38 protein-coding genes and 2 tRNA genes are annotated in these 49,449 nt (G+C 53.2%); 7 read left to right on the top strand and 33 right to left on the bottom strand.

What is annotated here, in order from left to right:
• Positions 1-533: 533 nt before the first annotated feature.
• A complete protein-coding gene (locus JWG43_RS09195; protein ID WP_205242621.1) occupies positions 534-2,456 on the top strand; it encodes an N-acetylmuramoyl-L-alanine amidase in 1,923 nt (640 codons plus the stop codon).
• A gap of 453 nt (positions 2,457-2,909) precedes the next feature.
• Here the strand turns inward: JWG43_RS09195 and JWG43_RS09200 are convergent, their stop codons facing one another.
• The 21 genes from JWG43_RS09200 to acs form a co-directional block, all read right to left on the bottom strand.
• On the bottom strand, positions 2,910-3,326 hold the full coding sequence (locus JWG43_RS09200) for a F0F1 ATP synthase subunit epsilon (protein WP_205242622.1): 417 nt from the start codon (positions 3,324-3,326) through the stop codon (positions 2,910-2,912).
• A gap of 30 nt (positions 3,327-3,356) precedes the next feature.
• A complete protein-coding gene (atpD, locus tag JWG43_RS09205; protein WP_205242623.1) occupies positions 3,357-4,778 on the bottom strand; it encodes a F0F1 ATP synthase subunit beta in 1,422 nt (473 codons plus the stop codon).
• 46 nt (positions 4,779-4,824) lie between these two features.
• The gene (atpG, locus tag JWG43_RS09210; RefSeq protein ID WP_205242624.1) at positions 4,825-5,700 is read right to left on the bottom strand and encodes an ATP synthase F1 subunit gamma; all 876 of its coding nucleotides are present in this window, start codon (positions 5,698-5,700) and stop codon (positions 4,825-4,827) included.
• A gap of 17 nt (positions 5,701-5,717) precedes the next feature.
• Positions 5,718-7,241 carry a F0F1 ATP synthase subunit alpha gene (gene atpA / locus JWG43_RS09215; RefSeq protein WP_205242625.1) on the bottom strand — a complete coding sequence of 508 codons (1,524 nt, stop codon included), beginning with the start codon at positions 7,239-7,241 and terminating at the stop codon, positions 5,718-5,720.
• 3 nt (positions 7,242-7,244) lie between these two features.
• Positions 7,245-7,793: a F0F1 ATP synthase subunit delta gene (locus tag JWG43_RS09220; protein WP_205242626.1), complete on the bottom strand. Its 549-nt coding sequence runs from the start codon at positions 7,791-7,793 to the stop codon at positions 7,245-7,247.
• Positions 7,790-8,503, bottom strand: a complete 714-nt coding sequence (locus tag JWG43_RS09225; protein ID WP_205242627.1) for a F0F1 ATP synthase subunit B — start codon at positions 8,501-8,503, stop codon at positions 7,790-7,792. The genes JWG43_RS09220 and JWG43_RS09225 overlap by 4 nt, the downstream gene beginning before the upstream one ends.
• Positions 8,500-8,931 (bottom strand): F0F1 ATP synthase subunit B, encoded by a 432-nt coding sequence (locus tag JWG43_RS09230; RefSeq protein ID WP_205242628.1) that lies wholly within the window; start codon positions 8,929-8,931, stop codon positions 8,500-8,502. The genes JWG43_RS09225 and JWG43_RS09230 overlap by 4 nt, the downstream gene beginning before the upstream one ends.
• A 372-nt stretch (positions 8,932-9,303) precedes the next feature.
• Complete coding sequence (locus JWG43_RS09235) at positions 9,304-10,329, bottom strand: NAD-dependent epimerase/dehydratase family protein (protein ID WP_205242629.1); 1,026 nt, start codon at positions 10,327-10,329, stop codon at positions 9,304-9,306.
• Between the two features lie 248 nt (positions 10,330-10,577).
• Positions 10,578-12,209, bottom strand: coding sequence for a fatty acid CoA ligase family protein (locus JWG43_RS09240; RefSeq protein ID WP_205242630.1), 1,632 nt, complete (start codon positions 12,207-12,209; stop codon positions 10,578-10,580).
• A 3-nt stretch (positions 12,210-12,212) separates the two neighbouring features.
• On the bottom strand, positions 12,213-13,079 hold the full coding sequence (locus tag JWG43_RS09245) for an alpha/beta fold hydrolase (protein ID WP_205242631.1): 867 nt from the start codon (positions 13,077-13,079) through the stop codon (positions 12,213-12,215).
• Complete coding sequence (locus JWG43_RS09250) at positions 13,079-14,113, bottom strand: 3-oxoacyl-ACP synthase III (protein WP_205242632.1); 1,035 nt, start codon at positions 14,111-14,113, stop codon at positions 13,079-13,081. The genes JWG43_RS09245 and JWG43_RS09250 overlap by 1 nt, the downstream gene beginning before the upstream one ends.
• Before the next feature lie 342 nt (positions 14,114-14,455).
• Entirely contained in the window at positions 14,456-14,695 is a 240-nt protein-coding gene (locus JWG43_RS09255; RefSeq protein WP_205242633.1) for a DUF1232 domain-containing protein, read from the bottom strand.
• 326 nt (positions 14,696-15,021) lie between these two features.
• Positions 15,022-15,822, bottom strand: coding sequence for an SDR family oxidoreductase (locus JWG43_RS09260; protein ID WP_205242634.1), 801 nt, complete (start codon positions 15,820-15,822; stop codon positions 15,022-15,024).
• A complete protein-coding gene (locus JWG43_RS09265; protein ID WP_205242635.1) occupies positions 15,823-16,266 on the bottom strand; it encodes a 3-hydroxyacyl-ACP dehydratase FabZ family protein in 444 nt (147 codons plus the stop codon).
• Between the two features lie 9 nt (positions 16,267-16,275).
• Positions 16,276-17,016, bottom strand: coding sequence for a 3-oxoacyl-ACP reductase FabG (gene fabG / locus JWG43_RS09270; RefSeq protein ID WP_205242636.1), 741 nt, complete (start codon positions 17,014-17,016; stop codon positions 16,276-16,278).
• A gap of 30 nt (positions 17,017-17,046) precedes the next feature.
• Positions 17,047-18,456 carry a phytoene desaturase family protein gene (locus JWG43_RS09275; protein ID WP_205242659.1) on the bottom strand — a complete coding sequence of 470 codons (1,410 nt, stop codon included), beginning with the start codon at positions 18,454-18,456 and terminating at the stop codon, positions 17,047-17,049.
• Positions 18,457-18,679: 223 nt separating this feature from the next.
• On the bottom strand, positions 18,680-20,080 hold the full coding sequence (locus tag JWG43_RS09280) for a phytoene desaturase family protein (RefSeq protein WP_240193493.1): 1,401 nt from the start codon (positions 20,078-20,080) through the stop codon (positions 18,680-18,682).
• A 43-nt stretch (positions 20,081-20,123) separates the two neighbouring features.
• The gene (locus JWG43_RS09285) at positions 20,124-20,375 is read right to left on the bottom strand and encodes an acyl carrier protein (RefSeq protein ID WP_205242637.1); all 252 of its coding nucleotides are present in this window, start codon (positions 20,373-20,375) and stop codon (positions 20,124-20,126) included.
• A 75-nt stretch (positions 20,376-20,450) separates the two neighbouring features.
• Complete coding sequence (locus JWG43_RS09290; RefSeq protein WP_205242638.1) at positions 20,451-21,701, bottom strand: beta-ketoacyl-[acyl-carrier-protein] synthase family protein; 1,251 nt, start codon at positions 21,699-21,701, stop codon at positions 20,451-20,453.
• A 4-nt stretch (positions 21,702-21,705) separates the two neighbouring features.
• Entirely contained in the window at positions 21,706-24,372 is a 2,667-nt protein-coding gene (alaS, locus tag JWG43_RS09295; RefSeq protein ID WP_205242639.1) for an alanine--tRNA ligase, read from the bottom strand.
• 454 nt (positions 24,373-24,826) lie between these two features.
• Complete coding sequence (gene acs, locus JWG43_RS09300; RefSeq protein WP_205242640.1) at positions 24,827-26,812, bottom strand: acetate--CoA ligase; 1,986 nt, start codon at positions 26,810-26,812, stop codon at positions 24,827-24,829.
• 507 nt (positions 26,813-27,319) lie between these two features.
• Between acs and JWG43_RS09305 the strand changes: the two genes are divergently transcribed.
• Positions 27,320-27,637 carry an ArsR/SmtB family transcription factor gene (locus JWG43_RS09305; protein WP_205242641.1) on the top strand — a complete coding sequence of 106 codons (318 nt, stop codon included), beginning with the start codon at positions 27,320-27,322 and terminating at the stop codon, positions 27,635-27,637.
• Between the two features lie 104 nt (positions 27,638-27,741).
• Here the strand turns inward: JWG43_RS09305 and JWG43_RS09310 are convergent, their stop codons facing one another.
• The 9 genes from JWG43_RS09310 to rdgC form a co-directional block, all read right to left on the bottom strand.
• Entirely contained in the window at positions 27,742-29,148 is a 1,407-nt protein-coding gene (locus tag JWG43_RS09310) for an MFS transporter (RefSeq protein WP_205242642.1), read from the bottom strand.
• A 387-nt stretch (positions 29,149-29,535) separates the two neighbouring features.
• Complete coding sequence (locus JWG43_RS09315; RefSeq protein ID WP_205242643.1) at positions 29,536-31,155, bottom strand: fumarate hydratase; 1,620 nt, start codon at positions 31,153-31,155, stop codon at positions 29,536-29,538.
• A gap of 335 nt (positions 31,156-31,490) precedes the next feature.
• The gene (locus JWG43_RS09320; protein ID WP_205242644.1) at positions 31,491-32,324 is read right to left on the bottom strand and encodes an MBL fold metallo-hydrolase; all 834 of its coding nucleotides are present in this window, start codon (positions 32,322-32,324) and stop codon (positions 31,491-31,493) included.
• A 197-nt stretch (positions 32,325-32,521) separates the two neighbouring features.
• Positions 32,522-33,670, bottom strand: coding sequence for a radical SAM family heme chaperone HemW (gene hemW, locus JWG43_RS09325; RefSeq protein WP_205242645.1), 1,149 nt, complete (start codon positions 33,668-33,670; stop codon positions 32,522-32,524).
• The gene (radC, locus tag JWG43_RS09330) at positions 33,670-34,407 is read right to left on the bottom strand and encodes a RadC family protein (RefSeq protein WP_205242646.1); all 738 of its coding nucleotides are present in this window, start codon (positions 34,405-34,407) and stop codon (positions 33,670-33,672) included. Before radC ends, hemW begins: the two co-directional genes overlap by 1 nt.
• A 9-nt stretch (positions 34,408-34,416) precedes the next feature.
• Positions 34,417-35,841 (bottom strand): Asp-tRNA(Asn)/Glu-tRNA(Gln) amidotransferase subunit GatB, encoded by a 1,425-nt coding sequence (gene gatB / locus JWG43_RS09335; RefSeq protein ID WP_205242647.1) that lies wholly within the window; start codon positions 35,839-35,841, stop codon positions 34,417-34,419.
• Between the two features lie 20 nt (positions 35,842-35,861).
• The gene (locus JWG43_RS09340; RefSeq protein WP_205242648.1) at positions 35,862-36,407 is read right to left on the bottom strand and encodes a hypothetical protein; all 546 of its coding nucleotides are present in this window, start codon (positions 36,405-36,407) and stop codon (positions 35,862-35,864) included.
• Between the two features lie 156 nt (positions 36,408-36,563).
• Positions 36,564-38,333, bottom strand: a complete 1,770-nt coding sequence (locus JWG43_RS09345) for a tetratricopeptide repeat protein (RefSeq protein ID WP_205242649.1) — start codon at positions 38,331-38,333, stop codon at positions 36,564-36,566.
• A gap of 44 nt (positions 38,334-38,377) precedes the next feature.
• Positions 38,378-38,983: a recombination-associated protein RdgC gene (rdgC, locus tag JWG43_RS09350; RefSeq protein WP_205242650.1), complete on the bottom strand. Its 606-nt coding sequence runs from the start codon at positions 38,981-38,983 to the stop codon at positions 38,378-38,380.
• Positions 38,984-39,196: 213 nt separating this feature from the next.
• Between rdgC and JWG43_RS09355 the strand changes: the two genes are divergently transcribed.
• Positions 39,197-39,272 (top strand) — tRNA-Lys (locus JWG43_RS09355).
• A 20-nt stretch (positions 39,273-39,292) separates the two neighbouring features.
• A tRNA-Glu gene (locus JWG43_RS09360) sits at positions 39,293-39,370 on the top strand.
• Between the two features lie 703 nt (positions 39,371-40,073).
• Here the strand turns inward: JWG43_RS09360 and wecB are convergent.
• Positions 40,074-41,207 (bottom strand): non-hydrolyzing UDP-N-acetylglucosamine 2-epimerase, encoded by a 1,134-nt coding sequence (wecB, locus tag JWG43_RS09365; protein WP_338033253.1) that lies wholly within the window; start codon positions 41,205-41,207, stop codon positions 40,074-40,076.
• 558 nt (positions 41,208-41,765) lie between these two features.
• On the opposite strand from wecB, the gene JWG43_RS09370 reads away from it, so the two are divergent.
• A complete protein-coding gene (locus JWG43_RS09370) occupies positions 41,766-43,211 on the top strand; it encodes an ExeA family protein (protein WP_205242651.1) in 1,446 nt (481 codons plus the stop codon).
• A gap of 484 nt (positions 43,212-43,695) precedes the next feature.
• Positions 43,696-43,995 carry an MTH1187 family thiamine-binding protein gene (locus JWG43_RS09375; protein WP_205242652.1) on the top strand — a complete coding sequence of 100 codons (300 nt, stop codon included), beginning with the start codon at positions 43,696-43,698 and terminating at the stop codon, positions 43,993-43,995.
• A gap of 297 nt (positions 43,996-44,292) precedes the next feature.
• Here JWG43_RS09375 and JWG43_RS09380 read toward each other — a convergent pair whose 3' ends face one another.
• Both JWG43_RS09380 and JWG43_RS09385 read right to left on the bottom strand, forming a co-directional pair.
• Entirely contained in the window at positions 44,293-46,245 is a 1,953-nt protein-coding gene (locus JWG43_RS09380; RefSeq protein ID WP_205242653.1) for an ATP-binding response regulator, read from the bottom strand.
• Between the two features lie 545 nt (positions 46,246-46,790).
• Positions 46,791-47,558: a GAF domain-containing protein gene (locus tag JWG43_RS09385; protein ID WP_205242654.1), complete on the bottom strand. Its 768-nt coding sequence runs from the start codon at positions 47,556-47,558 to the stop codon at positions 46,791-46,793.
• A gap of 798 nt (positions 47,559-48,356) precedes the next feature.
• On the opposite strand from JWG43_RS09385, the gene JWG43_RS09390 reads away from it, so the two are divergent.
• Positions 48,357-49,406 carry a PAS domain-containing protein gene (locus JWG43_RS09390; protein WP_205242655.1) on the top strand — a complete coding sequence of 350 codons (1,050 nt, stop codon included), beginning with the start codon at positions 48,357-48,359 and terminating at the stop codon, positions 49,404-49,406.
• The last annotated feature ends 43 nt before the right edge of the window (positions 49,407-49,449 follow it).

Genomic DNA, 49,449 nt, shown 5'->3' on the forward strand with positions numbered 1-49,449 from the left:
CGTGAGCATTTGTCCGTGTGTCGGTTTTATTGTCTGTGATCTTTTGATTTAACGTACACTTTATCGGACGTTTACGGGCAATAAAGATGGCATGCGGACGGATGCCCCGAAGGGAAACTGGTGAATGGTATTATCAAGGGTTCCGCTGCACAAATAATCTGATTACAGCACGATATACCCGAAACAAGCGTCCAGTCGTCACGGATTCAGGTTTTTTTCCGAGGGTCACAGCAAACAGTACAAAAAAATTGGAGGATGAAGCCGTTTCGCGACGAGCATCAAACAGCAGCCATCATGCCCTGATCAAGCCGCAATTTTGTCAAATTTTTTGTATCCATCTGGCGGGCAAACAGAAAAATATTAGGAAAAATGGCCATAAACCCTGCATTGGGTACAATTTCTTTTACCTCTCGCCGTTAATACTGTATATTTACGCATTATAAATCAGTCGCATGGCCAAGACTGGCACCGGCTAGTACCCTTGACCCCGCAGCCTGATTAATCGACCCGTCTGCTTTATTTTTATGCTGGCAATGCGCATTCCAAGAAATCTTTCCATCACTGTCCGCCAGAGTTTTCTGGCACTGCTGCTGACCAGCGTGGTGGGATGTTTATATTGGTCGCCGGCAGACTTGGCCGCCCAATCCGATCTTCCTGCCATACACCAGCTTAAGAGCGAATCTCTCGCGCTCCAATATCGTCAGGCAAAAGCATATGCGACACAATTGGAGCAGGATACCGCTCGAGGAAAAGATCGGGGAGCCTGGCTGGAAGGGGTGAGAAATTTTCGCAAAATCCACATCGCCTGTAAAAATGATGCTCTGGGACCTCCCAGTTTGTTTATGATCGGCACTCTTTACAGGCGGATGTATGAACAATTCGGTATCCCCATTGATCTGGATTATGCCATCGAATATTACATTGATGTCGCCACATTGTACCCAAGAGATGCTCTGGCAGACGACGCCCTGTTTCTTGCTGCTGACAGCTGGCTCCTTCATGGACATGAGGAGAGCAATGCAAAGGCGATTGCACTGTATCATCAAATCATCCAAGCGTATCCTGATTCTGATCATGCTGCCAAAGCCCGCTCACGGCTACAGGAACCGGCAGCCCGCCATGCACAACCACTGCATGTAACGGCTGAAACATTTCCCTCCATTCCTCCCGGGACAGCAGGAAATGATCCTGTGCAGGTTCTTCCTGTGAAGTACTGGTCGACCGTGGATTATACCCGAATCGTGATGCAGACATCGGCACCAACTTCCTATACCTACAAGCTGCTGGAAAAAGATGGCAATCAGCCCCGCAGGATCTATATAGATTTTGCCTCAAGCCAGAGTTCGCATCAGAATACAGATCCTATCCGCATCGAAGACGGTCTGCTTAAACAAATCAGAACCGGTCAATATGATAGCGGTACCGTCAGGGTCGTCCTTGACCTCGAATCCTTGTCAGATTATCGGATATTCAATTTGGCCGATCCATTCAGAGTCATCATCGATGTCCACGGGACCAGGCAACTCACCTCTTCAGCCAAAACTGCAGTGCAAAAAACGACCGTGCGCGATGAAAGTTCGAGGATGGAACAGGATAAAAACCTTGCATCGGCTGTGGAGATACCAGTCATAACCCCTGGTGCCGTTGTTGCTGAAAACGTCCCGAACCTGAATGTTCCCACCCTGCAGACACCAGGGAAAAAAAATCCGCAAACTGTCGCCGCAACAAAAGCCATTCGACCCGATGAGATCTCACTGGCGCAACAACTGGGCCTGGGAATACGGAAAATTGTCATCGACCCTGGCCACGGGGGGAAAGATCCCGGTGCGATGGCCTTTGGAGTCAAAGAAAAAGAGGTCGTTCTCAAAGTATCGCAAAAGATGGCCAGAATCCTTGAAGATAACTTCGGGTACGAAGCTGTTCTCACCAGGTCTTCCGATATATATATACCGCTCGAAGAACGGACCGCCATCGCCAACACGGAAAAGGCGGATCTCTTTGTGTCAATTCACGTCAATGCCCACCCAGACAAAACCATCGGTGGTGTCGAAACCTACTTTCTTAACCTGGCAACCGATGCTCATGCCATGCGTGTCGCGGCGCGGGAAAACGCAACATCAACCCACAATATCGGTGAAATGCAGGATATCCTCTCGACTTTGATGAACAATTCTAAAATCGATGAATCGTCCCGCCTCGCGCAGTTTATTCAAAACCACCTGGCATCAGGACTGGGGACCTATCAACCCTACGATCATGGTGTGAAGCAGGCTCCGTTTTATGTCCTCATCGGAGCAGAAATGCCAGCGGTTTTAGTTGAAATTTCCTTCATCACCAATCCGATCGAGGCTGAGCTTTTACAAACCGACAGCTACCTGCAGGCAATTGCCGCACAAATTGCAAACGGTATCGCTGCGTATGTCGAACATCACCACACAGCCGCTCTCAGACTGTGAACGCTATTCCGCGGAAGGATAATCTCGGAAAGGGTGTACTTTTCGGTTGGCAATCTAGCGCTTTTCTCTTTGATACTCGTTGGCAACGACAACCAACGGCTACCCATTTTTGCACGGTCGCTGCTGCTTGCTGAAAGCGAGGTCGACTACACCGGGTCGCAGTACCTGGACAAATCTGGGGGAGCGAGGGACCGTTTACACAAGCTGTAATCCGTGACGGCTGGACTCTTTTCAGACTTTATCTAAACGTAGTTACATTATAATTACGGAAGAATCCTGGACAATAGCCTTCACCAGCCTTCCTTCGGGGCTTCTCTCAGCACGCCATCTTCATTGCCAATAACCGTCCGATACATACATCGCGTGAAGTGGATCAGATAGCATCCCATGGCGAAAAAAAAAGCCGCCTGGGATTCCAGGCGGCTTGAAAAACCAAGAAATGTAACGCTCTGGTTATTGCCGGGACATTTCAGCAGCCTTCAACCTGGCCAAAGCTCGTTGCAGAGCAGCTTCAGCTCGCACCCGATTGATGGTTTCCGTGGACTGTTGTGCCTGAGCCAGTCGCTTTTCAGCTCTCTCTTTAGCACGCAAGGCCCGGTCAACATCGATAGAAAAACCGGCTTCAGCACTTTCGACCAGAAAGGTGATTTTGTTGTTGGAGACTTCCGCAAAGCCACCGCTGACCATGAGATAACGGGTTTGTCTGTCTTTTTTGAAACTCAGCGTGCCGGTTTTGATCGTGCTCAAATAAGGTGCATGATTGGCCAGTACCCCGAATTCGCCACCAACACCAGGGGCGGTGACAATATCCACCTCCTCACTGACAACAGGTCCGGTCGGTGTGACCACTTCCAGATGAATTTGCGCCATATAGCTATCCTCGCTTCTATCGACAACCAGTTAGGCCTTGGCTTTTTGTGCCGCGGCCTTTTCAACAGCCTCTTCAATACTTCCAACCATATAAAAAGAGGCTTCGGGAAGTTCATCATGCTTGCCTTCGAGGATTTCCTTGAAGCCGCGTACCGTATCCTCAACCTTCACATATTTTCCAGGGAATCCTGTGAAAACTTCAGCAACATGGAAGGGTTGGGATAGAAATCTCTGCACCTTCCGTGCCCTGGTGACGGTGAGCTGATCTTCCTCGGACAGTTCATCCATGCCGAGAATAGCGATAATATCCTGTAATTCTTTATACTTCTGTAGCGTTACCTGTACACCTCGCGCGGCTAAATAATGTTCTTCGCCAACCACGTTGGGATCAAGAATGCGGGAGGTAGAATCCAGCGGGTCAACAGCGGGGTAAATACCAAGCTCTGCGATCTGACGAGAAAGGACAACCGTCCCATCAAGGTGGGCAAAAGTTGTTGCCGGTGCGGGATCGGTCAGGTCGTCCGCGGGTACATAAACGCACTGAACTGCGGTGATGGACCCTTTATTGGTCGAGGTGATACGCTCCTGCAATGCACCGAGGTCTGTAGCCAGGGTCGGTTGATAACCGACAGCCGAGGGAATGCGGCCAAGCAGCGCCGATACCTCGGATCCGGCCTGGGTGAATCGAAAAATATTGTCAACAAAGAAGAGCACGTCCTGACCTTCTTCATCACGGAAGTATTCAGCCGCGGTCAAACCTGTCAAGGCAACACGGGAACGAGCACCTGGCGGCTCGGTCATCTGACCGTAGACCAGCGCAGCCTTGGGGAGAACTCCGGATTCCTTCATTTCGTGATAGAGGTCGTTTCCTTCGCGTGTTCGTTCGCCGACACCGCAGAAAACGGAAATACCGCCGTGCTGCATGGCGATGTTGTTGACCATTTCCATCATGATGACCGTCTTACCACAACCAGCACCTCCGAAAAGCCCCATCTTGCCACCTCTGGGAAAGGGCACGAGCAGGTCGATAACCTTGATACCGGTTTCAAGAACATTTACTTCGGTATCCTGATCAACAAAATCAGGAGCTGGTCGATGGATGGTCATGTTCTTTTCAGATACAATCGGCCCCATCCCATCCACGGGTCGTCCAACGACGTTCATTATGCGTCCAAGGGCTGGTGCCCCGACAGGGATGGTGATGGGCTCACCGGTATCGCGGGCATCCATTCCCCTCACCAGTCCGTCGGTCTGATCCATGGCAACCGTGCGGACAACATTGTCCCCCAGATGCTGAGCCACTTCACAGACAAGATTGTCCGGCTCATCATTGATAGCCGGGTTGGTTATATGCAATGCATTGAGAATATCAGGCAGATTGCCTGGTTCAAACTCAACGTCAACGACTGGTCCGATGACCTGTAAAACTTTCCCTACTCGTGCCTCACCCATTTGAAATGGCCTCCTCTATCCTTTGAAGATACCTCGTGGCATCCTGTTATCCCTTGAGTGCCTCAGCACCGCCGACAATGTCCATCAATTCGCCGGTAACCGCTGCCTGGCGAGCTTTGTTGTACAACTGTGTCAGATCCTTGATCATATCTTTGCAGGCCTTGGTGGCATTGTCCATGGCTGTCATTCGTGCGGCCTGTTCACTGGCTCCAACCTCCAGCATGGCATGGTAAATCTGTACATTGAGAAAAAGAGGCAGCAGGACATCCATGATTTCAGCGGGGTCCGGCTCATAAGTGTACGCTCCACCTGCACTTTTTCCTGCTGCTTCTTCTGTGGTGACAAGAGGCTTAATCGGAAGTAATTCTTCGATCTCCGGCTTCTGCACACCAACAGAGTGAAATCTACCATAAACGATATCAACCTGGTCACTCTCGCCACTGAGAAAGGCCTCGGTAATACTGTGCGAGATCTCCCGAGCATTGAACATCTGAAACGAACCCATGATATCATTGAAAGAGGTTCTCAATTGACCGGTCTTTCTGAAAAATTGGGTTCCTTTTTTGCCTACGGTGACAAGTTGTACTCTTTTGCCGCTTGCTTCATACTGCTTCCGCAAGCGGTTGGCGGCTTTGATGATATTGGCGTTGAAACTGCCGCACAGGCCGCGGTCAGATGTAAAAACGACTATTTCAACCGTTTTGACGTCGCGCACTTCCATCAATGGGAGATCGCTGTTTTCCATGCCACCGGAGAGATCGCGCATTGTATCGGCAAATTTTCCGGCATAAGGCCGAAATGATTCCATTTTTTCCTGTGCGCCACGGAGTTTAGCCGAGGCCACCATGTTCATGGCCTTGGTAATCTGCGCGGTTTTTTTCACACCGTTAATCTTATCTTTGACATCCTTTAGTCCTGGCATGAGAATTTGTCCTTATTTTAATTCAGGCCCTTTGTCGCCTTAAATGTTTCTCCAAAGGACGCCAGTGTCTTTTTCATTTTTTCTTCCAATTCAGGCGAAATGGCTTCTTTTTCGCGCAATTCAGTGAAAATGCCTGGCTCATTGGACTCAATATAGCTGTACATTTCCTGCTCGTAATCCGCCAGGGTATTGACCGGAAATGTATCAAGAAATCCCTTGGTACCGGCGAAAATGATGGTCACCTGTTTTTCCATCGGTAAAGGCTGATATTGCGGTTGCTTGAGGATTTCTACAAGCCGTTCACCTCGGGTCAATTGCGCCTGGGTTGCGGCATCGAGATCGGATCCGAATCCAGCAAAAGCAGCCAATTCACGATACTGTGCAAGATCAAGTCGCAGCGTTCCGGCAACCTGTTTCATTGCTTTAACCTGGGCTGCACCACCAACACGAGATACCGAAAGGCCGACATTGATCGCAGGTCGAACACCGGCAAAGAAAAGGCTTGGCTCGAGATAGACCTGGCCATCAGTAATGGAGATAACGTTGGTCGGGATAAAGGCGGACACGTCCCCGGCCTGGGTTTCGATAATGGGCAGGGCTGTCAGAGATCCGGCACCCAGTTCATCATTGAGCTTGGAGGCACGTTCGAGCAGGCGGGAATGGTTGAAAAAGATGTCACCGGGATAGGCTTCACGGCCTGGAGGACGGCGCAAAAGAAGCGAAAGCTCCCGATAGGAAACAGCCTGCTTGGAGAGATCATCGTAAATAATCAGGGCATGCTGGCCGTTGTCACGAAAGTATTCGCCCATGGCGCATCCGGCAAAGGCAGACACATATTGCATCGGTGCCGGATCGGAAGCACAGGCGGCCACCACGGTTGTGTACTCCATGGCTCCGTGTTTACGGAGATTTTCAACAACCAGGGCCACTGTGGATTTCTTCTGACCTATAGCCACGTATATACAGTGTACATCACTGTTTTTCTGCGCTATTATTGCATCAACACAGAGGGCGGTTTTGCCGATCTGGCGGTCACCGATGATAAGTTCCCGCTGTCCCCGTCCAACAGGTGTCATAGCGTCAACTGCCTTGGCGCCGGTGTAACACGGCTCATGGACACTCTTCCTGGCAATAACACCAGGAGCGATCACTTCAATCTTCCGAGTTTCTTTGGCATTGATGGGCCCTTTTCCATCTATGGGCTGCCCGATGCCATCGACTACTCGGCCCTCCATCTCCGGACCGACCGGAACCTCGGCAATCCTGCCGGTTCGTTTGACGATATCACCTTCCTTGATATTACGGACATCGCCAAGAACAGCGCAGCCAACATTATCTTCTTCAAGGTTCAAGGCAAGTCCAAAGATGCTGCCGGGAAATTCGAGAAGTTCCATGGCCTGGCAATTTTCGACGCCATACACACGGGCGATACCGTCACCAACCGAAAGGACGGTACCGGTTTCTTTCAGGTCAATATCTTTTTTATAGCCAGCTATTTGATCTTTAATGATCTGGCTGATTTCTTCGGCTTTGATCTGCATCGACTATTCTCTCCCCTTGATAGATTCCTTTAATCCATTAAGCTGTGTCCGTATACTTCCGTCCAGTACCAAGTCACCCACCTTGGCGATAATGCCTCCGATTATGGACGGATCAACCCGGGTTTCAAGTATCACTCTGTTACCTGTAATTTTTTCCAGTGTAGCTTGTATCTTATCCAGAAGCGCAGGTTCTATGTCAAAAGCAGTGACAATGGAACCGTGGCTGATGCCCTGGTCCTTGTCTACCATGACTTGCAATTCATGGGCGATATCCGGCAGAATATCTGCTCGTTTTTTCTCGATGAGCAGGTTGAGAAAACTGGTCATGATGGCGTCGGCCTGGACGGATTCAGCAATTTTTGCCATAACCTTCTGCCGAACTTCAAGAGGATACAGCGGGTTGGTGACTGCATCACAGATTCCGGCATCGGTATCGGCGTACAGTCCCGCCAGTGCATTGAGAATTCTGCTGAATTCCTCGGTTGCTCCCTGCTCTTTTCCCAGAGAAAAAATCGCTTTGGCATATCGACGCGCTAGTATTGTATGTCTCACTGTACCGCACCCACTCTTTCAAGATATTGTTCGGTAATAGCAACCTGATCTGCTGGCTTCAGATTTCTAATGATCAGTTCTTCCGCCATGGCCGCGGCTTGTTCAGCTATCTCATCACGAAGCTGACGCTTGGCGTCCTCAAATTCAGCCTGCACAGCAGCTTCCGCCTGTCGTCTGATATCCTGGGCCGCCCGTTCCGCCTCGGCAAGAATCCGTTCCTTTTCATTCTCCGCCTGGGCAATCGCTTTCTGGACAACGATTTCCATCTCCTTTTCCATGCCGGCCAGACGAATTTCAAAATCCTTATAGGACTGTTCCGCTTCGTCACGCCGAAGCGTCAGCTCCTCCAATTCCTCCTTGACCCGCTGCTGTCGCCCTTTTAAACCTGAGGCTATCGGTTTTGCCAGAAATTTGACGAGGATGAATACCAGGACGAGAAAATTCACGGTCCGCCAGAACAGATCCTTCAATTTTTCGGCTGACAGGGGACTGCCGTGATAATCACCGTCACCGGCTGCGTGCGCTTCAGCGGGCGCCAACAGAACGACAAGCCAACCAAACGAACCCTGATCCTGCTGGGCACCAGCAACCGTCTGTTGATGTTCAGCATCAACAGATATCCCTGTCGCCACAAACAGGGACAGCGGCAGGAAACTGATCAGACAAGCCAGTACAGCGAGTTTGAAATACCTTGCAATGCGAGTTCTCATACGTCCAGACTCCTTCCTAATATCTTTCCAGCCATTGCCTGGGCAAAACCGGCTGCATTCTTCTGCAGCTCCTTACTGGCGACCTCGATCTGTGACCGGAGATCCTGCATTTGTTGCTCTTTAAAGGTATCGGACTCCTGACGAATCACTGCCAGCTTCTCGGCCCCGGCAGCTTGTGCCTGGGCCCGGGCGCCATCGAGAGCTTTTTTGGCCTTGCTGCTGGCTTCTCGGATCTTGGCGTCCAGTTCAGCCTGACGCTGACGAGCGCGCTGTTCAAATTCCGCCACTTCATCGTCGAGAGTTTCTATTTTCTCTGCCCGCTGCTCAAGAATACCGAGGATAGGCTTGTACAGGATTGCGTTGAGAACAAACATCAACACAATCATGTTGATAATGTGCATCACCATCGTGATATCGATCGAAATCATACTAACTACCCCTCATTACTATAGATATAACTATATCCCGTCAGGCCGGGTGAATGGCGGTTCATCTTTGTACCGGATAACTACTGAAAAATGCACTGACTGTCAAATCTTTTTAAATCAAATTTATGGGATTTGTCAGTTATGTTTGCCAAAGTCATTAACCGGCTGTCCCAGGGGGAAATCTGCGCAGAGAATGCTGGACTTCAGCCATCTCCGTGGGGGACCTTTCGTGCCTGGGGAAAAATACCCGACAGCCCATTATTTTCAACCAGATTTTTCCGACCTCTTTTCTGGCGTACTTTTTCCGTGACGGCCAGCCGCTTTTTTTTGGTTTAATCTCCTGAACAACGCAGCTGACGCACGGACGAATGCTCAAGGATTCAGGTTTTCATCCACCTTTTCCGTCTGGCCGCTTTGCAGCCAGGCGATCAGACGATTCAGACCGTCCTCGGTGGAAACCAATTGACGGTAGCCAAGTACTCTGCAGGCACGCTCATGGCTGAACCAATGGGAATGTGCTAATTGATGGGCGAGGAATCTGGTCATCTGCGGTTCCTGTGCCAGACGTGCCATGGAATACCACGCCTCCAGGCCCGCACCGACAGCATAGGCAACGGCAAAGGGAACCTTGCGCCTGACCGGTGGAATGTTCAGCCGTACAAATAAATCATTGATCCAGTGCCAGAGACGGACGGGCTGATCCTGGCCAACGAAAAAAGCCTGCCCCGCTCCATCCCCCTGGCCAACCAGGTCCCTGGCCGCAAGGACATGGACATGAACCACATTGTCAATGTAGGCGATATCCACATAATTTTCCCCCGAACCGACTATTTTCAGACTTTTCTTCCGCCCTCGATCAAGTAACCTGGGGATAAGATGGTTATCCCCGGGGCCCCAGACAAGATGCGGCCGAATCGCACTGGTGCGTAATTGGGAAGAATTGGCTTGCAGAACAAGCTTTTCCGCCTCAATTTTACTGGCGGCGTAATGGCACAGGGTGCGGGTGGCGTAGGGTATGGTCTCGTCAGTTCCTTCGATGCTGCACCGATCAAACACCACCGAAGGGGTGGAGGTATGGACAAGACCGCGTACACCGTTGGTGCGGCAGGCGGCGATGACATTAGCGGTTCCGTCGACGTTGATCGCATGGTATTCATCCCGGTCGCCCCAGATACCTGCCTTGGCCGCAACATGGAAAACGATGTCACACCTGGCTGTGACCCGCACCATGCATTCGGGATCACGGATATCACCTTTGTGGCACTGCACTCCCAGCGCCGTCAGCTCCGGGTAGTGATTCCGGCCGACAACGACAACCTCGACCCCCTGCCTGACCAACTCCCGCACCAGTGCTTTGCCGATAAAGCCATTGCCGCCGGTGACAAGTACCCTGTCCATAAACAACTCGCTCCTTTAATCATCCCCGGACAGGTCATATGCACCAGAGGACCTTCCTTCTGCATGACCCGCCCGGCCGAGCCATCCTGACCGGATGACGATACCTGCTTCCTGAATCCGTGACGGCTGGATGCTTGCTTTGGATATATCTCGCTGTAATCAAGATATAATTGCAGCGCAATCCAAGATAATGACCTTCACCTGCCGCCTTTCGGTGCGTCCGTCTGCACGCTCACGGATCCAGGGGCTCAACAGCCACATTGCAGCCGACTTTGCCTGCCGGCCCATTGCGCCAGTTGTTCCCGAAAAATCTTGGCATTGTGGCGGATGTCCACCGGAAAACCGGGATGCAGTAAAAACTGCTCGATATCCAGGGTCAGTTCATTGGCCATCGCCAACTGACGCAATTCGGCCACAAACCTTTTCTGATCACGAATCGGTTCCACGGCTTCGACAACAATGACCGGTTGCTGTTTCCCCCAGGGACCGAGGCCGACAAGCGCCGATCGCCGGACCAGCGGATGCTCATTGAAAACAGCCTCGCAGGGGATGGTATACATCATGCCCCGCGCCGTAGCAACTCGGTGGGCTGCACGCCCACAGAACCACAGACGCTGCTGGTCATCGCAGTACCCCATATCCCCCATGCGGTGCCAGAAAGACTCGCCATCGACAATTTTGGCCTTGCGGGTCGCATGTTCATCAAAGGCATAGGCTCTGGTCACCACTGGCCCCTGAACGACTATTTCCCCGATCTCGCCCGGAGGCAACTCGCGGACCTCACTCCAGGAGGCCACCACATCAGGCCCCGGTTCAATGATGCGAATGTGTACTCCAGGAAGTGCTTTGCCCACACAGGCACCACGACCGATGCGGGTCAGGGCCCAGGTCTGGCCCAGTATCTCTCTCCCTTCAATGGAAGCCACGGGCAGGCTTTCGGTGGCACCGTAGGGTGTAAATATTTCAGCTTTTTCAGGTAAAACGCGACGAACCCTGTCCACCAACTCACCTGGCACCGGTGCCCCGGCCATCAATACTTTCCGCACTGGCAGCATTATTTGTTCATCGAGACAATACCGACTGACCACATTCCAGATCGCCGGAGAACCGAAGGAGTAGGTAACCTGGTGCTGGATGAGGGTGGTAACAAATTTCGCCGGATCAACCTGGGCAGGCCTGGTGGGATCCATATCAGGAATGACCGCTTTGGCTCCGAGTGCGGTGGCGAACAATCCGAACAAAGGAAAACCAGGCTGATCGACGTCGCCAGACCCGATGCCGTAATAATCCCGAATGAGACGCAGTTGGGCATGAAAAATACCGTGGGTATACTCTACTCCCTTGGGAGGGCCTGTCGATCCGGTGGTGAAAAGAATGGCGGCCGGATCATTCTGCCCCGCCTGAAAAGCTCTCCCTTCGATTTCCTGCCCCTCGGCAGGCTCAAGTCCCGGTCCCATGCTCCATGGAGCCCGACCTATCTGAATACGTTTGCGGACCGTGACAAAAGGGGAACGGAAAATCCAACTGAACAGTATTGCTTTGGAAATGCCGACCAGGATATCAGGCCGTACCGAACCGATACAGCGAAGCAGGTTCCTGTAGCCCATCCCCGGATCGATGAGAATGACCACCGCCCCCAGGTGAAAAAGAGCAAACGTCAGACAGAAAAATTCCATGGATGGACGAACCATCAGCATGACCCGATCCCCCTGCCGCACCCCCCTAAGATGAAGCGCCGTGGCAAACCCCTCACTGTTTCGATTCAAATCATGAAAGGTCCACTGCCGCCAGATTTTTCCTTCTCGGGCCACAAGGGCAATTTGCTCGCTCTGGGTCGCGGCGACCTGCCGCAGCGCGAGGGCTATGTTGTAATCCTTCATGCATTACCTCAGGGTTCTTGCCAGGAACCCATCAATGCGCGACCGAATCGGCACCAGGGCATCCTCGAGCACATAATGGCCGGCTTCAGGAAAAAAATGAGCTTCAGCCTCGGGAAATCGGCTCCGCCACTCCTGATAAAACGTTGCATCAAAACAGAAATCGCGTCCGCCCCAACACAGGACCATGGGCTTGGTCCGCAACTGAGCCAATCCGCTTTCCACGGCAACCAGGGTGTTCCACGAGGGGTGCCGGGCATCCATGGGTATATCCTGGACAAATCGATGGATCGCAATCCGATTATGCCAGGAATTATACGGCCAAAGAAACCCACGGACAATCTCAGGACGCATCGGATGGGTCACAGCCATGATGACTGCCGCCCGAGCAAAGCCGTTCACTCCCCGGACCAGCAGGCTGCCGATTACCGGCCAGCGACAGAGAGCGATACGCAATGGCATCCGGGTTGAAGGGAAAGCTGCCGTATTGAGGACCACCGTACCGGCTATTCGCTGCGGGTTTCGACCCGCCCATCCCATACCGATGGCACCGCCCCAGTCGTGCACAACGAGCACACAGCGCTCAACGGACAAGGCGGCAAGCAACTGCTCCAGGTTGGCGATATGGTCAGCCAGTCGGTAGGGGTACCTCGACGGTTTGTCTGAAAAACCGCAACCGAGATGGTCTGGAACAATACATCGGTACCGATCCCGCAGGCTGCTCACCAGGTTGCGATACAGATAAGACCAGGTGGGGTTGCCGTGAACCATGACCACCACCGGGCCCTTGCCCTCATCAAGATAAGACAGGGTATGGCCATCAATGGACATGGAATGGGGTTGAAAAGGATACTCTTCCAGGACCGTCGCCATTACCAGTCTATCCCCAGCATAAGAGAATTAATGCCGGAGCCGATACCGAGAATCGCCGCCCGCTGCCCCGAAATCAAGGCTTCCTGTTCTATACCTATTGCCATGGTGATGGGAGCTGAGACCGAGCCGACATTGCCCATCATGGTAAGCGTCTGAAAATTTTTCCGCGGGTCAAGATCAAGGGTCTCAAACAGCAGCTGGGCATGGGCCTTGCCGACCTGATGGCAGAAAAACCGATCGATGGATGCAGAATCCCAGTCGAGTTCCTCCAAAAAGGCAGGCCAGCAGGCAGCTGCTGTTTCAATGCCTTTTTCCAGCAACTGTTCTGAGTCGGTGGCCATCAATGTCCCCTGCTCACTACTTTGGCCACCCTGGCAGAGATCGTTATGCTGGGTATGAGCACGAAAAGCACCGCCCCGCAGGTAATGGCCGCTATCCCTGTATTCCCGGGTAGTCATGACCATGGCTACCGCACCGGATCCTATGGTCAGCGAAGCAAACAAGGGTTTAATCGATTTGCGGGTCAGACTCTGGTCGGTATTGAGATGATGCAGGGTTGAGGTGATTAAATCCTCAGCGGTTTCACCGGCAACCAGCAGCCCGGCCTGAAGCTGACCCAATTCCAGCATATTCGCCAACATGACCATGCCGTCGAGAAATCCGAGACAGGCGTTGGAAATGTCGAAAACCAGACAGGACGACGGCAAGCCCAGGTTGCGGTGCACAAAGGAAGCTGTAGCTGGTTCCATCATATCCCGGCTGACTGAAGTGAACAGCAGACAGGATATATCTTCCACCGCAATGCCCGCCCTGGTGATGGCGACAGCTCCGGCTGCTGCTGCAGCGGTACTGGGCAGAGTGCCCGGTTCCCATAGTCGTCGCGACTCAATCCCGGTCATGAGTTCAAGTCGACCCGCAGGCAGTTTTAAACGCTGGTAGAGAGGTTGCAGACGTTCCTCAATGGCAACTGAAGAGAGAAGAACCGGTGGCAGTTCATACCCGAAATCATGGAGACAGACATTGGTATAACGCATCAACGAAAAAACCTCTCGACTCGCTTATTGTGGACCTGCCTGCAGCGGCCGTGGCCTGGAGAGAAAAAAAGACAAGGTCCTGAATCCGTAACGGCTGGACGCTTGTTTTGGATATATCTTACTGTTATCATGCTGTAATTTCTGTTGAGCCCTTGATAACAACTATCATCAGCCGCCCTTCGGGGCATCCGTTCAGAGACAAGATATTCTCTTCAGAGCCAAGGCACACGACCTCTTCACTGTTTCCGCGGACAGAGAGGTCCTGTTCCAGGGAGTGCTATTGACAACGCAACAAAAAATCAGGAAAAATGGAGCCGTTTCTGGATGGTCATTTGTTGGCTGTTATTGCTTCGGTACACTGAAACCGTTGGCCCAGGCAACCAATAGGGCCGCCAGAGCCAGATCATCCATAAGGCCGAAAACCGGTACCCAGAGTGGTATGAGGTCAAAAGGTGACAGCACATAGAGCAGACCGAGCCCCAATACGATTTTCACCGGCAACGGGGTTGACGGGGACATAAAAACAGCCCGGGTGTGCCGGATCATAGCCCAGATCCGGGTGAGCAATGGCAGCTTTACCATCGTGCTGAATTCGTGACGGCTCGACGCTTGTTTTGGATATATCTTGCTGTAACCATACTGTAATTGTAGCGGAATCCTTGACAATACCTTTCACCAGCCGCCCTTCGAAGCATCCGTCCGCGCGCCATCTTCATTGCCCGGACCCGGCCAATGAAGTGTCCTTTAATCGAACGGTCACAGACAGTAAAGCTGACGCACGGGCGAGGGCTCACGGATCCAGGATCGTTTCAATTCCAGGTCATGCATTCTTGTCCCTCTACCCGGAGAACCTTGGTCAATATCGTCTGCTTATCCGGTTCGGCACGGACTGCGCTCTCCCGGAAGGGTCAGCCAACCGCCTTGCCGACGATGGCAGCATCGAAAAAATTGAGGCCCATGCCGGCATCCACAATCAGGCATGTTCCGTTCATTCCCGATGAACGGGGTGAGAGAAGAAAGGCGGCGACATTGGCGGCCTCCATGGTCTGGACCGCTCTTTTGCGCAAAGTAGCCTGTTCCGCAAAGAGATAACTTTCTATATATCCTGGTATCCCGGCGGATGCCGAAGTTTTCAGGAGGCCTGGGCAGACAGCATTGAATCGGATCTGGGAAAAATGAGAAAAACTTTTGGCAAGAAAGCATAGGGAGGACTCAAGCGCCGCTTTGACCGGAGCCATATAGCCGTAATTTTCCGCTGCCATACGGGTTGAGGAGATGGAAATAGTCACCAGCGAGGCCTGGGGTGCCAGAAGATCCTTGAAATGATTGGCAATGGCAATAAAAGAAAAGCAGGAGATATCCATTGCCTGGAGGAAATCGCTTTTCGCTGTTTGATGAAAAGGACGCAATCCTTGAGAATAATTGGCAAAAGCAATAGAGTGCACTATCCCGTCAATCGGTCCGGAAACCTGTTCGCCGATTTCTCGCCGTACCCGGATAATATTCTCTTCGTCTTCAACATCACAGATGAACACCGCACTGTTTGGAAAAAGCTGTCTGGCGGTCTCCGCCCGTTGCTCGCTCCTGACCACATGAACAACCTCAGCGCCCGCTTCCACCAGCACTCGACCAATGGCACAGGCCACTGATTTTTTATTGGCCAGGCCGAAAACAACGATTCTGCTCCCCGCCAATCCCAGGAAATCCACTCATTCCTCCTTACGTGCACAGGCAAATTCCACCTGCACCATGATTTTACCACCGACCCGTACCTGACCCTTCATCAGCCAGGCCGGCCCCATCCTCTCGATCAGGCGGGCGGTTACCTCGAGGACATCACCGGGCCGAACTTCTCGCTTGAATTTGGCTCCCAGGATCCGGGTAAGAACCGGCACGCCTCCCCGGTCCTTGCCCTTATCTCTCTGCTGTTGTATCCGTTCGCCAATCAGCAGGGCTCCTGCCTGAAATACCGCCTCACAGAGGAGCACACCCGGCACGAGTGGATAATGGGGATAATGTCCCTGAAAAATATCCAGATCCAGGGGCACATCTTTTTCCGCCCGAACCATTTCATCGTTGATTTCCAGCACCCGATCCAGCCAAAGGAATGGGGGACGATGCGGGATGCGGTCGAGAATGAATTCCATGGACATGGCCTTCCTCTATAACCCTCCGGTGATTTCGAGCACCGCGCCGTTGACATAGGCCGCACGGGAACTGACCAGAAAGAGGACAGCCTCCGCGACTTCGGTTGGAGTGCCGAACCGGCCTGCTGGTACCATTTTTTTGTATTCCTTGATCTGCGCTTCGGGCAGATCATCGAGAAAGTCAGTGGCGATAAAACCGGGGGACACGCAATTGACCGTGATTTTTCGTTTGGCGACTTCCTTGGAGAGTGACTTCATCAGGCCAATTTGCCCAGCTTTGGAAGCAGCATAATTGCTCTGGCCGGGGAAACCAAGATGCGCCATGGGTGAGGTGATAAAGATAATGCGTCCGTATTTCTGCTTCATCATCAGTGGCACGGCAAGCTTCGCCGTGATATAACCGCCGGTGAGATTGACATCGACAACCCGCCGCCAATCATCCTCCTTCATCAGGGCCAGCACCGAATCACGACGGATGCCGGCATTGTTCACCAGAATGTCCAAGGTGTCGAATTCTTGCTCAATCCTGACAAAAAAGCCGGCCACTTCCTGATAATTGCTGACGTCGACCTGATGCAAACGTAATCGTTGTCCATATTGGGCCTGCTCCTGGGCAAAGACTTCGGCGGCCTGCCGGTTACCGCCATACAATCCGATGACGGTTGCTCCCTCCGCGAGCAGAGCTTCGCTCACCGCTTTGCCTATACCACGGGTTGCACCGGTGACCACAGCTTTTTTTCCTTCAAATTCAAGCATATTCCCTCACTGGATTTGCAATTGACCTCATCAGCCTCGTACATACCCATCGACATCATTGGCGACAATGACCCCATAATTGATGGCCCCCAGCCAACCGCTCATGATAATGCCCACCGAACCGACGTGGAACAATCCGTGGATTTCCCGGTGCAAAGAGCGGGAAATATCAAGTCCTTCGAATTTAGTCCCGAACGAGGTTCCTTTGGTGTGCAGGGTGTAGCGTTGGAAGGTCCGGGGGGTGGCGGATTCGATTGTGTCCACCTTGCCACGGATACCGGGGACGTATCGTTCCAGATCATCGAAACAGCGTTCGATCATTGCCTCCTTGGCCTGCCGGTAGCTTTCGGAATCCAGCTCGGCCCAATCGTCATAATTGGCATTCATCGAGGCCACTATGGTATAATCCGGTACCGATTGGGGACGGGTTTTCGGATAGTAAACGGAAAAGGTCCGGCTTTTAGTATCCATCCGCCGCATTTCCTCGGAAGAAAACTCCTCGGCAGTGGAGGTGAAAAGCAGATCGCCGATATCCGCGATGGTTTCGCCCCTGCGAATACCAAAATAAACCTGACAGCTTGAATTATTCACCTGAACATTCTTGAACCGATCAAGAAAATCGGCCGCAAACTGCTCCTGGCCCACCATCTCGTCAATGGTGTTGGTGATTCCGGCATTGGAAACAACCGCCTTGGCCGCGATCGTTTTGTTGCCAACCATAACCCCGCAGGCTTTGTTGTGCTCGATCAGGATGTGATCCACCCGGGCATTGGTGCAGATGGTCACACCGTTTTTCTGCATTTCCTCCGCCATCAGGCCAATGAGTTTATCAGTGCCGCCTTCAAACGTAAACACACCCCTGTTCATAAAATTGGAAAAAACGATACCATAGGTTATGGCTGGCTCATCCAGAGTCGAGCCATTGGCATAGGTGATGGGCTCCATGAGGAGACGATGGATATCGCTGCGCCCCGGGAAATAGCGGGTAAACAATTCTCTGGTGGACAAAGACTGGTCGTCGTAAAAATTCATGCCATCCACAGTGGCGAAGAATTCCGTGACGACAGCAGCCGGCACCGCAAAACGCTCCTGAAGGATACGAATAAAATCATCCTTGCTGAAGGTCGTGGTCAAGGAAAACTGGGGGTTGTCGAAAACAATGTTCTTCAGCTGGACGATTGAGTCGCGAATGGCCGGTCCCCAGTATTTTTTGCAGGTTTTGACCATGCCATAGGGAAAGCCATGCAGAGAAACATCGAAGATGTGCCCTCCCCGCTTGAACCAGGTGGCCAGGCCACCCAATTGAAAATGGTGTTCCAGCAGGAGAACCCTGTGTCCGGCACCTGCCAGCCTGTTGGCACAGGTCAAGCCGCCGAGTCCGGAACCTACCACGACCACATCGTATCGGGCTTCCAACCTGTCCAATGGTGTGTATTGCATCGTCATCTGTCTCGCTTGTTAGTGCCGATCCGGAAACGTTTTGACTGCATGCCAATGGGTACATTCACCAGCCTGCCTCAAAGTGAAGCTGGTTATCTCGTTTCTGGACAGACTCGCATGAAAGCCCTGTCAACTCGTACAGCGGACATTGCAGATACCTGAATCCGTGCCGGCTGAAGAACCGCATTCCTCCCTGGCAAAGCTGGGAGAGTGACGGTCAGATTTACTGGAGCAGATGCCGGTTGACCACGGTAATACCGCTCAGCATGGCGCCGATAATACCCAAAAAACCCTGATCTGTCCCCGCTATGAACAGGTTTGGCCAGGGGGTGACCCCATCCTTGATTTTCACGGCACTGCCGTATATGGCCCCATGAGCCTTACGGGTGTACCGTTCAATGGTCAGCGGAGTAAAACTGTCCCGATAGACAACGGCGTGCTGATAGGGGCCAATGACCTCCTCACTTGCCCGGATCGAGGCCGTTGCCCACTGTTCTTTGCCGGACAGGTATTCACTGGTGGACAATGCCTTCCACAGCGAATAATTGGCGGCGTTAGTCACCCGGACCTGTCGCAACTCCGCGGGAATCTGATCCTGAAAATTTTCCGGGAAACAGATCACCCCCCAACTGGTATCAATAAAGGTAGACGGACGCTGGTATCTGAGTTGTTTCCCGGTATGGTAAAAAATTATAGTTTGTTGCCAGTCCCTGCCGCCAGCGTACGTTGAGGGGAGAAGGGCGATGGTTTCCATGAAACTCATTCGGCCGCAGTAGGGATCCTGGGGCAGATCCCAGCCGGAAAGACGAATCGTTTCAGGAATTCCGGCAGTGGACAGCACAGCCTCCGCAGTCAATTCTTCACCATCTGCGAGGCGTACGCCCTGGATACGGCCATGAGCAACGAGGATCTTTGCAACCGGACAACGGTAGCGTATTGCCCCACCGAAATGGAGATACTGATTGACGAGCAGTTCGAGGAATTCGCGCATGGTCCCGACAGGGCGAAAAAACCCCTCCTCGAAAACAGCTCGGAACATGATCGCAAACTGACCAAGATCCATGTCATGCTCCTCTGCATTGCCATAGATCATCAACGGCAACAACAGCATGTCCTCCAACAGCGGCACGCCGAGCCTTTCAGCCAGAAACTGCCGTGCCGAACGCCAGGGACCGGGCTGGAAAGGATCGTACTGCAGAATTTCCCGCCTCAAGAGCCGAAACCGATCGATTACGGCCGGGAACTCCCTGGCAATCTCCTCTTCCAGCAGGCGACAATCATTTGCAAATGCCAGCTTTCGCCCGGAAAAACGAATTTCCGAACCGATTTGTTCCCGAAGAACGAACTGTTTGCGGGAGAGATGCAATTGGCGGAAGAGCCGGTTCAGAGGGGCGCGTTTGTCGCCGGGAAGCGCACAGTTGGTCATGGCGTGCAATCCCGTCTCAAGCAGGTGTCCCTGACGGAAATAATATGAATTCAAGCCGCCGGGGAGGGAATGTTGTTCCAGGATAAGGGTTTTTCTGCCGAAGCGGGCGGCGCGAATACCCGCTGCTATTCCCGACAGACCGCCTCCGATGATGATGAGCTGATAATCAGCCATACAGACATAAAAAAACCGGTTCAACCCGGTATCTTACCCAGAGCAACGCTGACAAGCGGCCCGGGATTCATACATCTTTCAGTTTCGGCTCCAGATAATTCACACAACTGGTCAGGGTAGCGAGTTCCGGATATTCATCCTCAGGGATCTGCAATTTATATCGCTTGCGTAATTCCATGACAATATCAAGAAAATCCATGGAGTCGAGATCCAGTTGATCGCGTAGAGGCGCATTGGCATCAAGTTGGTCAAATTCAGCTTCTTCGTCAATATCTGCTATGATTTCAAGGATTACATCCTTGATTTCCTCACGGGTCATACCACTGTTCCTTTCAATATAAAAAAAACGGACTTGTTCAGTTCACGAAAAAGTGGAGAAATACCATACCTGCCGCTACTTCGCTACAAATCTCTCCACAATGACCACGGAATTTATGCCAAGCATACCAAACGAATTGTTGAGAATGGCATCAACCCTCTCCACCTGGCGAGGTACATTGACCACCAGTCCGGGAAGCGCACATTCCGGGTCAAGAGAATCCAGGTTAATGGTAGGGTGGACAAAATGGTCGTCAAAAGAAGGCAGGTTCCCGGCAAGCTCAAGGACACCGGCTGCGCCCATGGCATGTCCTATACTGGATTTGGTGTTATTGATCCAGGTATCTGGGCAATCGGCAAATAGTGCCCGAATAGCACTGCACTCCTCCTCATCCCCTTGCTTGGTGCCTGTGGCATGGGTGTTGAGAATGGAGATGTCAGCAGGTGCCAGGCCGGCTCTTTGCAATGCTTTGTCCATGCATTGCCGCTGTCTGGGACCATAAGGAAGAACAAAATCCCTGGCATCCGAATTCATGGCATATCCGGTAATCTCACCATGAATGTGGGCTCCCCTTGCCAGGGCGTCATCGAGTCGTTCAAGGGTAAAAACACACCCTCCCTCAGCAATGACAATGCCATTGCGGTCCCGATCAAAGGGACGACTGGCCTTAGTGGGATCGTCATGCTCGGCCAGGGCCCCCTGGGCACGGAAACTGGCGAAAATGCCAAAAGACCCGACACACTCGGATATCCCGCCGCACATGGCCAGGTCGACCTCTCCGAGCCGCAGCATCTGCATCCCCTGAATCAGGGCGGCATTGCCGGCGGCACAGGCTGCCCCGATGGAGTAGTGCGGCCCGGTCAGCCCGAGATTCATGGTGATCTCGCCAGCGGGATTGTTGAGGACTGTCCGTGGATTATGGTGATGGGTCCAGTAGTTGACGTCGTAATCGAACTTGCTGATGTTGTAGACTTCGTTCTCTGTTTCCACCGTACCGTGCTCGGTCAGGCCGATATAGACTCCGGTGGCCGCCTTGTCGTGCCGAGAGAAATCGATACCCGCATCGACAAGAGCTTCATTGGCACAATACACACCGATACAACCGGCGCGGGTCCCTCGTTTGTTCTCCCGTTTTTTCCGATACCTGGTTTCGGCAAAGGTACAAAGACCAGCCGGACAGGATCCCATGTAGCGAAGATCTATCGTGGAAACCCCGCTTTTCCCGGCAAGAAGATTGGCGCGAAACTCAGCCAGGTTGGCAGCACCCGGGGCGACAAGTCCAACCCCGGTGATCACGATCCGTTGATTATCGGTAAGCGATTTCATACTTTCAGGCAGCGGCAGCGCCGCCTCCGCCCGCCAGTTCACGGACGATTGCCGCCACACTGCTCACCGCCTCGTCGAGCTTATCGGCCATGGGGCCACCGGCCTGGGCCATATCAGGACGTCCGCCTCCCTTGCCGCCAACGATTCGGGCCACCCGATTGATCAAGTCGCCGGCTTTGATCCGCCCGGTATATTCCTTGCTGACCATGGCCAGAAGTGCGGCCTTGTTGTCCAGCTCCCCGCCCAGGACGATGATACCGCTTCCCATGCGGTCACGAATCTTATCGCCGATTTCCCGCAGTGTCTTGGGGGAATCAAGTGGTACCTTGGCAGCAATCACCCGAAGGCCGTCGACCTCGACACTGGCTGCCAGGTACCTGTCAAGATCAGACAGGGCCATGGCGGCATTCAGGGAAGCAACCTGTTTTTCCAAATCTTTCTGGCGTCTTAACAGATTTTGAATTTTTTCAGCAGCACCTTCGAAAGGTCCTGAAATCATCGTGCTGACCGCTGTCGCCTGCCGATCCATTTCCTGCATCCAGTGAACAGCACCTGCTCCGGTCACTGCTTCAATGCGGCGAACACCGGCGGCAATACCGGTTTCAATAATAATCTTAAATAAGCCAAGGTCACCGGTTCTTTGCGCATGGGTTCCACCGCACAATTCCTTACTGAACCCACCGATGCTGACAACCCGCACTTCATCCCCATATTTCTCGCCGAACAGGGCTGTCGCTCCGTCGGCCATCGCCTCATCACGCCCCAATATCGTGGAGGCCACCGGGGTATTGTCACGAATCTGTTGATTGACCAATTGCTCTACGGCAAAAATCTCATCCAGGGACAATGGTGAAAAATGGGTGAAGTCAAAGCGCAACCGGTTATGATCCACGGCGGATCCAGCCTGCTTGATATGATCGCCCAGGATCTTTTTCAATGCAGCCTGCAGCAGGTGGGTTGCGGTATGGTTGCGAACCGTGTCCGCCCGCCGTGCCGCCACCTGCATATCTACCCTGGTTCCGGTTTTCAGAATACCCTGAACAATCTCTCCCTGGTGAAGGATCAGGCCTTCAACTGGGGCCAGCGTCTTTTCAACCAGAAAACGTCCACCTGCCCAGGTTATCTCACCCTGATCGCCGATCTGCCCTCCGGATTCAGCGTAAAAAGGGGTCTGGTTGCAGAAAAGCCGCACTGTATCTCCCATTTTGGCCTCTGCTGCCAGTTGTCCTTCCCGGTTGATGATCGCCTCCACCACGGCAAGCCCCTGAGTGCTTGAATATCCAATGAATTCAGATTTTTTCCCCAGACCGGCAAGTTCGATGACCCCGACATCAAGATGGTCGACATCCCCGCCTTTCCATGATTTCCGTGATTGCTCGCGTTGCTGTTCCATGGCCAGGGTAAAGCCGGCCTCATCAAAGGACACGTCCCGCTCGATGGCCACATCGCGAACAATATCCACCGGAAAACCATAGGTGTCGTAGAGTTTGAAGATAAAATCACCCTGAATGGTCGGCGGCCCACTGTTGCTGTTTTGCAGACGATCAATTTCCTGATCGAGTTTTTGCAGGCCATGATCCAATGTTTCCCCGAAACGCTGTTCCTCATTGGTCACTACTTTGGCAAGTAATTCTCTGGTATTGTTGAGGTGGGGATAGGCCTCATGCATATGCTCGGTCACAAGGGCGCAAATACCCGGAAAGAATGAACTCAGCCCCAGAGAACGCCCATAACGAATGGCACGGCGCATAATGCGGCGCAGCACATACCCCCGCCCTTCATTGGAGGGCAAAACACCATCAGCGACCAGAAAAGTGGTTGCCCGGGCATGATCCGCGATAACCCGCATGGAAACATCATCTTTATCATTGGCATGATAGGGCCTGCCTGCCTGCCCGGCAATATGCTCGATGATTGGCGAAAAAAGGTCGCAGTCGTAGTTGTTGACCTTGCCCTGCAGGACCGCGGCAACCCGCTCGAGCCCCATGCCGGTATCAATGGAGGGCTTGGGCAGCGGGGTCATGGTTCCGGTTTCATCCCGGTTAAATTGCATGAAAACCAGGTTCCACAGCTCGAGGAACCGGTCGCAATCACACCCAAGGACGCAGTCAGGTCGACCGCACCCCACCTCCGCTCCCTGGTCGATATGAATCTCGGAACAAGGGCCGCAGGGGCCAGTGTCACCCATGGCCCAGAAATTGTCTTTCTCACCCATCCGGACAATCCTGCCTTTGGGCAGATCTTCTACCTGCTCCCAGAGGGCAAAGGCCTCATCATCGTCCTCATACACGGATATCCAGAGTTTTTTTGGATCAAAGCCCAGTTTGACGGTAAGAAATTCCCATGCAAAATCGATGGCTTCCTTTTTAAAATAATCGCCAAAGGAAAAGTTTCCCAACATCTCAAAAAAAGTGTGATGGCGAGCGGTATACCCGACGTTTTCCAGATCGTTGTGTTTGCCGCCGGCTCGGACGCTGCATTGCGCACTGGTGGCCCGGACATAAGGCCTTGTCTCCTCGCCCATGAACACTTTTTTAAATTGGACCATGCCTGAATTGACGAACAACAGGGTGGGATCGTCATGGGGCACCAGAGATGAAGCAGCGACCCTGGTGTGCCCCTTGCTCTCAAAATATTGAAGAAAACATTGTCTTATCTCGTTACCGGTCATGGGTCTCATCACGTTGATGTTGATAAGGAAGACTGTATACTCATGTCTGTCCAGAGTCAGGATATTCTGCTCTGAATCGAGGCGTGCTGGCCAATGTACCCGCAGACATCTACTTGATATTCACAAGGTATAGTTAACAGCGCACTAAAGAGTCAGAGAAAAACAGCCGTTTCCGGCTGGGCACGCGCCAGGATTGCCGGCCTCTCAGTCTGTTGTCGCAGACAGAAGACTATCCCCCTCCTGTCAGTCACCTCTGGTGTCTCAAGATTGAAGACTTAGCTTCTTATGATACCATGAAAAATACTGTTGCAAAGAAAAAACAATACCCGACCCGCACCTGATAAACAAACAGGCGGAATGCTCGCGCATTCCGCCTGTTTGTTTCTTTTCAGATACACTTATTCTCCCACCCGTGTTCTCAATGTTGCCGAGAATAGGGGGAGGAACAAGCCGGTCAGCCCATCTGTCTCTTGGCATCCACCAAATGATCGACCACCGAAGGGTCGGCCAGGGTGGAGGTGTCGCCAAAATCCTGAAAATCATTGGCGGCGATTTTACGCAGAATACGCCGCATGATCTTGCCGGAGCGAGTTTTCGGCAATCCCGGTGCCCATTGGATGACCTCAGGGGTAGCGATGGGACCGATTTCCTTGCGGACATGCTGTCGCAGTTCAGCTCGCAACTCCTCGCTCTCCTCGGCCCAGGACATCAGGGTGACATAGGCAAAAATAGCCTGCCCTTTGATCGGATGCGGCATTCCCACAGCAGCGGCCTCAGCCACGGCTTCATGGGCAACCAGTGCGGATTCGATCTCCGCGGTGCCAAGACGATGCCCGGAAACGTTGATGACATCGTCAAGCCGGCCCATAACCCAGAAATACCCGTCCTCATCCCTGCGGGCGCCATCCTCGGGATCATAAGTATCGGCATAGCGGTTGAAATAGGCTTTTTTGTATCGTTCCGGATTGCCGAAAACCCCCCGTAACATGCCGGGCCAAGGTTTACGGATAACCAGGTGCCCGCCCTCGTTCGGCCCTGCTTCCTGGCCGGACTCGTTAAAGATGGCCGCATCGATGCCCGGCAGAGGCAGGGTGGCTGACCCGGGCTTGAGCGGTGTCACATAAGGAAGGGCCGAAATCATGATCCCACCAGTCTCGGTCTGCCACCAGGTATCGACTATGGGCAGTTTTTCCTTCCCGATATTAATGTAATACCACATCCAGGCCTCGGGATTGATGGGTTCACCCACCGTGCCGAGAATACGCAGACTGGACAGATCCCATTTCTGAGTCGGCTCGACCCCTTCCCGCATCAAGGCGCGAATGGCAGTCGGTGCAGTATAGAAAATATTGATCTTGAATTTTTCGACTATTCTCCAGAAGCGGTCCGGCCCCGGATAGGAGGGAATCCCTTCGAACATGACCGTGGTTGCCCCCAACCCCAATGGCCCATAGAGAATATAACTGTGTCCGGTGATCCAGCCGATATCGGCGGTGCAGAAATGAATATCCTCGTCCTTGAGATCGAAAACCCATTGCGCTGTATGCATAGCGTAGGTCAGATACCCGCCGGTGGTATGGACAACTCCTTTTGGCTTGCCGGTGGACCCGGAGGTGTAAAGGATGAAGAGCATGTCTTCGGCATCCATGGACTCAGGCTCGCAGAACGAAGAAATATCGTGAGCATGCACTTCTCTGTGCCACCAGCAATCTCGACCTTCCACCATATCGATGTCAGTACCTGCCCGCCGGACGACAACACAGGTCTCCACACTGGGACAGGTCTCAAGGGCCTCGTCGGCGTTCGGCTTAAGCGGAATCGCTTTACCGCCGCGAAGAACGGCATCCGCGGTGATCAGAACCTTGGCATGACAGTCCTCGATACGGCTCTGCAGTGCCACTGCTGAAAATCCACCAAAAACCACTGAATGAACAGCACCAAGACGGGCACATGCCAGTAGAGAAATGGCCAACTCAGGGACCATGGGAAGATAAATGGCCACCCGGTCTCCCTTCTTGACACCTTTTTTCTTCAACACATTGGCGAAACGACAGACCTCGTCATGGAGCATCTGGTAGGTGTAGACCCTGACATCCTCTTCAGGTTCTCCCTGCCAGATAATGGCTGCTTTATTGCGTCGGCCATCGGTAAGGTGCCTGTCAAGACAGTTGGCGGAAATGTTGAGCTTACCGCCAAGGAACCATTTCACCTCAGGAACCGACAGGTCATATTCAGTCACCTTGTCCCATTTTTTGTCCCAGGTCACCAATTCCTCGGCGCGTTCAGCCCAGAACCCTTCCGGGTCTTCGAGGGAGCGGGCATAGGCCTTCTGATATTCCTCCATGGATTTCACCCAGGCCTGTTCACGCCCTTTTTCCGGCGGTGGAAACACCTTTCCTTCTGCCAGCAAACTGGTGATTTTGTCTTCCATTGCGCTCATAACCCCCCCCTTCAACTGAATTTTAACCTATATAACAGAGCCATGTTCGCCCTTCTGCCGTACTGTGCGAGCGGCAAAAGGTCAACCAGTGCTCCACCCTTTCCCTAATGATCTGATGACCTAATGACCTAATGACCTAATGAGCGTCCACCCTGAAACGAAATATAGTCTTCTGAATTATAAAGCTCAGATCAACATCTCATGCGGCTGAACCAATGGATCACTGGCCAAACAGCCGATGGAAAAACGAAGGGCAAACTTCCCAACGCTGATCGCTCTTTTCTCAGGGCGAGCGTACTTAAAAAAACCGTAATGGCCGACGACTACACAGGATGGTATTACCTTCGAAATACATCTTAAAACTGCGCTTGAAATATAGAGCCACTCACTGAGTCCAGTTGCATGACCAGAAGAACGTTTTTTCAGCATGGCAAACATCTAGCGGTTGACAAAAAGCCAGGTTTCATTTAATTAATAACTTAAATTCTAAAATACGCAAACAAAAAAATGCACAATACGCAAATCGACGATGTGGCCGGTGTCCTCAAGGCCATGGCCCATCCCATCCGTTTGAAAATCCTCTACCTCCTTGGTGATGAGGAATTGTCGGTCTGTCAGTTGCGGGCGAGTGTGCAGACCACAAACGCTAATATCTCGCAACATCTTTCCATCCTCCGCCGCCATGGCGTCATTACCTGCCGCAAAGAAGCCAATTTCATCTACAACCGCATCGCCGACCCCCGTATCACGCAACTCATTCAGAACCTCCAGGGCCTCTTCTGTGCGACCAGAGTGAACAGCGACAAAACTCACAAGGCAGAGTAACTCCATAAAAATCATACCTGCTCATTGCCTGATCGTCGATCCATGAATCTGTCACGGCCGCCTGACCGTCGATCGATGGAGTGCCGGCGAATGGACACTGAGGCTCAACGATGCTGTTTCCTGAGGCGGAGACGCAAGAGCCTGGGCACACACACCAGGGCGACAAGGATCAATATGCCACCGAGATACCAGGGAAAACAGCCGATTGCTTCCCGGAAAGCATGGTTGGAAACCAACGCTTCGCTCCATTCAGGGTGTACCTCTTCCTGCGCTCTTCGGTAATGGAGAATGAGACCGGCAAACACCATGCCAATGAACCCGTAGGCGGCATTGAATGCCAGTCCTTTGAAACTCAATACCGTGGCCCGCTGGTGCGACGCGGTGATTTGATTGAGATAATGACTGGTGAAAAAACTTGTCAGCATCAGGCCGACAAACACTGCCACCATCGGTAACACCCCGAAGTAAGGAATAAACAACGTCAATCCCGCCAGGGCGACAAGGGCAAAGCCACTGACCAGGACAAGATTAAGCCCCGGAGAAAAGCGTTCGACCATGATCCGGGCAATCCTTGGCACAAAAAGGCCCAGAACGGCAACCGCTGAACCAATGATGCCGAAACTGGCCTCAGGCAGTTGAATGAGGCGATAATATTCACTGGTCAAGGTGACGATCATCCGCAGGGTATGATCGAGAGTCATGGCAAACAGAATGATTGCCAGGGCCAGAGGGGTACGGATAATCCATTGCCCCGCGTGCAGAGTGCGTTGAGTCAATTCCCACAATCCAGCAGAACTTTTCGGTGGGATCTCCTGTGCATCATGTACCTGCGGATCACGCATTTTTAAGGTGACATAAAGCGCCAGCAGGCTGAAAAGCAGCGTCAGGTAGATGGGATAGCGCATACTCATCTGCTGTTCGATTCCACCGGACTGACCCAGCCAACCAAGAAATCGATTAACCATGCCGGGATCATAAACCAGTCCTCCCAGAGTCATGGCAAAGATGTACCCGAGACTCTGGACGCGCATCTGCACATCAAGCACCCTGGGCCATTCCTTGGCCAGCCCCTGTTCCACCAATGTGTCATACGCCAGGGCCTCGTCGGCGCCACTGGCCATGGCCTCGGCCAGACCACTGAGAATCCGGTTGATTAAAAACGCATAAAAGATCAGCTGCAGATTGCCAAGCGGGACAAAGGCAATCAACGACATCTCCATAATCATCAACGCCGTTGTTGCGACCAGCAAGCGTTTTCTGCCAAGGGCGTCGGCCAGCACCCCGGAGGGTACTTCAGCAAGAACAATGGTAAAGGCCCATACGGTGTTGAGCAGAGCAAACTGCTCCAGGGTCAACCCGTAATCAAGAAACAGAATAGTAAAGACCGGATAGTAGAACCGGGCGTTGAAAAGGAGCCGAAAGGCGATGAATAAACGGATATTGGGTAGAGAAAAGGGAGAGACCGGTCCAGGCGTCTTTTTTTCCGGGTCTGTTGTTGCACATCCGTCCATATCAGTCCGCCGGGATATCCCTCTGCGCCTCTACCTTACTCTTCACGAAAGACTCATAGTCCTGAATCCGTGAAGGCTGGACGCTTGTATTGGAAATATACTGCTGTAATCATACTATAATTGCAGCGGAATCCTAGACAATACCTTTCGCCAGCCGCCCTTCGGGGGCGCTTGTTCACGGATGCAGGATAGTCCTGTTCAGTGCCCTGATCCGGGAGGGCATAGCGATGCTGCCGGGCCCCTCGTTGATCAAAGGTACGCCCGATCGTTGGTCGAAAAAGTGCCGGATAATTGGATAGAGAGAACAAAACAGGCAGGAAGGCGCTGAGCCTCCCTGCCTGTTCCTGGTTAATCGTACTTTTTCTGTGACGAGGCTTTGCCTCCTGGTTACAGCAGACCCTTGAAAAAGTCGTTGCCCTTGTCATCGACCAGAATAAAGGCGGGGAAATCGACGACCTCAATCTTCCACACCGCTTCCATGCCGAGTTCAGGATAATCGAGACATTCGACTTTTTTGATATTTTCCTCAGCCAGCAGAGCAGCGGGACCGCCGATGGAGCCAAGATAAAACCCACCGTGCTTCTTGCAGGCATCGGTAACCTGTTGGGAACGATTACCCTTGGCGATCATGACCAGGGATCCACCATGGCTCTGCAGCAGGTCGACATAGGAATCCATTCGTCCAGCCGTGGTGGGGCCAAAGGAGCCGGAAGGCTTGCCCGCCGGGGTCTTGGCCGGGCCGGCATAATAGACGGGATGGTTCTTGAGATAATCGGGCAGAGGCTGACCGGCATCAAGGAGTTCCTTCCATTTGGCATGGGCGATATCACGGCCGACAATAATGGTCCCGGTCATTGACAGTGGCGTTGAGACCGGATGTTTGGTCAATTCCGCCAGCACCTTATCAATCGGCTGGTTAAGATCGATCTTCACCACCTGCGACGAATCGCGGTCACGGTACTGGGCGGGAATCAGATCGCCCGGGGTGGTGTCCATTTGCTCGATCCACAGTCCATCCTTGTTGATTTTAGCCTTGATATTGCGGTCAGCGGAACAGGATACACCCATGCCGACGGGGCAGGAGGCGCCATGGCGGGATAAACGAACCACGCGGATATCATGGGCGAAATACTTGCCGCCGAACTGAGCACCCAGGCCAAGTTTACCGGCTTCCTCAAGGAGTTCTTTTTCCAGCTCCAGATCGCGGAATGCACGACCATACTCGTTCCCGCTGGTGGGCAGAGCATCGAGGTACTTGGTCGAAGCCAGTTTGACTGTTTTCAGACAGGTTTCAGCGCTGGTACCGCCGACAACAAAAGCGATATGATAAGGGGGGCAGGCTGCCGTGCCCAGTGATTTCATTTTTTCCACCAGAAATTTCTTCAAGGTTTCGGGATTGAGCAGGGCCTTGGTCTCCTGGTAGAGATAGGTTTTGTTCGCGCTGCCGCCGCCCTTGGCCAGAAAGAGAAATTTGTACTCATTGCCGGTGGTGGCATAGATATCGATCTGCGCCGGCAGGTTGGTCTTGGTATTGACCTCTTCGTACATGTTCAGCGCCGCATTCTGGGAATAACGCAGGTTTTCTTCACTGTAGGTGGTAAAGACGCCGGCGGAAATCTGCTCGGCATCGTCACAGCCTGTCCAGACATTCTGACCTTTTTTGGCAACGACACAGGCGGTACCGGTGTCCTGGCAAATCGGCAGGACGAAGTCGGCGGAGACCTCGGCGTTACGCAACATGGCCAGGGCCACTTCCTTGTCATTGGCAGAGGATTCCGGATCATCAAAGATCTTGGCCACCTGTTGATTATGGGCGGGACGCAGCAGAAAGGACACTTCACGCATGGCCTGGTTAGCCAGCACCTTCAGTCCCTCGGGAGCGACCGTAAGGATCTCCTCTCCATTGAAGGTCTCCACAGAGACATACTTGGCCGAACCCTCCAATAAGCGGTACTTGGTTTCATCTTTACCGAGGGGAAAGGGATCCTGATACACAAAATCTGCCATATTATTACTCCTTGTTTGAATAAAAAAACTGCAACATGGACCAGCCCAACACCAAGGCCGGCAATTGACCATTGGGACAATCTCTTCATCTCCGCCTTCTCCGGGGCAAAGGGCCGATGGCTCCCTGCCGAGATGCCGGCACCATGCATACCAGCCAGAAAAGTCGCGGAACCGGCACTCCTTTTCAGCTCTGTCTTTTTACCCTGCCGTGCCCGCAAAGGCAAGCCCCGGAAACAATTGAATGGTTAGCAGGTTACCCCTTGTCACCTCTCGATTCTATTCCTGTTTCCTCTTCTTGGAAATATCACCCACTCCGGTCCTTCTCTCTGTCACTTTCAGCACACCCATTGGGTACCGGCGGCAGCAAAAAAGAAGTGCTCACCAAGATGTTGCTGTAAACGGGCCGCATTAGCCAAACCGGTACAATGGGATGCCCCCAGACGCTGGACACCAAATTGATGCAGGGCGGCTACCGTGGCCTCAAACTGGGCGGCATCGGCAAAACCGAGATGCGTGCCGCCGATCACTGTGTGTATGGGTTGATCTGGCAGCATGGCATTGACATGGGTGAGAATATTGATCAAACCGGCATGGGCGCAACCAAGGAGTACCACCAGGCCCTGGTCCGTGGTAACCACGAGAGAAAGATCGTCCCGGAGGGCATCCTGTTCCCAGGCACCGTCAGCGGAGCGAATTTTCATGGTGCTGTCTGGCGGCTCGAACTCAGTGACCTTAGGAACCTCACCGGTCAGATAGATGCCGGGAAAGATCTCTGTAAAGGCTGTAACCGCCTGAAACCTCGCACCCAGGGATTCAAGGTATTCCTTTTTATAGCGTATACCAATCTCCCGACACGCATCATCCTTGAGCCAGTAGCGGTCGACAAAACTCTCCGGATGTATGTAGACATTGATCGGCCCACTCATATTCAATGCGTCCGGCAGACCTGAAGTGTGGTCATAATGACCGTGACTGATAACAATGCCGTCCAGTTGCCGGAGATCGATCCCCAGCACCCGGCTGTTGGTCAGCAGCCCCATACCCTGGCCGGTATCCAGCAGCAACCGGTGGGGTCCTGCTTCCAGATGGACAGCCCAACCATGCTCGCCAATCAGTCCATGAGGCGAGGCAACGGAATTTTCACAAAGAACAGTCATTCGGCATTCCATGTTTATCTCCTTCCGGTTATGAGAACAGCCAGGACCTGCCGTATTCAGGCCGGCAACGAACTGTTCATCTGCAAGCGATCACAGGTACGTGGTAAAGTAAACAGTTACACCCCCGTGATTGGTTTCGTCCATCTTTACTCAAAAAACGAAAAAAGTAGTATACCCCATTGGACCACCATGGGGAAACCATACCAGAACTACACCAATTTGGCCATAACGCGATTCGCCAGGGGCAAACCGCTACGGGTGAGCAGAAGGTTATCCCCGTGGATCGTTAACAGATTCTGATGAAGCAGAGAGGACAGTGTCTCGCCATAATATGCGTGTACATCGATTCCGAATCGTCGCCGCAGTCCGGTCATGGATATCCCGGCGAGCAGCCGCAGTCCCATGATCACTGTTTCCCGAAAAGCGGCTTCCGGGGACAGTTCTTCCGTCTCATCCCAGAGAGTTTCTCCGGCGACAATCCGTCGACAGAACTGATCAAGCCCGGAAACCGTGGATCGGCGCTGGCCGCCAAAAGCGGAAACCGCGCCAGGTCCCAACCCAAGATACTCTCCATTGTCCCAATAATTCAGATTATGGCGACACGCCTTGCCGACAACAGCGTAGTTGGAAATCTCATACCGGGCCAGAGGGCTGGTGGCAAGCACCTTTTCGATGGCGGCCATCATGGCCAATATCTCATCCTCGGTGGGCAGGCACAGTTTTTTTTGCACCACCTCAAAAGCAAGCGGAGTGTCATCTTCGACAGTCAATTCATACAAGGACAGGTGCTCCGGAACAACTGCCAGTGCCTGCTCCAGGTTCTGTTGCCAACACTCCTGACTCTGTCCTGGCAACCCATACATCAGGTCCAGACTCAAGTTGGTGAATCCAGCCCTTCTCGCCGAGGCAATCGCGGTCAGGGCCTCTCCACCGGTGTGGAGGCGACCGAGCCGAACCAGTTCCCGGTCGTTGAACGACTGCACTCCGATGGAGATCCGATTGAAACCAATCCGGCGAAGCTGCTCCAATCCCCTGCCATCAATTGTGGCGGGATTGGTTTCGATGGTAATTTCCGGTTCTGTCGAGAAAGTGAACAAGCTTTGACAGTCGCCAAGCAGAAGTTCCAGCGCCTCCACAGGCAGGATCGATGGGGTGCCGCCTCCGAAGAAAATGCTGACAAAGGAAAGGCGCTGCACCTCGGGCAGATTGGCCCACTGCCGCATCTGCAGGCGGACAGCCTCGACATAGCCCTGCACGTCATTTGCCGCCGGAGGAAAGGAATAAAAGCTGCAATAAGGACATTTACCGCGGCAGAAGGGAACGTGCACATACAGCCCTGCCCGGGTGGACAGCTCCATCAATCCTTCCGCTCAAGAATCCGGCGGCATTCGTCGCGAATTCGAGCCATAAGCCCCTGGTCGGCGAAGCTGTACACTTGATCACCATCCCCGATAATCAGGTGGTCAAGGAGATTGATATGCATGAAGGAACAGATCAGGTGCAGGGAGCGGGTCAACTCCTCGTCCTGACGGGAGGGAGCCAAGGCCCCCGAGGGATGATTGTGAGCGATCACCAGGGCGCTGGCATTGCGGGCTAGGGCGGCCTTGATCAGCTCCCGCGGGTACACGGTATTGACCGTCACCGTTCCCTCCGCCACCACATCGGAGTCAATGACAGCGTGGGCCGCATCGAGGAAAACCACTCGCAAAACCTCGTGGGGCAATCCCCGCATGGCGTGAATAAGATAATCCGCCACCTGGCGGGAGGAATGCACATAGTGCTTGCCGACAATCCGCTGCTGGAGATAGCGCCGAGCCACGCCCTGGATAAACCGCAGCGCAAAAATATTTTTGGGACCGACCCCTTTGATCTGCTGCAACTCCCCCGGGGAGGCGTCAAGGACGGCGGGCAGGGTCTTGAACTTGGCTAAAGCCCCCCTGGCCGCGTCCTTACAGTCGGAACGAGGAGTACCGAAGGTGAGCAGGAGTTCGATGATCTCACTGTCAGTGAAAGCCTCGATCCCCTGTGCAAGGAATTTATCGCGAAGACGCTGCCGATGCCCCGCACCCTTCTGCTGCCATTCATCTTTGTCCACGAAGGGTTCCTAACCGTTGAGCTCCTGCTGAAAAAGGTCGTTGACCATCTGTGGGTTGGCCTGGCCTTTGGTCTTCTTCATCAATTGACCAACAAAAAAACCCAGCACCTTGGCCTTGCCTTCGCGGAACTGCTGCACTTGTTGGGGATGAGCGGCAATGATCTCCCGCACCAGGGCGACCAGCTCTCCTTCATCGCTCATCTGCACCAGGCCCTTGTCCTCAACGATGCGTTCCGGGTCAGCCCCGGATATCAGCATTTCGGCAAAAACCGTCTTGGCGATCTTACCCGAAATCTTGCCATCTTCGATGAGCCCCAGCAGCGCGGCCAGCTGCCGCGGCCGCACCGGACACTGGTCGATCCGCTCCGGTCCGTAGTCGCGTAGAACCTCAGTGCCGATGAAGTTGGCTGCTTTCTTGACATTGCCGTACAGCCGATAGGTTTCCTCGAAATAATCCGCCAATTCGCGGGAAGCGGTGAGGAGGTCGGCATCATAGTCACTTAATTCGAAATCACGGACAAATCGCAACCGTCTCTTGTCGGGCAATTCTGGTAACTGTTCCCGGATCCTGGCAATCCAGATCTCGTCCAGGACCACCGCGATGAGATCAGGATCCGGAAAATAGCGGTAATCGTGGGCCTCCTCCTTGCCACGCATGGGCTCGGTATGCCCGGTGTCCGGGTTCCAGAGAAGTGTCTGCTGCACCACCTGCTCTCCTTCCAGGAGGAGATCACGCTGCCGCCGCACCTCATATTCCAGGGCCTGCTGGACATTACGAAAAGAGTTCATGTTTTTCAACTCGGTGCGGATGCCAAACTCCCTCTGCCCCACTGGTCGCAGGGAAATGTTGGCATCGCAGCGAAAACTGCCTTCCTGCATGTTGCCGTCACAGATATCGAGATAGCGGACAATGCCATGCAGTTTTTTTAGATACGCGACGGCTTCCCCCGGTGAGCGCAGGTCCGGTTCACTGACGATTTCCAACAGGGGGGTACCGGTACGGTTGAGGTCAACATAACTGACGGGTTCACGTTCGTCATGCACCAGCTTACCGGCATCCTCCTCCATGTGGATACGGGTTATGCCGATGGTTTTCCTCTGACCGTCCACCTCGATATCAATGCGGCCGTGCTCGCAGATAGGCAGATCGAACTGAGAGATCTGATACCCCTTGGGCAGGTCGGGATAAAAATAATTCTTGCGGGCAAAACGGTTTTCCCGGTTGAGAGTCGCCTCCGTGGCCAGGCCCAGCTTGATGGCCGACTCCACCACCTTGCGATTGAGGACCGGCAGGGAGCCCGGCATTCCCAGACAGACCGGGCAGGTGTGGGTATTGGGAGGCGCCCCGAATTCAGTGGAACAACCGCAGAAAATCTTGCTTCTGGTTTTCATCTGGGCATGGATTTCCAGCCCGATTACAGTTTCAAATTCCATGGTGGCACAGATGGTAGTGGTTATGACTGCTGGGCACCGGAATGAATCCAGGCCCGGATCTTGATCAGTTCCTCATCCCAGAGCCGGGACGCCCTGATGTGAATAAACATCCGGAACAGATCACCCACCAGGTGGGTTAACTGTTCAAGCAGGCCGATCCGTTCGAGAATCCTGCCTTCGAGGCTGTCGGCATCCTTGCCTTCATCTGCGGAATCGACGGTCCTGGGTAGACGGACATTACGAAACTCAAAGGTTGCCGCCGTGAGGGTCAGACTGAATTCATATTCGCCATGGGCAAGACGGATACGGGCCTGTTCCGGCTTTTTCGCCAGTCCCAACCCGGCTCTGGCTTCCTTCAACTCGGTCTGCAGACCACGACAGATGACTTTTTCACTGGTTTCGCCCTCACCGTACTCCAGCAGCATGTGTTTCTCGAAAACCACCAGAATATCACCCCGACCGGGCACCTCGACACTGCCACCACGCTCTTCGGACTTATACCAGAGCCAGGCAAGAAACTCCTGGCCAAGAAATCTTTTTTCCTGGATAAGATCGACAAGATCCATAAAACTTTCCCCTGAATCCATGACGTCTGGACTCTTGATTTGGATATATCTTGCTGTACTCAGATTACACTTGCAGTAGAATCCTTGACAATAACCTTCATCAGCCGCCCTTCGGGGCCAGATTTCCGTTATCTGTCAACCCTGGGGCCGCAAGGGTTACAGTTCAAGCGTGAGGGCTTCCTTCCCACTCTTCCTCTCCGAGGCATCAACACTTTTCTGGAAGATGGCGGAGGCTCGCTCCTGATACTGCCGGGCTTCCTCGGTCTTACGCTGACTGGTGCACAATTTGGCCAATTCCTGAAGAATTGCCGCGACGCTGGGATGTTCCGGACCATGCAGGGTTTCATTGATATGCAATGATTTCTGATAACAGGCCTCGGCCTGGAGATATTGTCCCTGGAGGCGATAGGACTCAGCCAGGTTGTTGAGACTGAGGGCCAGTTGCGGATGGGTGGGCCGCAGGGCCTGTTCGCGGATGCGAAGCAGTCGTTCATAGAGAGGCACTGCCTCTTTTTCCATCTCCAACTCCATGCACAGCGCGGCAAGTTTGTCGAGGAGAACGGCCAGGGCCGGGTGCTCTTGCCCTTTGGTTTGCTCCAGGATGGCCAGCGCCTTGCGATAGAGGGAAACCGCCTTGTCATACTCGCCCATGGTCTCCTGAAATTCACCGATCTGATACCAGCAGGTGGCCATTTCCGGATGATCCTGACCGAGTTTTCTGGCCATCACCGCCATGGCCTCTTTATACAGGGCGCCAGCCTTCTGGTACTGACCACTGAGCATAAGGGTGTAGGCAAGTTCCCGCTGGGCCAGCGCCAGGTCAAGCGGGTCTGCATCACTCTTCTCGCGGCAGAGACGGACATAGGTCGCAAACCAGGCCAGCGCCTCCTTATACCGATACAGGCTCCGCGCCGCCCTTCCGGCGGCCCGGAGATACATGGCATTCTCCGGCTCGCGCTCCAGAGCCTGGCGATACCGATCAAGCGCTGTCTGCAATTCGACCCGGAACTCGGCCAACTGACCGCTGTGGTAGCCGGCCCGGGCAGCGAGCGGATGCTCCTGTTGGCTCAGCCGGACCAGCAAGGCCTCCGCCTTTTCCGGATCCCCTTCCCGCAGGTTTGCCATGGCTTCTTGCTGCTCGGAAAAGTCGGTTGCCGGCATCTCAGCAAGGGTCTGGAGAATTTCCCCGCAGCTGGCCACCTCCTCGGCATAACTGTCTTCCAGAAGTGCCAGCTTGTCATTCATGATCACCAGTTCACGCTGCATTCTGTCCCGGTGTTTTTCATTCTGCTCACCAACGAGCCGGGCAAGAGCCGCCCGCTGTTTCTCTTCCAGATCATTGAGTCGATTCGCATAGGTTTGCAGAGAAAAGCGCACCTGTCCTGCTGTTGTTTCTTCTTTCAGGTCGGCCTCGGCTTCGGCAACCACTGCCGAGGTTTCAGGCTCTTCGACCGCAGCCTTGGGGACGACCGGCTCAATTTTTTCCTCTGGAGCAGCAGGTTCTTCTGCTGTCGCTGTTTCCGGACCGATCTCCAAACTCCGAATCTCTTCCAACGCCTCGACATCAGCCTGCTCAACAGGCACTGCCGCTGCGGACGCGGTCTCTCTATCCTCTATACCTTCGCCCGCACGAGCGGAATCCGTTTCCACCGATACCGCGGCCAGAACCTCCCCTTCCTGATGCGCCAGGACCGGTGATTCATCCATCTTGACATCAGAGGCATCAAGCCCGTCCACCGTTTCACCTGAAGGCGACGTGGACTCCTCTGGCTCCTGAATTGTCTCCCGAGGCTGAAGGGCCTCGGCGTCGACCTGTTTGTCCGGGAGAGGCGCTTCTCCTCTTTTCCGTGGCGTTCGCAGTTTCAGCGCCAGGATAATTGCTGCCACGACGATGATACCGACTGCCGCAAGCACAAAATTGATCATTATTCCTCCATCACGTTCAACTAGAGTTGATTGCGCTCAGCAGTTCACAGCAGTATGGCCGGCCGCATTTCCTCATACTTGTCCAAGGAGTCGCCTTCTGCCATTTGTAACCCGATGAGCCAGGGGATTTGCAGAATCAGAGAGAGGTTGAAGGTCTCCTTGAACAGATCTTCAAGAAGAGCCATTGCTTTTTTACTGGTGGAGAAAAAAAGCAAGGTATTATCGGTCAAGTTCCAGCAGAGATCGTAGGTGGAAGGGACCGGGAGGGATTTGCGGATCAATTCGGCATGAATGCGCTCCTTGATTTCCAGGCGGGCGGCTCGACTCAAACGGGGAATCTGCTTCTCCCGCTTGATCCGTTCCTCCTCCTTGGTAACATATTTTTTCAGGACCGATGGCGAAACCTTGCGCTCGTCCACCCGCATGGTCAACACCACATAATCACCCGCGGCATACGAACTGTATGCGAAATCAGTGTCAAACATATCAGCCACGGAAACCCAGCCGATGGAAAATTCGTCCAAAGTATCGTCAATATCCTTGAAACGATGAACAGCGATCCGTTCTTCCGCAAAATCCCAGAAGGATTCGGGGAGGTCTCCGACAACTGAAAACCGTATTATGGATGCCGATCCGGTCAGTAACCCCATAATTACCTGCTATATCATTAAATTATAAACAAATAAATTTCTCCGGGTACAACCCGAACCATGATCTTATTGTACTAGCAAACCCGCACCGACACCACAAGGAAATACATTAAACGGCCTGCCACTTCCGACCGCGGCAAAAAAAGAATACGCATGGATATTTTTCATTGACACCTGACCGAGAACTTTGTAAAGACTGACCTTCGAAATTGAGGGTCGTTAACTCAGCTGGTAGAGTATCTGCCTTTTAAGCAGAGAGTCGCGCGTTCGAATCGCGCACGACCCACCACAGACATTCATTGGACTTTAGTCCCCATCGTCTAGTCAGGTCCAGGACACCGGCCTTTCACGTCGGCAACACCGGTTCAAATCCGGTTGGGGACGCCATATACAATCAGCTCCCAGCTGATTAGCTATAAACCGAGAATCAGTTTGCTGTACTTTTCTCGGAGCAAGACCAACCGGGAAGCGCTGCCGCGCTTCCCGGTTTTTTATTTCCATGCCGTTATCTTGCTTCAGCAAAAAAAGGGAGAGACGCCCCTGTTTCACTGAAGTTTGCAGTTTCACGATCAAACCATCGTCACGATGGCTGGCGCTGACTGGTCGCCCCGTTATTCTTTGATTGTCGTTTCCAGGCGGTTTCCTCGAACAAAATATTTTTTCAACGCGTTGGGCTGGGATCGAATTTCCGGCATATCGGGTCCAACCAGTCCAGAACCAGGACTTGGCCGAAAAACACCCGAAGCCCCAGACATGTGTTGCAGGTCGACGGAAATGTCACTGGACCGAAAGTCTCGCGGTTGGCAACAACAGTCATGTTGAGGAAAAAATCAAGGCAAGGTTGGGAAAAAAGTGTCAAGTAAGGGGGGCTCCAAGTCCACAACTTTTTCAATCCTTTAAAGGGCAACGTGAGAGTGAGAGAACAGTTGAAAATATCCCGCCCACTGTTACCGCGCAAAGTGATGTTGAGAACCAACCGACCGGACGATGAAAATTGAGTTTGCGTGCCATGGACGATTTCGCCACGACTGGACCATCTTGCCATCTTCTAGGCCTGACCCCATCTTGCACCCAACCGGTTCGAGCTGGTTCAGAACAGGCTTTTTTTGAGGAAGGAAACGATTCTTTTGGCAGCCTGACCGTCCCCGTAGGGATTATGTGCTTTGGACATCCGCGCAAATGCAATCGGATCACTGAGCAGCGTGACCGCTTCATGGACGATAGTCGCCGCATCGGTCCCCACCAGTTTGACGGTGCCGGCAAGCACGGCTTCAGGCCGCTCGGTGGTATCACGCATCACCAGAACCGGCTTGCCGAGTGAAGGCGCTTCTTCCTGCACTCCACCGGAGTCAGTGATAATAAGGGTGCAGCGATCCATCAGGTAGACAAAAGGCAGATAGTCCAGGGGTTCAACCAGGTGTATGGAGGGTGTATTCCCCAGGATTCGCTGGACCGGCTCCTGCACGGCGGGATTCAAGTGAACAGGATACAGGATCTCTACATCTGGCAGGGTGGTGACGATGGTTTTCAGCGCCGTACAGATCTGCTCAAACCCTTGGCCGAAATTCTCCCGCCGGTGGCCGGTGACAAGGAGCAACCGCTTCCCTGAATCGAGAAAGGAAAACCGCTGTGCCATAACTTTCTGGTGAGACCGATCTGTTCGCAGCATGTGAACCACCTCATGCAGGGCATCGATGACAGTGTTGCCGGTAACCACAATCCTTGCAGGATCAACCCGCTCTGCAAGCAGGTTGTCCCGGGAGCAAACCGTCGGGGCAAAGTGACAGGCGGCAATGGCACTGGTCAGCCGACGATTCATCTCCTCCGGCCAGGGAGCATAGATATTACCGGTCCGTAAACCGGCCTCGACATGGCCCACGGGAATTCGTTGATAATAGGCCGCCAGGCTCACCGCCATGGTGGTGGTGGTGTCACCGTGAACAAGGACCATGTCCGGAATCCATTGGCCGAGCACTTTAGAAAGCCCCTGAAGGACGGAACAGGTGATATCGGTCAGGCTCTGGCCGGACCGCATGAGGTTCAGATCATATTCCGGCCTGATACTGAACAACCCCAGGACCTGGTCCAGCATCTGCCTGTGCTGGGCAGTGACGCAGACCCTGCTGATAAAAAAATCCGGATATCGAGCAAATTCCTTGATCACTGGGGCCATTTTTATCGCTTCGGGACGAGTCCCGAAAACAGAGAGAATTTTCTTTTTCACCGGTATTTTTTATCCTGATCCATCAAAAAAAACGAGGGGCTCTTCCTTGCTGAAATCCTGCAATGTGCTTAAAGCGTGTTCAGCATATCCGATCCTGGGAGTACAGGTGCAGGTTAGAAAAAGATACATGGTTCCTGTTTCCTGCCTGAACCCGTAAGCGGCTGGTGAAGGTTATTATCAAGATTCCGCTGCAATTACAATCTGATTACAGCTAGATATATCCGAACAAGATTCAAGCCGTCACGAATTCAGTTCCTGGTCAGGCACCCTTGAGCTTGCTTCTGGCGAATATTGAGAAAATGAGATAATCCTCAACCTGCCCGTTTATGCCGTGGTGACCGCAGGCGAGCACGATTCGGACCATTGATGACGGAACTTGATCGTCTTTCCCCTTCCTGCCCGGCGCACGCCTGGCGGTGCCAGTCACTGATCGGGCAACCTTGTCAACACCCGCTTCATGGTGCATGTACAAAATAACCCGGCCTGCGCCCTTTCCGCATCGACGCAACGCAGAGGAAACTGTTCCGATCCAACCGCATTGAGGAGAACGCTGTTCCCATGTATCACCAGCACTTTCAACTGACGCAACCACCGTTTCAACAGGAACCAGATCCACAGTTCCTGTTTCAGCACCCCGAATGGGAAGCCCTGTCCCGGTCTTTGCTTGCAGATATCCTCCAAGGACCTCCCCTGATCAAACTCATCGGTACGGTAGGGACAGGCAAGACCTTTCTCTGCCGATTCATCTCCGATCAGTTGCCCCGCTCACATGAAGTTATTCATATCGACAACCCGGTGGGCGCTTTTGATGATCTCGTCCGCATCATCTGTCTTGGCCTGGGAACCAACCTGGCGGACAAAAAAGAGCCGGTCGACCCGGTTGAGGAGCTGTTTCACCTTCTCAAGACCAGTAAAAACCGGGGCATTAAGACTGTCTTGATCGTTGACGAGGCGGAAAAGACCTTCCTGGCCACCCTGGAGCGGTTGATTCGTTTCAGCTGTGAAAACGACCAGGACCTTGCCCTGACTCTTCTCCTCAGTGGCCGACCGGAACTGCAGGCCAATCTGAAACAGCTCTCTGTTTTTTACAGTAAGGTTGACACCGGTCCGGACTATACTCTCCCCCCCTTGAATGAAGAGCTGACCAGCCAATATCTTAGATTTCGAATCAAGACCGCGGGCCCGGATCGCAAGACCTCCGATGACCTCTTCACCGAGGCCGCAGTGGCCAGAATTTTTCATCTCTCCCAAGGCAACCTGCGCACAATCAACGACCTGGCGGAAAAGGCCCTGCAGGCGGCTGGCGCGCAGCAGGCCACCCATATCCAAGCCAACCATATCCTGTACCCGTCCACCCAGCGAAGCAGGAAGAAAAGCTCTTGGTCCGTGCCGCTGAAAGTGATCCCTCGCAATAAATATATCGCCGGCGCTGTTGCCGGTCTTGTTGTGCTGGTGGTGTTCATCGGCTTATTGACCCGTAGCGACAACGACCAACAGACAACGGACGCGCCCATGGCAGTCACCCAAACAGTGGAGGAAGAGCACGAGGTACCATCAGAAGATCGTGACCACATCGCTATGGATTTGCGCGACGAACAGGAAACAGCCGTTGTCGAGGTTGAAGAAACAGAAGAACCACCGGCGATCGTCGACACAACTCCCAGAGACGGCGACGCAATCTTTCAAGAACGGCTACGGGCCAGTGCCGGCTGGGTAGCCGGGGCGTACAGGGGTGAATACACCATCTACGTCCTGCAGCTGAGCTCCGATCAGGTCGAAGCCGAAATCTCCGCTCTCCTGGTGGAGGATGTCTATTATCAGGCCAGGAATCAATTGTATCTCCTGCGCTATAATACCGTACCACCGAGTATTCATGTCTTTCACGGAAGATACGCCACCATGGATGCGGCCTGGCAAGCGTGGGACACCCTGCCCGCTCCCCTGCAACAAAAGCACCCCCAGCCGCTTGCCATCAGCGAAGCTCTTGAATTGCCGCGGAATTGATGGAGAAAACCTGACCCGCAGCAGATCGGCACCCCCGGTTTTTTTTGCCAGATGGTTGCGACCATGATGCGGGCTGCCGGCACCGGATCAATGGTGAGAGCATGCTGTTCGTATTACCCCTCGATCCGTGACGGCTGGACTTTAGTTTGAGTTTATTTTACTGTATTCATGTTATAAGTACGGTGACATTCATAACAATTTACGTTCACCAGCCCACCTTAGGGCGTCATGTTGAGGTTGAAGGGACTCTTTTCGATTTTTTACCGGCAACAATTCGGATACCAGGCTCATGGCAGGAGTTCCAGGTTGTACTCAGAGCTTTTTTCGAGCATAGTGGCGTCATGGGTTCCTGTGACAGCGAAACACACCATTTCGCCCCACAGGCACGGTATTCCCAACCAGCCGCTTCCCAAAGGGGCCGGTTGCCGCAAACAGTATTTTCACCAACCCGCATCCGCCCTGCGGGTGCTCGAGAGAGAACAGTATGCATGTTATCTTGGATTTATGTATTGTCCCCCTGGGGGTCGGTGTTTCAGTGTCCGCCTATGTGGCCGAATGCCACCGGATCATTCAGACAACCGGCCTGAAAACACAACTGCATGCCTACGGTACCAACATCGAAGGCGACTGGGACGCGGTCATGGCCGCGGTCAAACAGTGTCATGAGCGCGTGCACGCAATGGGCGCACCACGGATCACCACCACCATCAAACTTGGCACCCGCACCGACCGCAGCCAGTCCATGGCCGACAAGGTGCAAAGTGTTCACGATCAACTGACCTGAACAAAGCATCCGATCCGCGGGGCCACAAGCGCCTGAACCCGTTTGTTCGTGGCCGTTTGATTAAAGTAGACTTTTATCGGACGGTTACGGCCAATGAAGATGGCGTGCGGACCAACACCTCCGAAGGGCGGCTGGTGAGGGTGAAGAACCAAGAATATCGTCATGTTTTTAATCTGATTACAGAAAATCAGAGCAAAAACAAGAGGTCAGCCGTCACGGATTCAGCGGAGGTAAAAGCTCGCCTGGAAGGGACATAGCTTGCCCAGGAGTACAACCCGCCCAATGCAAGCTTTGCTGTCAATCCCTCTTCAGTACCCGCTCCAGAGCCTCTTTGAGCACCGCTTTCTGATACGGTTTCCGCAAGAAGACCTGTGGGCGTTCCCGATCGCCACTGGCAAGCACTTTGGACTCGTCATGACCACTGACCAGGATCACCGGAATGTCAGGACGAATCCGTCGCAGGGCCGCCATCAATTCCCAACCATCCATCCGCGGCATGCTCAAGTCCGAAAGGACAACCCGCACCTCGTCAGCATGTTGAGTGAACATATCCACCGCCTCGAGTCCGTCTTGTGCCACCAATACCTCGTAGCCCAGGCGGGTGAGCATGGTTGCCGCCATCTCCCGCATCATCGCATGGTCCTCAACCAGCAGAACAGCGCCTTCCCCTGCCGGAGCCAATGAAGGGGCGGCCGCATCTTGCAGGCAAACACTCTCCTCTGGTATGGGCAAAAACACCCGGAAGGCACAACCCTGACCCTTGCCGCTTGTTACGGTGATCGCGCCACCATGCGCCTTAACAATACCCAGGACCACGGGCAGCCCAAGACCACGCCCAGTGAACTTGCTGGAATAAAAAGGATCAAAAATTTTATCGATATCAGCCGGCGCTATCCCGCCGCCAGTATCGGCAACTTCCAGGCAGGCGTACTGGAACCCCACGCCGTGCCAGTCCAGGGGGAAACGATGTTCTGCCGGAATTGCAGCCTTTGCAACGATGGTGACGGTCAAGGCCACTGTTCCCTGGTTTTCACCAACAGCCTCCCAGGCATTCGTCACCAAATTGGTCAAGACCTGTTGGACCTGACCGACATTGCCACGAATAAACGGACCATGGGATGGGGCTTTGACCTTGAACTGCAGTTCCTTGGGAACAATTGCCTGCAGCATGGGCAGAGTTTGCCGGCAAACCTCACCCAGATCAAGTAATTCGTGCCGACCTGTTTGCTGACCGAGATACGAGAGCATCAAGCCACTGACTTCCGCCGCGTTACGGGCTCCCTGCATGGCGGCAACGAGAAACCTGCTGGTTACTGATTCAGCAGGCAGGTCTTCAATGGCCATCTCCAGGTTTCCCATCACCACGCCGAGCTGATTGTTGAAGTGATGCGCTATGGCTCCGGCCATCTGCTTCAGACTTTCGGCCTTCTGCAGGTTCCAGTGTTTTCTTTCGAGCTGAGCATGTTCCTTCTCGGCTTGCTTCCGTTCAGTTATATCGAGTCCATGGCCGATGTAACCGAGAAAAGCTCCATCGCTGTTGTACCGGGGTCCTCCCTCATCCAGTATCCATCGATAGGTACCGTCGTTACGACGCAAACGGTATTCCACTGTGAAGCCGGATCGCTGGTCAAATGCATCACCGTATGTCTGCCATACATGCTGGCGATCTTCCGGGTGCACACCCATCAGCCATCCCATACCGGTTTCCTCGCCAACAGATCTCCCGGTAAATTCACAACGAATCCCATTGACGAAATCAAAAAGCTTATCCGTGCCCGAGGTCCAGATCAGCACTTGCCCGGAATTTGCCAGACTTTTGAAATTCTGCTCACTTTCACGAAGTTGCCCGAGATTTTCACGGAGTTGACGATCCAGGCCATGCCGGTTGAGAGCCACCTGGAGGGTGGCGGCAAGCTCCCGTTCGGACACGGGTTTAATCAGAAAGCCGTAAGGTGCGGCGACTTTGGCCTCTTCCAGCAAGGGATCATGGGTGAGACCGGTCAAAAATACGACCGGAATATCCGATGTCCTGTACAATATTTCAGCTGTGGCAATACCGTTGATGGTCCCGGCGAGATTGATATCCATCAGGACCAGATCCACCTGGTTATCAGCCAGAAAGGCCAAGGCCTCCTCACCTGAAGGAACGGGACCGGTTACGGTATACCCAAGACGGGCAATCATATCTTCGAGAACCATGGCCAGAATGGCCTCATCTTCAACGATGAGGATAGTGGCGGCAGAGGTCATACATTTCTCCGGTTATAAAACGCAATGTCCGGTATCAACAATCACACCAGGCCATGGACGTACCGATGCACATCACCACCCACCGCACAGGACACCGCGTCCCGCCGACGGAAAGACCCTTGATCTGCATTAAAACGAACAATCCGCGGGAGCGAACATCGACGTTCCATCCGTCCTCCCTTGATCATTTCTTCATTTAATCATGGTATCCACCGCAATCGAGCTCTGCAACTCATTTTCCTTCACACGAGCAGGTGATGAGCAACGGCGACAAAGGCCTGAAAACCTGGACGCGGTTTTTCCCCTCGCCGGCCCCCCTTGCAACATCCTGAATCCGTGACGGCTGGACGCTTGTTTTGGATATATCTTGCTGTAATCTAATTATAATTTTAGCAGAATTCTTAAAGAGAACCTTCACCAGCCACCCTTCGGGGCGTCCGTGCGCACGCCATCTTCATTGCCCGTAATTATCCGATAAAGTGTACTTTAATCGAACGGCCACGAACAACGAAGCTGACGCACGGACGAACGCTCACGGATTCAGGCTACCCTTTGGCACGGGCATTCATTCGTTCGATAACCGCGTCCGCGTTTTCCGGGTAGAGTTCCCGAAGGCAGTCGGGACACAGTCCGTGGCTGAAGCTGGTATCCGTATGGGCAGACAGGTATGCCTCAAGTCGAGACCATACTCCCTTGTCGTCCCGAACATTCCTGCAATGGCAACACATGGGCAGGATGGAACGTAAGGTCTTGATTTCTGAAAGGGCACACTGTAATTGGTGGTTTTTCTCTCGGAGAAGGTCCATTTGCCGACTGTTGGCCAGCGCTATTGCCGCCAGATCGCCAAAAACCATGGCGATTTCGGCATCCTCATCCGTGAAATCCGCAGGTTTGTTGGCCAACCCCATAAGGCCCACCGTCTTCCCGTCAATGTTCAGAGGCGCGAACATCACGTTCTTCAGAGCAGCATGGCCATCGGGCATATATTTCACCCATTCGCTCTTCATAAAATCGTTATCATACGTGGCGCGGTGCGTCTCATAAGCAATGGAACGGAGCCCGCGAATGGGCATGGGCAATTCCGGCGCAACTGAACATGGGACCCCACCGGCTTCAAGAAAGAGGACTTCGTTCTCCTGACCGTCCTCGCTGAGAAGTGCAACATAACCGGATACCGCACCGGTTATTTCCCGGCAATGATCGAAGATCGCGCGGGCTGCATCGGTGAAATTCTGTTGTCCTAAGATTGCGCGCGCCCCACTGACCACGGCATCGAGTTTTGCTGCAGCCGTGGATTTGGCATCTAATGTCATTTGTTTCCCTATCTTTCTCACTTGATGGCTTGGTAAAAGTCACCCGCAGACTGTTATCGAAAAGAACCCGTCGGCGGGAGTATTTGTTCATGGCTGGCATGTTCAGGCATCGTCTCCGGATAGGCTCAGTCGGAAACACTAAACCATGGAAATGTACCCGGTGAACGGCTCGAAACAATGGTTCTTTTCCCGTACTCCTTCACCCCGAAGATATTTTCAGGCGAGAGAATACGATATCTTATAATAACTATTACCATGTTTTTGGCTGATTGACCAGCCTGGTAACAAATATCCTGAATCCGTGACGGCTGGGTTCTTGCTTTGGACATATCTTACTGTAATTAGATTGTAATTGCATTGGAATCCTTGACAACACCCTTCACCAGCCACTGAGTGCTCACCCCCTCATTTTATTTGTATTTCTCTTGCACAGGCGCTTCCACAAGGGCACAATAATTCTATATCCACCCATTCTTCCGGTATATCAACTTGGCTGTCCTCTTTTCATAAACGGGATAGAGAGGCAAAAAACAGCTTCTGCCTCGAATTTCTCGATACACGCCGCCAATTTCCTGCCAGATGCCCGCATCATGGGTGAAAAAGGGGTAGACGTCTGCAAACGGGACAGCAGCGGAACTGCTGGGGCAACTAGACCCAACCGCATGCTATCGCCCGAGCAATACCAGGGGGACTGCTATCAAGAGGAAGAAAAGCCATGAGCGAAACGCGGCAAAACGCCGGGCAGTCGCCCTTCAACCCTTCGACGCTGCACAAACAGGCCAAGGAGTAAGCCTAACCATGCAACCGCCCCCTCTGTCTCCACAAACCCCGGAAGAATGCCAACGGTTCATCCACGAACTGCAGAACCGCCAGATCGAACTGGAGAGACAGAACAAGGAGCTTCTCGTCGCCCAGGCCCGGGTCGAAGCCGAGCGGGCCCGCTATTTCGACCTCTATGACCAGGCCCCGGTGAGCTACATTACCCTGTCCGAGCAGGGCCTGATCCAGGAGGCCAACCTCACCCTCGCCACCCTGCTGGGTACGGCACGCGATACCCTGGTCAACCAGTCGTTCTCCCGTTTCATCCACCAGGATGACCAGGACATCTACGACCTGCATCGCAAGCAACTCCTGGCGACAGGTACCCTCCAGAAATGTGATCTCCGGCTGGTCAAGCCCAATGGCGGGTATATCTGGGCACATTTGAAGGCAACCGCCGCCCAGGCGGATGACGGTGCGCCTTTATGTCGTGTGGTACTGACTGATATCAGCGATTACAAGCGTGAGAATGAGGCGCTCCGGGAAAGTAAGGAGCGTTTCCGGAAATTGGTTACAAGCGCAAACAGCGTGATTCTTCACATGGACAGCGAGGGGCGTATCACTTTTTTCAATGAGTTTGCGCAACGGTTGTTCGGCTATACCGCTGAGGAGGTGCTTGGCCGGAGCGTTATGGAAACCATTGTACCCAAAACAGACATCACCGGCGTTGATCTGCACAACATGATTCTGGATATTGTCCGCCACCCCGATTCATATGCACAGAACGAGAATGAAAATATGCGCCGTGATGGGAGTCGCGTATGGATATCCTGGACCAACACCCCCATCTTCAATGACGAGGGAGATGTATACGAAATATTGTGCATTGGCAACGACATCACCGAGCGCAAGCGTGCCGAGGAGGAGAACAAGCGGTTCAGGACTATTGCGGACAACGCGGTTTATGGTAAGGCGATTGCCAACCTTCAAGGCCATTTGTTGTACGTAGTGCCTGAACTAAAACTCAAAAACAACAATAAATCAAGTTGTTGTCACCATGCTCCAGACATGAAGAAAATGAGAGCATGAATAACGACGAGAGCCGTTAATAGTGTAACATATTGATTACTAT

Origin of the sequence: Desulfobulbus alkaliphilus (assembly GCF_016918545.1) — a bacterium.
GTDB lineage: Bacteria > Desulfobacterota > Desulfobulbia > Desulfobulbales > Desulfobulbaceae > Desulfobulbus > Desulfobulbus alkaliphilus.

Excerpts from the sequence above, each read along its gene's own strand:
- JWG43_RS09195 (WP_205242621.1), top strand. The coding sequence starts at position 534 with ATGCGCATTCCAAGAAATCTTTCCATCACTGTCCGCCAGAGTTTTCTG.
- JWG43_RS09285 (WP_205242637.1), bottom strand. The coding sequence starts at position 20,375 with ATGACCCGTGAGGAAATCAAGGATGTAATCCTTGAAATCATAGCAGAT.
- JWG43_RS09315 (WP_205242643.1), bottom strand. The coding sequence starts at position 31,155 with ATGGCAGATTTTGTGTATCAGGATCCCTTTCCCCTCGGTAAAGATGAA.
- JWG43_RS09225 (WP_205242627.1), bottom strand. The coding sequence starts at position 8,503 with ATGAGAACTCGCATTGCAAGGTATTTCAAACTCGCTGTACTGGCTTGT.
- JWG43_RS09320 (WP_205242644.1), bottom strand. The coding sequence starts at position 32,324 with ATGGAATGCCGAATGACTGTTCTTTGTGAAAATTCCGTTGCCTCGCCT.
- JWG43_RS09385 (WP_205242654.1), bottom strand. The coding sequence starts at position 47,558 with ATGACATTAGATGCCAAATCCACGGCTGCAGCAAAACTCGATGCCGTG.
- atpD (WP_205242623.1), bottom strand. The coding sequence starts at position 4,778 with ATGGGTGAGGCACGAGTAGGGAAAGTTTTACAGGTCATCGGACCAGTC.
- fabG (WP_205242636.1), bottom strand. The coding sequence starts at position 17,016 with ATGCTTGAATTTGAAGGAAAAAAAGCTGTGGTCACCGGTGCAACCCGT.
- JWG43_RS09230 (WP_205242628.1), bottom strand. The coding sequence starts at position 8,931 with ATGATTTCGATCGATATCACGATGGTGATGCACATTATCAACATGATT.
- JWG43_RS09245 (WP_205242631.1), bottom strand. The coding sequence starts at position 13,079 with ATGGCGACGGTCCTGGAAGAGTATCCTTTTCAACCCCATTCCATGTCC.
- JWG43_RS09390 (WP_205242655.1), top strand. The coding sequence starts at position 48,357 with ATGCAACCGCCCCCTCTGTCTCCACAAACCCCGGAAGAATGCCAACGG.
- JWG43_RS09345 (WP_205242649.1), bottom strand. The coding sequence starts at position 38,333 with ATGATCAATTTTGTGCTTGCGGCAGTCGGTATCATCGTCGTGGCAGCA.
- JWG43_RS09255 (WP_205242633.1), bottom strand. The coding sequence starts at position 14,695 with ATGGTAAAGCTGCCATTGCTCACCCGGATCTGGGCTATGATCCGGCAC.
- JWG43_RS09380 (WP_205242653.1), bottom strand. The coding sequence starts at position 46,245 with ATGACCTCTGCCGCCACTATCCTCATCGTTGAAGATGAGGCCATTCTG.
- gatB (WP_205242647.1), bottom strand. The coding sequence starts at position 35,841 with ATGGAATTTGAAACTGTAATCGGGCTGGAAATCCATGCCCAGATGAAA.
- acs (WP_205242640.1), bottom strand. The coding sequence starts at position 26,812 with ATGAGCGCAATGGAAGACAAAATCACCAGTTTGCTGGCAGAAGGAAAG.
- JWG43_RS09290 (WP_205242638.1), bottom strand. The coding sequence starts at position 21,701 with ATGAAATCGCTTACCGATAATCAACGGATCGTGATCACCGGGGTTGGA.
- JWG43_RS09235 (WP_205242629.1), bottom strand. The coding sequence starts at position 10,329 with ATGGACAGGGTACTTGTCACCGGCGGCAATGGCTTTATCGGCAAAGCA.
- JWG43_RS09250 (WP_205242632.1), bottom strand. The coding sequence starts at position 14,113 with ATGCGTTATACCAATGTCTGTCTCCATGATTTCGGGTATGAACTGCCA.
- JWG43_RS09200 (WP_205242622.1), bottom strand. The coding sequence starts at position 3,326 with ATGGCGCAAATTCATCTGGAAGTGGTCACACCGACCGGACCTGTTGTC.
- hemW (WP_205242645.1), bottom strand. The coding sequence starts at position 33,670 with ATGGAGCTGTCCACCCGGGCAGGGCTGTATGTGCACGTTCCCTTCTGC.
- JWG43_RS09240 (WP_205242630.1), bottom strand. The coding sequence starts at position 12,209 with ATGAAGGATTACAACATAGCCCTCGCGCTGCGGCAGGTCGCCGCGACC.
- rdgC (WP_205242650.1), bottom strand. The coding sequence starts at position 38,983 with ATGGGGTTACTGACCGGATCGGCATCCATAATACGGTTTTCAGTTGTC.
- JWG43_RS09265 (WP_205242635.1), bottom strand. The coding sequence starts at position 16,266 with ATGTCCATGGAATTCATTCTCGACCGCATCCCGCATCGTCCCCCATTC.
- alaS (WP_205242639.1), bottom strand. The coding sequence starts at position 24,372 with ATGACCGGTAACGAGATAAGACAATGTTTTCTTCAATATTTTGAGAGC.
- JWG43_RS09375 (WP_205242652.1), top strand. The coding sequence starts at position 43,696 with ATGCATGTTATCTTGGATTTATGTATTGTCCCCCTGGGGGTCGGTGTT.
- atpG (WP_205242624.1), bottom strand. The coding sequence starts at position 5,700 with ATGCCAGGACTAAAGGATGTCAAAGATAAGATTAACGGTGTGAAAAAA.
- JWG43_RS09310 (WP_205242642.1), bottom strand. The coding sequence starts at position 29,148 with ATGGACGGATGTGCAACAACAGACCCGGAAAAAAAGACGCCTGGACCG.
- atpA (WP_205242625.1), bottom strand. The coding sequence starts at position 7,241 with ATGCAGATCAAAGCCGAAGAAATCAGCCAGATCATTAAAGATCAAATA.
- JWG43_RS09275 (WP_205242659.1), bottom strand. The coding sequence starts at position 18,456 with ATGCAATACACACCATTGGACAGGTTGGAAGCCCGATACGATGTGGTC.
- JWG43_RS09340 (WP_205242648.1), bottom strand. The coding sequence starts at position 36,407 with ATGGATCTTGTCGATCTTATCCAGGAAAAAAGATTTCTTGGCCAGGAG.
- JWG43_RS09305 (WP_205242641.1), top strand. The coding sequence starts at position 27,320 with ATGCACAATACGCAAATCGACGATGTGGCCGGTGTCCTCAAGGCCATG.
- JWG43_RS09370 (WP_205242651.1), top strand. The coding sequence starts at position 41,766 with ATGTATCACCAGCACTTTCAACTGACGCAACCACCGTTTCAACAGGAA.